This window comes from Rhodococcus sp. IC4_135 (genome assembly GCF_011602025.1).
Taxonomy (GTDB): Bacteria; Actinomycetota; Actinomycetes; order Mycobacteriales; family Mycobacteriaceae; genus Rhodococcus_F; species Rhodococcus_F baikonurensis.
In genome coordinates, this window is sequence record NZ_JAAOLG010000029.1 from 1 (window position 1) to 55,057 (window position 55,057).

Below are 55,057 nucleotides of genomic sequence, written 5' to 3' on the forward strand. Positions count from 1 at the left end.
TGTGCCTGCCCCCCCTTTTTGAGCGAACGGCACGTTCAGTCGATCTAAGGCGCCGAACGTACCGTTCGCTCGAAAAGGGGTGGGTACGAGAAGCGGGCATACCCGTCACCGACCGGTAGCGGTACCGCGCACACCCAGCCATGATGGAGAAGACAACCATTCCTCTCGTCAGGAGCGTGGCATGACTCGTCCGGTACGCATCGGTGTTCAACTCCAACCTCAGCACGCACCCGATTACGGGTTGATTCGCGACGCCGTCTTGCGGTCCGAGGACGCCGGGGTGGACATCGTCTTCAACTGGGACCATTTCTACCCGTTGACCGGCGATCCCGACGGCGCCCACTTCGAATGCTGGACCATGCTCGGCGCCTGGGCCGAGCAGACCGAACGCGTCGAGATCGGCGCGCTGGTCACCGGCGGCGGTTACCGCAATCCGGATCTGCTGGCCGACATGGCGCGAACCGTCGACCACATCAGCGGCGGACGCCTGATCCTCGGAATCGGTGCCGGCTGGTTCGAGAAGGACTACGACCAGTTCGGATACGACTTCGGAACCCCCGGTTCACGGCTGAAACTGCTGGGCGAATACCTCCCCCGCATCACGGGCCGCCTGGCCAAGGGCAACCCGCCTCCGACGCGCAATATCCCTGTCCTCATCGGGGGTGGCGGCGAGAAGAAGACCCTGCGCCTGGTCGCCGAGTACGCCGACGTCTGGCACAGCTTCGGTGACCGCGAGACACACCTGCGCAAGTCGGACATCCTCTCCGACCATTGCGCCGACGTGGGCCGGAACCCGACCGAAGTAGAGCACTCGGTTCCGTGGCCTGGGCTCGAGAATGCTGCTGACCTGGTCGCCGACGGTGTCTCGCTCTTCACCGTGGGCGTCAGCGGACCCGACTACGACCTGACGACGCTCGTCGAGGCCATCGGCTGGCGGGATGACAACACGGCACCGGCATTGAGCGGACTCGCCTGAGTGGTTCCCAACACCTCGTCGTTGTCGGCGCCGAGAACGGGCGGCGCCGACGTCAGACGTGGCCTCTGGCCTGAGAAGTTGACCGGAAAGGCCACTTGCTTGAGCGGACCGAGCGTCGGATGGTCGACGGTCCCCACCATGCCGAGTGCGGCGGTGTGGGGATCGGAGTAGATCTCGTCGAGGTGGCGGATCGGTGAAACCGGGACCGCTCGTTCGGCGAGAAGAGTGCACCAGTGTTCGACGGTGTCCGACGCGAAGGCGCTGGTGAGTTCCCGTTCCAGACTCTCGCGGTTCTCCACCCGCTCACGGTTGTGGACGAAACGAGGATCCGTAGCCAGTTCGTCTCGACCGATGGCCTCGCACAGCGACGCCCACATCGCGTCGTTACCGACGGCGATGACGAAGTACCCATTGCTGGCAGGAAATGCTTGGTAGGGAGCAAGATTCGGGTGACCGGAGCCCAACGCCGTCGGACGCTCACCGGTGGCGAAGTAGCTGGTCGCCCAGTTCACGTGCATGGCGAGTTGGCACTCGTACAGCGACGTGGTCACGTACTGTCCGCGTCCGGTGCGACCTCGCTCGACCAATGCGGCCAGCACCCCGACCAGTCCGAACAGCGCTGCGCCCAGATCTCCCAACGCAAACCCGGACTTCATCGGGGCGCCGCCGGGTTCACCGGTGAGCGACATGAGCCCTCCCGCGGCTTGCGCGATCATGTCGTAACCCGGCTCGTCGCGCAGTGGGCCTTCTTCACCGAACGCCGAGATGTGCAGGGTGATCAGGTGGGGATACCGCTCGGACAGTGCCTGGTAGTCGAAGATCTTCTGTAATCCGCTGCCCGGCTTGAAGTTCTCCACCACCACATCGGTCTCTTCGAGCATGCGGTGGATGATCTCCTGCCCTTCGGTGGACTTGAGGTCGATCGTCACCGACTTCTTACCGCGGTTGATCGCGAGGTAGTAGGCAGCATCGACCCCGACGAAGGGAGGTCCCCATGAACGCGTGGGGTCACCGCCCTCGGGGTGTTCGATCTTGGTGACGTCGGCTCCGAGATCGGCAAGCGACATGGTTGCGTACGGGCCGGCAAGGATCTTCGACAGATCGAGGACGCGGACACCGGCCAGGGGTGCGGGGCCTGTTGGAGTATTCACCGGTGACCTCCTGCTACAGAAAGGAACTCGGCTACGACGTCACGTGCATCATCCAGCTCGACGTCGCCGCCGTCGGTTATCACGTCGAGTTTGCCGAGCGCGGCCGACGGCACCTTCCCGGCTAGACCGGCCAGGTAGGAGTTCGCCACCAGCAGTGACCGGTACCCGCGACCTTCTCGGATGCCGTGATCCGCAAGGTCGAAGAGCAGGGTCGCCATGACGGTACGAGCCAACTCGTCGGAGTACCTTGCACTCGCAGCCTGCGCGGCATCGTCAGTTCCGGCGATCAGACGATCTCCTTCATCGACCAGTTCCTCCCAGCGCCGCAACAGAACTCCGGACCCGGCTTCGCAGTCCGGTCCGACGGCGGACAGGATGTCCGTCATCGCTCCCGCGACCGTGCGGTGCGAATCGAACTTGCGTAGACACCGAAGTACGTCCAGCGCAATGACATTGCTCGAGCCCTCCCAGATGGAGCCGAGGTGAGCGTCCCGCACGAGTCGCGGATCGACCCATTCCTCGATGTACCCGTTTCCGCCGCGCACCTCCATTGCCTCACCGGTGACCACTCGCGCACGTTTGCACACGAAGTGTTTGGCGATCGGCGTCAGCACCCTGATCAGTGCTCGCGCTTGATCGTCACCGCCGTCTGCAGCCTGAAGACACTGCGCACTGTACGCCACGAGCGCTAGCGAAGCCTCGGCATCGAGCGCGAGGGGAAGAAGAGTCGCCCGCATCAGTGGCTGATCGAAGAGCTTCTCACCGAACACGACTCGGCTCTTCGAATGTTCGACGGCTTCGCGGACCGCTCGGCGCATGAGAGCGCTCGAACGCATCGCGTTGGACAACCGCGACGTGTTGACCATTTCCGCCATCTGCCGGAAACCTCGTTCGAGTTCGCCGACCTGGAGTGCGTGTGCGCGGTCCAGCGTCACCTCGCCACTCGGCATGGAACGTGTACCCAGCTTGTCCTTGAGCCGATCGATCGTGAGGTTGTTGCGCTCGCCGGAATCCAAAGTCTTGGGCACCATGAACATTCCGACTCCACGCGTCGAACCATCCTGTCCGCCCGGAAATCTTGCAAGGGTGATGATCACGTCGGCATCGGGGTTGGAGGCGAACCACTTCTTGCCCGTCAGGACCCATCCGTCACCGTCGCGCTCGGCACGCGTTTCAGTGCAGGCGATATCGGTACCTGCCTGAATCTCGGTCATGAACATCGCGCCCGTCTTCGCATGCTCGGGATCGGTCGACGTCAACGCGTCGATCCAGGGCGAGAACACGGCCGGATCACCGAACATACGCAGCGTCCGCGCAGCAGCATCGGTCATCGACACCGGGCAGGCCAGCCCGAACTCTGCCTGAACGAAGACGTACGACGCGAGGTACTTCGCGAGTGGCGGAGGTACGGAGCCCCATCCGTGCAACCCTTTTCGGTGCGACATGGCGGACAGGCCGTACTCGTTGTACGCCGCCCGACACAGTTCCAGGTAGGCCGGGTGATAGGAAATCCGGTCGACGCGATCACCAGCCTTGTCGAACTGCTGCAACACCGGTGGATTCCTGTCGGCGATGTCGGCGAGCTCGGACAAACGGCCGGCGGCATCTCGACCCAGTCGGTCGAGCAAGCCGTTCATCGTCTTCCGGTCCGCCCCGGTGGTCCATCTGTCCACTACCGCTTTCAGAGCGGGGTCGGTGAGTGCGAAGTTCATCAGTGGTCAACGCCTTTCAGGGTGGAAACATCGGTCACGTTCGAAGAGCTCGTCGACTCCGACCCTTGCGCGCGCAGCGCACTCCTGCGCAACAAAGCAGTCATACAGACGAGGGAGAGAACGACATACACGAGCCCGAGAGCTACGACCGGCCAGATCGAGTTGGTGCGTGTCAGCAGATACTGGCTGACCATCGGGGCCGTTCCGGCAAAAACGGCGGTCGAGAGTTGGTACGACAGAGAGATGCCCGTGTACCGAACGTTGGTGGGGAATACCTGCGCCAGAATGCCGGCCAAGGCGGCGTAATACATTGCATGAGGGGCCGTTGCGAGCACCATACCCAAAATCGCCAGGGGCACGGAGCCCGTCTGAACCAGCACGAACATCAGTGGCAGGAGCACGATCTCCGGCAGCAGCATCCAACGGACCGCTTTCGACGGATCGATCCGCGTGGCCAGCACAGCGCCGAAAGGCTGTACGAGCGCCTGGGCTACCAGTGCCACGGTGATGACAAGAAGAAAGTCGCTGCGCTCGAAGCCGAGATCCGTTGTCGCCCATGAGAGCGCAAAGGTGGTCTTGACGTACGTGATGGCAACACCGGCAACCACAGCGCCGACGCCGAGAGCAAGTTCGACGGGATGCGAACGCAACACTTCAACCAGCGGCATCCGTGTACGTTCCTGTGCCGCAACAGCCTTCTTCATTTCGGGTGTCTCGGAGATGTGCAGCCTGATGTAGAGAGCGGCGATCACCAACGCTGCGGATCCGAGGAACGGCAGACGCCAACCCCACGACTCGAACACCGAATCCGACATCAAGGTCAGGCCGAGGAACGCGAGTGTCGCGAGCAGATTTCCGACCGGCGAACCCTGCTGCGCAAACGCCCCGTAGAGCACCTTCTTCTTCGGGGGAGCGAACTCGGTGGCGATCAATACGGCGCCACCCCATTCGCCGCCCATGGCAATGCCCTGGAGAACACGAAGTGCCACAAGCAGTATCGGCGCCCAGATCCCGATCTGTGCGTACGTAGGGAGGAGGCCGACACCGACCGTTCCCAACCCCATCAGAGCGAGAGTGATGATCACGGCGTTCTTGCGGCCGAATTTGTCTCCGAAGTGCCCGAACACCACTCCGCCGACCGGCCGAGCCACGAATCCCACGGCAAAGGTCGCGAAGGCTGCGAGTGTTCCCACGGCCGGCGACGCATCTGGGAAGAACAGTGGGCCGAGGACCAAGGCTGATGCGGTTCCGTAGATGTAGAAGTCGAACCATTCGATGGTCGTTCCGACAAACGCCGTGATTCCGGCCTTGCGCGCCTGTTTGGTGCTGTATTCGGGTGGACTGGTGTCGTGACCTGGGTTTTGATCCACGGTTCTCCCTGATTCTCGCGTCGGGCATCACCAAGGGATGCAATGTGAGGCGTGAATCACTATCGTCCGAAATCCATGTAGAGTCCAAGACTTAGTTCGACTCATTTATGTGGGACAACCACATAATGAAACCGGAAGGAGCGACATGGAACTGCGTCAGCTGCGCGCGTTTCTCGCAGTCGCCGACGAACTTCATTTCGGCCGGGCCGCCGAGCGACTCCACATCGGGCAATCCCCGCTCAGCCAAACCATTCGGGCGCTCGAGCGCGAACTCGGCACCGACCTGTTCGTCCGGACTACCAGGTCAGTGCAGTTGACCGCCGCCGGTGAAGCCTTGGTCACGCCTGCACGGATCATCGAAGCGCAGGTTGCCCTCGTCAGAGATATCGCATCAGCTGCCTCGACCGGGGAAACAGGGCGTGTCACGGTGGGTTTCGGCGGAACCGGCGGCTACACGGTGCTGTCGGCTCTCACACGGTCCTTGGCCGACTCCCATCCGGGAATCGAACTGGAACTACGGCCGCAGATGTACTCGGGTGAGGTGCTCGACGCTCTCCGACGCGGAACACTCGACATGGGCATAGTCGGCCTGCCCATTCCGCGCGGATTCGAGACTCACACGGTGCGCGAGGAAACCTTGATGGTCGCAGTTCCGGCCAGGCATCACCTCAGTACCCACGACTCCGTGTCACCGGAAGACCTGGCAACCGAACGATTCGTGATGTATCCCGCCGAGCACGGCTCGGTGGTGCGCGATGCGACGTTGTCCGTGTGCGCCACAGCAGGTTTCACGCCCACCGTCGCGCACGAAGCCCCCGATCCGTACAGCCTGTTGGCCATGGTCGGAGCGGGGGTCGGGATCGCCGTCGTCGTGGAGTCGACGGCGCATCTGTCCATGGACGGGGTCGTGTACCTGCCGATCGCCGGGGCCACGCCCACGCTGAAAATCGCGATGGCATGGCGACCGAACAATCCGACGCCGGCAGTACACACCGTCACCAGGGTGCTGAAGGAGCAGCCTTAGGCTCTCGCGAGAATCCCCGCGAAATCCGTTCCTACAGGAAGAGTTCCGTACTCGTGACCGCGGTCGGCGCCGAGGCGAGCGGCAATGAAGGCATCGGACGAAGCGGCCGGGGAGTGGCGCACCATGAGCGAGGCCTGCAGTGCCAACGCCATAGCCTCGACGACGGTCCGAGCGCGGAGCTGGGCGTCGGCGGGTGCCATCGTGGCGAGCTCACCGAGTTGGCGTCGCACCCGATCGAGGTGCTGATCGAGGACCGGGTTGTTCCCGCGAGCGAGGTTGATCTCGTGGTCGAAGGCGGCAACGGAATCGGGTTCACGTGTCATCGCGCGCAGGACATCGAGCGCGATGACGTTGCCCGATCCCTCCCACACGGCCATGACGGGCTGCTCACGGTAGCGACGGGCAAGCGGGAAGTCCTCGGTGTAACCGTTGCCGCCCAGGCATTCGAGGGCTTCGTAGGAGTGGTGCGGACCGCGCTTGCAGATCCAGTACTTCGCAACGGCTGTAGCGAGTCGGCGGAAAGCCTTCTCCTGCTCGTCCGCGTCCTCGTCCTGGGCGCGAGCCAATCGCAGTGCGGTGATGGTCGCGGCTTCGGATTCGAGAGCCAGATCGGCAAGTACCGACGTCATTGCCGGCTGATCTGCCAGGACGGCACCGAAAGCGCTGCGGTGCCGCGCATGCCACACCGCTTCGGCCACCGACTGACGCATACCCGCCGTGCTGCCGAGAATGCAGTCGAGTCGCGTCTGGGACACCATTTCGATGATGGTCCGCACACCACGGCCCGGTTCGCCGATCATGGTGGCGACGGTGCCGTCGAGTTCGATCTCGGACGACGCGTTGGACTTGTTGCCCAGCTTGTTCTTCAGACGTTGGATACGGAAAACGTTACGTGTGCCGTCAGGCAGAATGCGGGGAAGAAGGAAGCAGGAAAGTCCCTCGCCGGCAGCACCTTCGGCCTGAGCGAGCACCAGGAAGGCGTCGGACATCGGCGCCGAGCAGAACCACTTGTGTCCGGTGAGCAGGTAGTCCGCACCCGGGCCACCACGTCCGGCCGGTTTGGCGATGGTCGTGTTGGCTCGCACGTCGGAGCCGCCCTGCTTCTCCGTCATCGACATTCCGAAGATCGCGGATGCCTTTCCGGGAGCGTCCAACTCGGGGGTGTAGCTCCGAGAAAGGGCGCGCGGGGTCCAGAGGGCGGCTACATCCGGCTGCAGCTCGAGCGAGGGGATCACGGCGTGCGTCATGGAGATTGGGCATGCGTGACCCGGTTCGACCTGGGAGAAAAGCATGAATGCCGCGGCCCGAGCCACGTTGGCACCCGGCTTCCGGTCAGCCCAGGCAGAGGTGTGAGCACCGTGCGCAACGGCGGCAGAGATGATCCGGTGATACGACGGATGGTATTCGACCTCGTCGATGCGGTTTCCCCAGCGATCGAAGGTCTTCAGTTCGGGGATCACCGTGTTGGCCAGCTCCGCGTCGTGCTGGAACCCGGCACTGCCGACCAGTTCACCGATGTCGGTGAGTTCACTTGTGGCCCAATCGGCGTCGTGGCGCGCGACGCCTTCGGCCAGGACCGTATCGAGCAGGAACTCGTTGACGTCCGTGCGCGGTACCGACTGGTTGAGCACTGCATGGGTGCGATGCGGCGCCGGGTGGGTGACGGTGTGCTCGGAGACAGTCTTCTCGGAAATATCAGTCATGACAGGCCTTTCAGCTCGCGGCGCGGATGAGGTGCTTCTGGATCTTGCCGGTCGGCGTGCGCGGAAGGATGGTCGCGAACACCACTTCACGCGGAATCTTGTAGCGCGCCAACTTGTCCGAGAGGTAATCCTTGATGTCGTCGGCGCTGATGACATCCGGTTCACGCCAGACGACGTGTGCGACGACGGTCTCGCCCCATTCTTCGTTGGGTTTTCCGACAACGGCGACGTCGACGACGTCGGGGTGGCCGGAGATCACGTCCTCGACCTCCTTCGAGTAGACGTTCTCGCCGCCCGTGATGATCATGTCCTTCGCGCGATCGACGATGAAGAGGTAGCCGTCCGCATCCTTACGCGCCAGATCGCCGGTGCGATACCAACCTCCGTCGGCAAATGCAGCCTTCGTGGCAGCGGGGTCGTCGAGGTACCCCTGCATGACGGTGTCGGCGCGCAGCCAGATCTCACCGATCTGATCGGGCTCCGCGTCGGTGCCGTCATCGGCAACCAGTCGCAGGTCGACGCCGGCCAGCGCGACGCGGCCGATCGAGCCCGCTTTGCTCAATTGCTCTTCGGGGTACAGCACAGTCCCGACGGGCCCGGTCTCCGTCATGCCGTAGACCTGCCGGAATTCGGTGGTGCCGTACGACTCCACCAGTCGCCGAGCAACATCCGCACCGATCGGTCCGCCGCCGTACAGCCACGCACGAACGCTGCCGAGGTTGTAGTCGGCGAAGTTCGGCACCAGGTTGAGTGCGGTGGTGTAGATGACCGGTGGCCCGAAGCAGAGGGTAATACGCTGTTCCTGAACTGTTTCCAGGAACTTGACGGGGTGGTACTCGCGCAGCAGCACGACGGTTCCGCCCATGTAGAGCGTGGACATGAACCAGTTGTTCAGCGGGGAAGCGTGCCAGATCGGGACGGCCATGAGCAGTCGCTCGTCTCGAGTCGTCGACACGGCAAGGGCCGCGGTGACGGCTACGCCGACGACGTTGCGATGGCTGTGGACGCAGCCCTTGGGCGAGCCGGTAGTCCCCGAGGTGTAGAGGATCTCGGCAGGATCGTTCTCGTCGATGTCGATACCGTCAACACCCTCCTGGCGGGTGATGGCGTCGTCGAAGAAGTCGAAACCGTCTGCGACAGAGTCCGTGCTGATCAGCTTGGCTGTGGTCTCCAATCGACCGACGACCGGCGCCAGCTCACCGTCGAAGACGCACACCGACACCTTCGCGTGCCCCAGCACGTAGGCAACTTCCGGAGTCTGCATCTTGTGATTGACGGGAACCACGACGGCACCCAAGCGCCAGGCACCGAGCATCGCGTACACGAATCCTGGAGTGTTGTAACACATCAGCGCCACACGGTCACCTGGCTGCACGCCCAGCGACTGCAAATATCCTGCGGCGCGCCGACTTCCGTCCTGAACCTGGGAGTACGTGTGATCGTTACCGTCGAATATCAGGAAGGGTTTGTCCGGGGTCTTGGTGACGTTGCTGTCGAATACGCGAACGATGTCCATCGAAGTCCTTGTCGGAGAATCACGCTCGAAGAGAGTTCATTCCATCGAGCTGTTGAGTACGGCGTCGGGTATCTGGAGATTGGCGAAGATGACGGCGACCGCCTCCTCGAGGGAGTAGCCGAAGCTCTCGCCGGTGGCAGTCTTCTGGATGACGAGGCCGAAGATCGCAGACCAGAAGGCCTTGGATTCGACGTCGATGCCCGCGCGTAGCTGCCAGCCGGTGCGGACCAAAGTACGAAGGAGGGCAGTTTCACCCGAGGAATGCAGAGTGCGAAGCGTTTCGGAGATCAGGTCACGGAGTTCACCACGACGACCCGTCATCATCATCGCTTCGACGAACAGTTCGACGCTGGGAGCTCCCGAGCCCAGGAGGGACCCGACCAATTTCTCGGTGTAGTCACCGACAGTGTCGGCATCGGCGGCGTCGACCTCGGCGCGCTTGCCCGCGCGCAGAACGGCCGCACACGCCACCTCGACGAAGAGCTTCTCTTTGGATCCGTAGTAGTAGGTCACCTGGTTGGGATGAGCGCCGGCGGCGGTGCAGATCTGCGCGATGGACACGCTGTCGCCGTGTTCGAGAAACAGCTCGGTTGCGGCATTGAACAGCGCCATACGCGTCTGCTTGCCCGACTCACGCGTGGCGCGCGCTGCGGGAACTGACTCGGTGACCATCACGAACTCCTACTTGTTTGTATGACAAACAATAACTCGACGTTGTTTGTATGGCAAACAATTTCTCCCGGCGCGATGACATGTCGACTCCTATCGACATGTCTGATGTGCGGGATTACTCTCTGAACATCGAGCACCCGAGAACTTCGGCTTTTCTGCGAGGAGGCGCCCTGCAATGCTCACGCGATCCGGCTTCTCCCTGCCCACACGCACGAATCTCACGGGCGACTGGGCAGATTTGTTGCGTGAGCATTTTGTCGCGCTCGACGTATCCGACATCGAAGACGGCGACGGATTCAGCGGGGCCGTGCACTCGGCCCAACTCGCACACGTTCGAGTGTCCGCAGTTCAATCGATGGAACAACGAATAGTCCGTAGCAGCAGCCTGATCAAGAGCGACGGTGCGGACTACCTGCAAATCGGCATGATCCGCCGCGGTAGCGCGGTAGTGCGCCAAGACAACCGCGAATGCGTCCTGCGACGTGGCGACTACGTCCTGTACGACACCACGCGCCCCTTCGATTGGCAGATCGAGGGACACGCACACGACGGCATCTGGGGACTCGAGGTGTTCACCTGGCCACGGTCGTACCTGTCGCTCAGCGACGCGGAGGTCACGAGCCTGACCGCCATCGCTTTCGACGGACACGCGGGCCTGAGTGGCCTGCTGGGTCGCTTTCTTCACGATCTTGCCTCCGTCCGCATGACGTCCGACGCGAGCGGAGACGAAGAGGAAGTCGTCAACGAGATCGGCGGCCTGGTCAAGTCCGTTCTTCACGCAACGGCACGTCCGATCACCTCTCGGCGAACCAGCCTCTACGAATCCGCCCTGTCGGTCATAGACGCCCGCATCGCTGACCCGGCCCTGTCTCCGGTGGACATCGCGGGATCGGTCAAAGTCTCCATTCGCCAGTTGCACCGAGCCTTCGCCGAACACGGCACGACGGTGTCACGCTCGATTCGCAGCCGTCGACTCGACGGTTGCCGTCGCGAGATCGTGCAATGCCACGCAGCAGACCGGTCGCTGACCCAGATTTCTCACCGCTGGGGATTCACCGACCTGGCCGCCTTCAGTCGCGCATTCAAGGCGGAGTTCGGAATCAGCCCGCGGCGGTACCGGTCGCAAGCAGCGACCCCAAGCAATCCCCGCTGATCTGTAACATCTTCAGCCACTTGCCCATTCAACATGGTGTCCAAAACGTTCTGACGCCGACGCCTATCCACAATTCTTGGCGCGGTAGGCCAAATATCGGGCGTTGACGGCCAAGTTTGATCGGCCTCGCGGGCGTAGATTTTCGGCACGGCGTTGCCAAGTGCCAGGCACCCGATTCGACTACCCACACCACAGGGAGCACTCATGGAATCTGCAATCGGTGAACACCTTCAATGCCCGCGCACGTTGACCAGGCGCGTTCCGGATACCTATACGCCACCATTTCCCATGTGGGTCGGGCGCGCAGACGACGCATTGCAACAGGTCGTGATGGGCTATCTCGGCGTGCAGTTCCGCGACGAAGATCAGCGCCCGGCTGCACTGCAGGCGATGCGGGATATCGTCGCCGGCTTCGACTTGCCGGACGGGCCGGCACACCACGATCTCACCCATCACATCGACAACCAGGGCTACGAGAACCTGATCGTGGTCGGATACTGGAAAGATGTTTCCTCCCAACATCGTTGGAGCACATCGACTCCAATAGCTTCCTGGTGGGAGTCCGAAGAGCGCCTGTCGGACGGGTTGGGGTTCTTCCGCGAGATCGTGGCACCGAGAGCCGAACAGTTCGAAACGCTCTACGCGTTCCAAGACGACCTTCCCGGGGTCGGAGCGGTCATGGACGGCATCAGTGGCGAGATCAACGAACACGGCTACTGGGGTTCGATGCGCGAGCGGTTTCCGATCTCCCAAACCGACTGGATGCAGGCCTCGGGCGAACTGCGGGTCATCGCCGGTGACCCAGCCGTAGGTGGACGCGTAGTAGTGCGGGGGCACGACAACATCGCACTGATCAGGTCCGGACAGGACTGGGCCGACGCGGAAGCAGACGAGCGCAGCCTCTACCTGGACGAAATCCTGCCCACCCTCCAATCAGGCATGGATTTCCTCCGCGACAACGGCCCGGCCGTCGGGTGCTACAGCAACCGATTCGTGCGCAACATCGACATCGACGGAAACTTCCTCGACCTGAGCTACAACATCGGTCACTGGGCCTCACTCGACCAACTCGAACGGTGGTCGGAATCCCACCCCACCCATCTGCGGATCTTCACGACGTTTTTCCGGGTGGCCGCGGGTCTGTCGAAATTACGTCTCTACCATGAGGTCTCGGTATTCGATGCCGCCGATCAGCTGTACGAGTACATCAATTGCCATCCCGGCACCGGCATGCTGCGCGATGCAGTGACCATCGCCGAGCACTGACCGAAGCCGCCGGGAATCTTCGGCGACGTTCTTTCCCTCGGAGGCAACTCGAGATATGTTGACGAGTGTCGACATATCGCAGTAGAGGCCATCGAGGAAGCGCGGACAGCAGACAGTGACTACTCAACGAAACGAAGAGTTGGCGTTTGCTGTGCTGGCCGACCAGGTACGTCGACAGATTCTCGACACTCTGGCTACCCACGGCGAGTGCAATGCGGGTTTCATCAGCGATCAAATTTCGACGGTCGGTCGCACCACGGTATCCACACATCTCAAGGCGCTGCGGTTGTCCGGAGTGATCGTCGAACGGCGTCAGGGACGTCATCGCTTGTTCTCGATCGATCTGTCGGGGCCGGCCAACGACGCACTCCAGTTCCTGCGCGACGTCCTCGGGCGAGCTCTGGAAGCAGGTTCGAACACGTCCGAGTCGCCGACCACGGCGACTGAGGATTCCGAACCGGCTTCGGTGCGTCGCCGGGCGTGAGGCCCTGGTTGAGCCCCAGCATCTATTTCAGGCAGGAAGTAGAACGTGCCAGGTCTCTCCGTAACGGCACAGATCGTGACGACCGACCCACCAGGGCCAGCCTTCGAGCGCCTCGAAACGGGGCAACTGCTCGAACTCGAATGTGAGCAACTGACGGTCGGGGCCGCTGTCGCCATCTCCCTTCCCGTCGGCGACGGCGTACGTGCGGATCCAGCCGGAATGCCGATCACGCTGTTGGGTTACGTCGCCGGCGTGAAGCGGGGCCGATCGGTAGTGATCGTGCACCACCAACCGTGGCGCGGCCGCCTGACGATCCGGTTCTTTCCCGACGGCACCGGCACCCGGATCGTTCTCGAGTCCAGCCTCGATCAGGACGGCATTTCCTGGCTTGCCAACAAGCGCGGATTCGCTCCACCCGAGCCTCCGCGTTCCGACCGACATAGGATCGGATTGCTGGTCAGCAAATCCGGCCCGGCAGCTGTATTCGCCCAGGCGACAGAAACACTCGCTGCCCTGGCCGTGGAAGAGATCAATGCCGACGGCGGTGTCGGCGGCGTTCTCGTCGACTTGGTGATCGGCGATGACGCTTCCGACTCGGCGGCCGGAGCGGCGACCGCGCTGCGATTGGCGAAAAGCGGGTGCCGCGCCATTTTCGCGTGCGTGACGTCGTCGACCTTCAATGCCGCTGCATCTGCGTTGCAGAACTCCGGTGTGCTGTTGGTGCACACAGTTCTCAACGAAGGAGGTCGATCGCGTCCGGGAGTCCTTCGATTGGGTGAGCGGCCACTCGACCAGACACGAGCGGGCATACCCGCAATGATGTCCGAGACCGGTTCTCGCACTTGGTTCCTGGTCGGTCAGCAGTATTCGTGGTCGTTCGGAGCGCATTGGGCGGCCCGACGTGTGATCGCCGAATCCACAGGTTCGGTAGCCGGCGAAGTCTACGTACCGTTGGGGACAACCGACTTCTCACGCATCATCGAGTCGATAGCCGACTCCGGGGCCGAACTGATTCTTTCCACCCTGGTGGGCCATGACGAGGTCTTCTTCGAACGACAATGCGCCCAGCACGGACTGCGGGCCACCACGCGGACGTTTGCATTGGTCCTCGACGAGGCCACTCAGCAGCTCATCGGCAATTCCGATGCCGACGGAGTCTGGGCGGCATTCGGCTACTTCCAATCCGCAGCCGGTGATCACGACCTCGAAAAGCGATACAGCGCAAGCTCGAACGAACTCCTGCCTCCGCTCAGTTCCCTGTCCGAGACAACGTACGAAGCGATCGTCGCTTACGCACGCGCAGTCGAACGAACGTCGGCGGGCGATCCGGAAACAGTACTTCGGCAGCTTGCCACGACGCCGAAAAGCTCTACGAACACCGGTGTTCCACTGAATCGGCCGATTCTGATCGCTGAATCACGCCGTGGGCGACTGTACCCCCGCTCTCTCTGAGCGCACGTAACCCGAACTTAACGAGTCAATATGTCGATACCTATTGACGCAATTATGGATCCGGCCCTAGTCTGAAAGACAAGTGAAGCCGATCACATCAGGAGCACTCTTCTCATGGCGACAATCCGACCTGACGACCAAGCAATAGACGCCGCCGCAAGGCATTACGGCATCACTCTCGACCAAACAGCCCGGCTCGAGTGGCCGGCACTGATCGACGGAGCACTGGGCTCCTACGACGTCGTCGACCAGTTGTACGCCGACGAGGCAACCCCGCCGACCACGTCACGCGAGCACGCGGTGCCAACTGCGAGCGAAAACCCTTTGAGCGCTTGGTATGTGACCACCAGCATCCCGCCGACGTCGGACGGCGTCCTGACCGGCCGACGCGTGGCGATCAAGGACAACGTGACCGTGGCCGGAGTTCCGATGATGAACGGATCTCGGACGGTAGAGGGATTCACTCCGTCACGCGACGCGACTGTGGTCACTCGACTACTGGCGGCCGGCGCAACCGTCGCGGGCAAAGCTGTGTGTGAGGACCTGTGTTTCTCCGGTTCGAGCTTCACACCGGCAAGCGGACCGGTCCGCAATCCATGGGACCGGCAGCGCGAAGCAGGTGGATCATCCGGCGGCAGTGCAGCACTCGTCGCAAACGGTGACGTCGATTTTGCCATCGGCGGGGATCAAGGCGGATCGATCCGGATCCCGGCGGCATTCTGCGGCGTCGTCGGACACAAGCCGACGTTCGGGCTCGTCCCGTATACCGGTGCATTTCCCATCGAGCGAACAATCGACCATCTCGGCCCGATCACACGCACGGTCCACGATGCCGCACTGATGCTCTCGGTCATCGCCGGCCGCGACGGTAACGACCCACGCCAAGCCGACAGTGTCGAAGCAGGTGACTATCTGTCCACCCTCGACTCCGATGTGGACGGCCTGCGAATCGGAATCGTTCGAGAGGGATTCGGGCACGCGGTCTCACAGCCCGAGGTCGACGACGCAGTCCGCGCAGCGGCACACAGTCTGACCGAAATCGGGTGCACGGTAGAGGAAGTAAACATCCCGTGGCATCTGCATGCTTTCCACATCTGGAACGTGATCGCCACGGACGGTGGTGCCTACCAGATGTTGGACGGCAACGGATACGGCATGAACGCCGAAGGTTTGTACGATCCGGAACTGATGGCACACTTTGCTTCTCGACGCATTCAGCACGCCGACGCTCTGTCCGAAACCGTCAAACTGGTGGCCCTGACCGGCCACCACGGCATCACCACCCTCGGCGGCGCGAGCTACGGCAAAGCCCGGAACCTCGTACCGCTTGCCCGCGCCGCCTACGACACTGCCTTGAGACAATTCGACGTCCTGGTGATGCCAACGCTGCCCTACGTCGCATCCGAATTGCCGGCGAAGGACGTGGATCGTGCAACCTTCATCACGAAGGCTCTCGGGATGATCGCCAACACGGCACCATTCGACGTGACCGGACATCCGTCCCTGTCCGTTCCGGCCGGCCTGGTGAACGGGCTTCCGGTCGGAATGATGATCACCGGCAGACACTTCGACGATGCGACAGTCCTTCGTGTCGGACGCGCATTCGAAAAGCTTCGCGGCGCGTTTCCGACGCCGGCCGAACGCGCCTCCAACTCTGCACCACAACTCAGCCCCGCCTAGTCCTGACGCACTGTCAGACAACAAATTCCACCGATTCACACATGATCAGCCCACATAAGAAAAGGTGAACCAGATGTCAGTAACGATCGACCACACAACGGAGAACGCCGCACCGGCCCAGGCGCCGGTCTCCGACCGGGCGTGGGCACTGTTCCGCGCACTCGACGGTAAGGGATTGGTACCCGACGGTTACGTCGAGGGATGGAAGAAGACCTTCGAGGAGGACTTCAGTCCAAGGCGCGGAGCGGAATTGGTAGCGCGCGCATGGACCGACCCCGAGTTCCGGCAGCTGCTTCTCACCGACGGTACCGCCGCAGTTGCCCAGTACGGATACCTGGGCCCCCAGGGCGAATACATCGTGGCAGTCGAAGACACCCCGACACTCAAGAACGTGATCGTGTGCTCGCTGTGTTCATGCACCGCGTGGCCCATCCTCGGTCTGCCACCCACCTGGTACAAGAGCTTCGAATACCGTGCGCGCGTGGTCCGCGAACCACGGAAGGTTCTCTCCGAGATGGGAACCGAGATCGCGTCGGACATCGAGATTCGCGTCTACGACACCACCGCCGAAACTCGCTACATGGTCCTCCCGCAGCGTCCCGCCGGCACCGAAGGCTGGAGCCAGGAACAACTGCAGGAAATCGTCACCAAGGACTGCCTGATCGGGGTTGCAATCCCGCAGGTTCCCACCGTCTGATCACCCCGACAAGAAGGAAGCACACCATGGATGGAGTACACGATCTTGCCGGAGTACAAGGTTTCGGCAAAGTCCCGCATATCGTCAACGCCGACATCGGCCCCACCTTTCACGCCGAATGGGAACACCTGCCCTACAGCCTGATGTTCGCCGGTGTCGCCGAACTCGGGGCCTTCAGCGTCGACGAAGTGCGATACGTCGTCGAGCGGATGGAGCCGCGCCACTACATGATGACCCCGTACTACGAGAGGTACGTCATCGGTGTCGCGACATTGATGGTCGAAAAGGGAATCCTGACGCAGGACGAACTCGAAAGCCTTGCGGGGGGACCGTTCCCACTCTCCCGGCCCAGCGAATCCGAAGGCCGACCGGCTCGCGTCGACACGACCACCTTCGAGGTCGGTCAGCGAGTACGCGTGCGAGACGAATACGTTCCCGGGCATATTCGAATGCCTGCATACTGCCGTGGACGAGTGGGAACCATCTCTCATCGAACTACCGAGAAGTGGCCGTTTCCCGACGCAATCGGCCACGGGCGCAACGACGCCGGCGAAGAACCGACGTACCACGTGAAGTTCGCCGCCGAGGAATTGTTCGGTAGCGACACCGACGGTGGAAGCGTCGTTGTCGACCTCTTCGAGGGTTACCTCGAGCCTGTGGCCTGATCTTCCAGCATTCCAGGCGGCGGTCACGCGATCACAGCGGTTCGTGCGACCGCCGCCTGATCACCACGATTCACTCATTCGGAAGGACACTGGAAATCATGGTCGACACACGACTTCCGGTCACGGTGCTGTCAGGTTTCCTGGGCGCCGGGAAGACGACGCTACTCAACGAGATCCTGCGCAATCGGGAGGGCCGTCGGGTTGCGGTGATCGTCAACGACATGAGCGAAATCAACATCGACAGTGCAGAAGTCGAGCGTGAGATCTCGCTCAGTCGCTCCGAGGAGAAACTGGTCGAGATGACCAACGGCTGCATCTGCTGCACTCTGCGAGAGGACCTTCTTTCCGAGATCAGCGCCCTGGCCGCTGCTGGCCGATTCGACTACCTTCTCATCGAATCTTCGGGCATCTCCGAACCGCTGCCCGTCGCGGAGACGTTCACCTTCATCGATACCGACGGCCACGCTCTGGCCGACGTCGCCCGACTCGACACCATGGTCACCGTGGTCGACGGCAACAGTTTTCTGCGCGACTACACGGCTGGGGGTCGCGTCGAAGTCGATGCTCCGGAAGATGAACGAGACATCGCGGATCTGCTTGTCGACCAGATCGAATTTGCCGACGTCATCCTGGTGAGCAAGGCCGATCTGATCTCGCACCAGCACCTGGTCGAATTGACCGCGGTCCTGCGATCTTTGAACGCAACCGCTGCGATAGTTCCGATGACACTCGGTCGCATCCCACTCGACACGATTCTCGACACCGGTTTGTTCTCGCTCGAGAAAGCTGCACAGGCGCCCGGATGGTTACAAGAACTCCAAGGTGAACACACTCCCGAAACCGAAGAGTACGGAATCAGTTCGGTGGTGTACCGCGAGCGTGCACCCTTCCACCCCCAACGGCTGCATGACTTCCTCAGCAGCGAGTGGACCAACGGAAAGTTACTTCGGGCCAAGGGCTACTACTGGAATGCCGGTCGGTTCACCGAGATCGGGAGTATTTCCCAGGCCGGTCATCTCATTCGCCACGGATACGTCGGCCGTTGGTGGAAGTTTCTACCCCGTGACGAGTGGCCGGCCGACGATTACCGCCGCGACGGAATCCTCGACAAGTGGGAAGAACCTGTCGGAGACTGCCGACAAGAACTCGTCTTCATCGGCCAAGCCATCGACCCGTCTCTACTGCACCGAGAACTCGACGCGTGTCTACTCACCACAGCCGAGATCGAACTCGGGCCAGACGTGTGGACCACCTGGAGCGACCCCCTGGGTGCCGGGTATACCGACCAGACCGTTTGATATTGGTCCGGTTTGCCGTAAGTTGTGCGCAATGGGGGTATCACGCAACCGAACTCGGGCGCTGTTGATCGTCGCGGCAATCGCAGCCGGGACCGTTGCTGCGGCGACGCCGGCGGAGGCCACCTGGACAGCCGCGCCGATGTGCGGCGATTGGCAGGTCGAGACCGTAGCGCGGGGGTTGGAGCAGCTCGAGAACCTCGAGCCCGATGACAACGGCGGGTTCTACCTCTCCGGCGAGTCGAAGGTCTATCACGTCGACGCCGCAGGACAGGTACGAACAGTCCTCGACGGCATGGGTGCCCCTGGCGGTTTGCAACTCGACGGTTCGAGGCTGTCCTTCCTCACCAGACAGGACGGCAAGCTGTGGCACCTGGACACCACGACGGATCAGCTGTCCGCACCCGTCGACTTCGCGGGCAACGGCCTGCTCCGCCTACCCGACGGCGATCTACTGACCACGTGGGTCGGAACAGAAGGCGGCCAGTCGAAGGGCGTGTCGCGCTATCTGAACGACTCCGGAGCCGTCGTACCCAATTGGTCGACCGTGCCGCGTTCGGAGGGACTCGCGCTCAGTCCGGATCATCGAGCCGTGTACACCGATGACCTGTTCACCGGTCAGATCATTCGAGTGCCCTTGGATTCCCCTGACACGTGGACCGTTGCAACGACGGTCCCGAGCCTGATCCCCGGCCTCGACGATCTGACAATGTCGCAGGATGGAATGCTCTACGCCGCAGCTCACGTCGAAGGCTCTATCTATCGCGTAAACCCTGAAACCGGCGCGTCCTGCGTCGTCGCTTCGGGTCTTTCGAATGGGTGGACCGGGCCGAGTTCAGTGCGTATAGGACAGGACGGCGACGGCTGGGCGCTCTACGTCACCGGCTTCGACGGGACGCTGCGTCGCCTGGTACCTCCGCCGGGCGTCGAACTCGCACCCGTCCGCTGACGCCGATCCCTTCGGCACGAGATTCCCCGACCTGGCGATATTTAAAATCACGCTGATTTGAAGGCATGCCCGCAGCGCAACGGCCGCTTGTCCGGAAACTGTCAACAGTTCTACACGGAGAAATGGCTACCCTTAGGTTTACGCTGCACGCATGTTTTCTTCCGTCGCAGCGAAGATCCGCCTGGTGGTGGCACTGCTCCTCACTGCCCTCCTGGCGCTGACTCTGTCATCGTGCTCGAGTGGCTCGGATTCGTCGGCAGCCCCCACAGACCTGTGTGCACCTCCTGGAGTGGGAGCCGCAACCGCGGCACCCACCAATCTGGACGCGGCAGCGGGTGCGGGCGCCGAAGACCGCTACACCACGGCCACCGTCACCCCGGTCGATCAGATCGACACCTCGAAGCTGAACTTGATCAAGCCCGGGGTCATCACGGTCGGCACGCTCGGTGACGCGCCCCCGAGCATCTGCGTCAACTCCGAGAATCAGTACACCGGATACGACAACGAACTGCTGAAGGCCGTCGCGGACAAGCTGGGCCTGAAGGTCGAGTTCGTCGGCACCGAGTTCGCCGGTCTCCTCGCCCAGGTTGCCGGCCGACGCTTCGACGTCGGCTCGTCGTCCATCACCACCACCGACGACCGTCGCAACACCGTCGGCTTCACCAACGGCTACGACTTCGGATACTTCTCCCTCGTCGTACCCAACGGCAGCGCCATCACCGGCTTCGGTGACCTGGATGCCTCCAAGCGCATCGGCGTCGTGCAGGGAACCGTGCAGGACGACTACGTCGTGAACACGCTCAAGCTCGATCCCGTGAAGTTTCCCGACTACGCCACGGCGTACGCGAACCTCAAGTCCGGACAGATCGACGCCTGGGTAGCTCCGTCTCAGCAGGCCGAAGGCGCAATCGCTCCCGGCGATCCGACCTCGATCATCCAGAACACCTTCTCGGTCAACAACTTCGTCGGCTGGGCGGTGAACAAGGAAAACCAGCCGCTGATCGACGCCCTCAACTCCGGCCTCGACGCAGTCATCGACGACGGAACCTGGTCTCAGCTGTACTCCGATTGGGTACCGCGCCAACTCCCTGAAGGCTGGAAGCCAGGATCCAAGGCAGCGGCCACTCCGGAACTGCCCGACTTCGCTGCCATCGCGGCAGAAAACGCAGCAAACGGCGACGGTGGAGATACCGCGTCGTACCAGCCGAAGTCGACGCTCGAACAGCTCAAGGACACGTTCTTCGACTGGGATCTGTACAAGAAGGCATTCCCCGATCTCCTCAAGACCGGTCTTCCCAACACACTTATCCTTGCGCTCGCGTCGGGCATCATCGGCACGATCCTCGGCATGCTGCTCGCTGTCGCCGGTATCTCGCGCACCCGATGGCTGCGCTGGCCGGCCCGCGTCTACACCGATATCTTCCGCGGACTGCCCGCAGTCGTCATCATCTTGATCATCGGGCTCGGCGTCGGCCCGATCGTCAAGGGAATCACCGGCAGCAATCCGTACTGGCTCGGTGTCGCGGCGCTGTCACTGCTCGCGTCGGCGTACATCGGTGAGATCTTCAGATCCGGTATCCAGAGCGTCGAGTCCGGGCAGCTCGAGGCTTCCCGTGCCCTCGGCTTCAGCTACCGCAAGTCCATGTCGCTGGTCGTCATCCCGCAGGGTGTACGACGCGTTCTTCCGGCATTGATGAACCAGTTCATCTCGCTGATCAAGGACTCGTCGCTGATCTACTTCCTCGGTCTCCTCGTCACCCAGCGGGAACTGTTTGCCGTCGGACGTGATCTCAACGCCCAGACCGGCAGCCTGTCCCCGCTCGTTGCGGCAGGCCTGTTCTACCTTGCTCTGACCATCCCGCTGACGCACCTCGTCAACTACATCGACAACCGACTCCGGACCGGACGCGCCGACACTTCAGGCACGTTGGATCCGCTCGAGCAGGCCATCGTCGTGGAAAGGGGCTGAGGACATGACAACCAGCTCTGAACTGAAGTCCGTATCGCTCACCGGCAAGGACCTGCATCTGTCCTTCGGCACAAACAAGGTGCTTCGCGGCGTCAACCTGCACGTCGACGCCGGAAACACCGTCACCGTCATCGGGCCCTCCGGTTCGGGCAAGTCGACGCTCCTGCGCGTGCTGAACCGTCTGCACGAGCCCGAGCAGGGTGACGTGCTGCTCGACGGGAAGTCCGTATTGAAGGACAACCCCGACGAGCTACGCCAGCGAATCGGCATGGTGTTCCAGCACTTCAACCTGTTCCCGCACAAGACCGTCGCCGAGAACATCGCGCTCGGGCCGAACAAGCTCAAGGGTTTGTCCAAGGATCAAGCTCGGGCTCTCGCGCTCGAGCAGCTCGACCTGGTGGGGCTCAGGGAGAAGGCGGACTCGCGGCCCGGCAACCTTTCCGGTGGTCAGCAGCAGCGCGTCGCCATTGCCCGCGCCTTGGCGATGAAGCCCGAGGTCATGTTCTTCGACGAGGCGACGTCGGCTCTGGACCCCGAACTGGTCAAGGGTGTTCTGGCGTTGATGTCCGATCTCGCGAAGTCCGGCATGACCATGGTCGTCGTAACGCACGAAATGGGTTTCGCGCGTTCCGTTTCCGACAAGGTCCTGTTCATGGATCGTGGCGCCGTAGTCGAAACCGGCACTCCGGAACAGCTTTTCGACGATCCAGAAACAGATCGACTGCAGGCGTTCCTGTCACAGGTTCTCTGACTCGGGGGCGCTTGCGGGAGATCGACGGGCGTTGATCCTGGACGCCTGAAGCATCAGATGGTCACGTTCGGCGAGGTTGGATGCCTTGTGCGCTGCATCGGCATACAACCTCGCCGCCGTCTCCAGGTCTCCGTCGCGTTCGCGGAGATAGGCCTCGACTGCGGCATGGCGTGGAAGTGAATCGTCCAGCGCTGCAAGAGCTGCCAAGCCGGCGCGTGGTCCGTCCGCTTCGCCGACGGCCACCACTCGGTTGAGCCGGACGATCGGGCTGTCGGTCAAGGCTGCGAGTTCGTCGTACCACTCCACGATCTGCACCCAATCGGTCTGGTCTGCTGTGAGAGCGTCGGCATGGAGTGCAGCGACGGCGGCCTGGGCCTGGAACTCACCGAGCCGGTCGCGGGCGAGAGCTGCCTGGAGGATCACGACTCCTTCGGCAATCGAATCGGTGTCCCACCGGCTGCGATCCTGCTCGGCTAGCGGAACCAGACTGCCGTCCGCGGCAGTTCGCGCGGCTCGGCGAGCGTGATGGAGCAGCATCAGTGCGAGCAACCCTGCGACTTCGGGGTGATCGATCGTGGCCGCCAACTGCCGGGTGAGCCGGATGGCCTCGGCAGCGAGGTCGACGTCACCGGAGTACCCCTCGTTGAAGACCAGATAGAGGACACGCAGGACGGTGGCGACATCGCCGGGTTGCTCGAACCGGACGCCGGAGACCGTGCGCTTGGCTCGGCTGATGCGCTGAGCCATCGTCGCCTCAGGTACCAGGTAGGCCTGCGCAATCTGGCGCGTGGTGAGCCCGCCGACAGCGCGCAGTGTGAGTGCAACAGCGGACGACGGCGTCAACGACGGGTGCGCGCACAGAAAGTAAAGCTGGAGTGTGTCGTCCACGCCCGGCACTGACCCGCTGACCGGCCGCTCGCCTGGCTGCTCGTCAGCCAGGTACTCCCGCTTACGGCGAGCCACATCCGACCGGATCCCGTCGAGGAACCGCCGCCAGGCCACTGTGACCAGCCAGCCCTTCGGGTCCCGCGGCGGGTTGTCCGGCCAGACCCTGACCGCCTCGAGCAGAGCGTCCTGCACGGCGTCCTCGGCCGACGCGAAATCTGCTCCGCGGCGGACGAGGATGCCGAGCACGCTCGGAGTCAGACTCCGAAGCAGGGCGTCGTCCATGAGAGTTGTCAGTCCGTGATGGTCGGCGGCTCGGTCAGGAACGGGCGCAGTTCGAGCCATTCGTGAATCGGCTTCCCGCCTGCGCCGGGCGCGGCCGAAAGCTCCCCGGCCAATTCGACGGCACGGTCGTAGCTGTCGACGTCGATCACCATCCAGCCGGCAATGAGGTCCTTGGTTTCCGCGAACGGGCCATCGGTGACCGGGGGGCGACCCTCACCGTCGTACCGGACAAAGGTGCCCTCAGGAGCGAGAGCCTGACCGTCGACGAACTCGCCCGCCTTCTCGAGCCGATCCGCGAAGTCCTGCATGTACTTCACGTGAGCCGTGATCTCGTCCGGTGTCCACTGGTCCATCGGCACGTCGTTGACTGCAGCCGGAGCGCCGCGGTAGTGCTTGAGCAGCAAGTACTTGGCCATCGTGAATCTCCTCTGTGTCGGTGCCACCCATTCTGGTCGCACTTCACTACAGGGACGAAGCAAGTCGGAGATTCTCGACATCGGCCGGCTATTCTCGACATCGCGGGGCTTCGGGCCCTAAATCCACCCCTGCCGGCGGGCGATCACCGCAGCTTCGTGCCGATTCGCAGCACCGAGTTTGGTGACAGCTGACGACAAATAGTTTCGGGTGGTACCCGCAGAGAGGTGTGCCCGGGAAGCGATCTGCTCGATGGATGCTCCGTCGGCCGCGTACTCGAGTACGTCCGCTTCGCGCGGAGTAAGCGGTGAGTCGCCGGCGCCGATTGCCTCGGCAGCCAACGACGGGTCGACGTACCTCCCGCCCGCGTGGACGCTGCGAACCACCTCGGCGAGCGTCGCCGCAGGCGTCGTCTTCGGCAGAAATCCGCGGACGCCGGCTGACAGTGCCTTCTTCAGGTATCCGGGACGCCCGTGGCTCGTCACGATGATCGAGGCGCACCCCGAGACCGTCTGCGCAATCTGTTGCGCCGTCTCTATACCGTCGATACCTGCCATTTGAAGGTCGAGCACGGCTACGTCAGGTTGATGCTTTGCAGCAGCGATCACGGCATCCTCGCCGGATTCGGCTTCTGCGACGACAACGATGTCGTCCTCGAGCGACAACATCATTGCCAGCGCCGAGCGGATCAGGTTCTCGTCGTCGGCCAGCAGTACCTTGATCGGCTCGGTCACCGAGACTCCTTCGTTCGGGACGGAAAGTGGGCGGTGAGGGTGAAGCGATCTTCGTCCTGCACGGTTTCGACAGTTCCTCCGACGGCGCCGACGCGCTCGCGCAATCCGTTCAGGCCGGTTCCGTTGTTCGGCTCTGCGATACGTGCGCCGTCGTTGGCGATCACGACGCCGTCCGCCAACACCTCGATGCTGCAATTCTCGGCACTGGAGTGCCGGAGAATGTTGGTCACGCCTTCACGGACGACCCAGGCAGCGGCTTCGGCCAGTTCCACCGGTAGTTGATCTGCCGATCCACGTATCGCAGTAGAGATTCCGGCGGCCTCGAGCAGCGACTGCGCACCGGCCAGCTCGGACGCCAAGGCGATGGACCGGTATCCCCGAACCAACTCGCGCGCTTCGTCGAGTGAATCTTGCGCAAGTTCGCGCACTTCGTCCATCTGCGCGGCGGCACGATCGTCGCCGCGTCGTGAAAGCGTGGCTGCAAGTTCACTTTTCACCGCAATTGCAGACAGTGCCCGCCCGACGACGTCATGGAGATCGCGAGAAAATCGCAACCGCTCCTCGGCGACGGACAGAGCGGCGGCGGCTCCGCGCGCCTCGTCCAATTCGGTGACCATCCGCAGCAGCCACACCGACATGTAGACGGTCAGCCCCATGAAGCCGGCAACGATTCCGACGGACACCCCGCTTTCCGGACCCGCAAGCAGTCCCAATACAACCCCGGCGGCCACCGAGCCCACGATCAGCCAGCGCAACGACGTCAACCCCGCAAGCGGCACGACGAGAATTGCCGCCAGCCAGAAGTACGGGCCGTTCTCGCCATTGCTTCCCAAGGCAATTCCCGCCGAGCAGAACGCCGACAACGTCATCACGGCAAGAGGAATCTGAACGGGCTTGGCCACGACTCCGCCCAGATCAGGCATCCGAGACACGGCGACGACGCACGCACCGGCACTGATTCCGAGGAAGACACCCGACAGATACCGATCGGCAATGATCTCGGTGACCGCACCGAAGCCACCGAAAACCACTGCGACCATGATGAACGACTGCCGCGTGTAGAGGCGAACCTTGTCGACGTTCGACGCGGTTCGCCATGTCCGTCTCGGATTCCAGCGTCCGAAGTTCTGCGCGATCATGCCCACTACCTTCTCAGAGTTCTACGAACGCGGTTCCCAGCGGAAGTGGACATTCGCAATCAGAACCGAACCGACGATCCACGCCAGCATGACCAACAGCGGTTGCCCAGCCGAACCGAAGGTGTCGACAAATCCGGCCGCAGCACCGGGCGCATCGCCCAGATCGGCCAGTTCGCCAGTGGTTCTCCCCAGCCATCCGAGATTGAGAAGGTCGACTACCGCGGCCAGCGGAGTGAAATCGAGAATGCGAGCAACGTTGTCCGGCACGACGTTCCTGATCGAAGACATACCTGCCGTCGCCAGAATCAGAATCGGCATGCAGGTGATCTGCGCCGCCTCCGCGTTCCGAGTGACAGCCGAAGTGATCAACGCCAGCGCGGTGAAGAGCGCAGCGCCGCCGATCACCGCGACCAGCACCAGCACCGGATTGACCGGAGCACTGCCGCCGAGAACAATCACGGCGATTCCGATGACCACCGTCAACAGGCCGGTGAGAACCCACGACGGCACCGCCGGGCCCGCAAGGATCTCGGCGTCGCTGCATTCCCCGGTGCGTAGTCGCTTGAGAACCAACTCGTCACGACGCGTCGCGTACACCGACAGGAGGTTGTAGAAGACCACGAACACGAGAAGGAAGAGTGCAAACACTTCGAGGCCTGCCGACACCGACTTGTCCGACAGCCCGCCATCTCGCGACAGATACAGCATTCCCACGGGAAAGATCAACGGGAGGACGATTGCGTTGAAGAGCAACAGTCGATTTCGTCCCAGGAGCGTGAACTCCGAACGAGACAGGGTTGCTATGCGGTTCATGCCGGCGCTCCTTCGAGAGTTGCGTGATGATCGAATTGGTCTGCAATGGAGAGGAATACGGTCTCCAGGGAAGCCGCGCGGGCATCCAAGCCGGTCAGCAGGATATTGTTGTGCTGCGCCCACAGCAGCAGTTCCGTCAGGGTCTCCTGCACTGTGCGAGTGGTGATCACCACCAGATCGTTCTCGACGCGAACCTCGGCGCCGGCCAGGGCGGGGAGCGGAAGACCTGGACGGTGCAGTTTGATCTGTGCGGGATGATCTGCGACGACGTCCGCCACGGTTCCGCTGCGCACCACCGATCCACGGTGCATGATCGCCAATTGGTCACACAAGGACTCGGCTTCGTCGAGGTAGTGCGTCGTCAACATGATGGTGACGCCCGACGCTTTCAAATCAGCGATCAATTGCCAAGTGTTACGACGACTTTCGGGGTCCAAACCAGTAGTCGGTTCGTCGAGAAACAGGACGAGTGGCCGGCCGATGATCGCGCACGCCAGATCCAGTCGCCGCGCTTCACCGCCCGAGAGGAACTTCACGCGGGTCTCCCCACGGTCACGCATGTCCACACGCTCGAGCACCTCGTCGACGGGAAGCGGATTCGAACACGTTCCGGCCCACATCGCCAAACTCTCACGAGCAGTCAAGTCTTGGGGAAGTCCACCCTTCTGGAGCATGATGCCCAGCGATGGGCGGATCTGCTTGCGGTTACGCACCGGATCCATCCCCAATACGCGCACCGTACCGGCGCTGGCTCGTGAAAGGCCCTGAATCACTTCGAGAGTGGACGTCTTTCCGGCACCGTTCGTTCCGAGGAGGCCGAACAACTCGCCTTCCTGAACACTCAGATCAAGATTGCGGACGGCATCGAACGCATCCTTGCCGGAGCCGTAGCGCCGCGACATTCCGACTACGTCAATCACAGGATCGCCCTTCATCGCTGCGCCTCCTCTCGGTTCCAGCTGCGCAGTCCGATCGCGAATCGAATGCCCGCGTAGACAGCGAGAGCGGCAACAAGAATCCAGGACACCGGATTGGAGCCGATGATCGCGAACACCCCTCCGATGATCGCGATGTTCACCACGATCACAACAAGTTCGCGGCCCATCGTGGGTGCGGGTCCGATGTCCATCAGGTCCGTCAGGAGGCTTCCCTCATGTGGTTCTCTCATGCTTCAAGCCTCGCGGGAAGTCGGGGCCGAAAACAGTGCGCAGCATCATCACCTGCGGTGACACCGTCATGGATCGGCGATGACAAATGTCATGCGACGTCCCCGCGGGGACGCGTCGTACATTGCAGGTAAGGGTCGCCTCGTTGTTTTGCCGTTCATTTTTACGTTCCTTTACCCTTGCTTAGAGCTTCTACGGTTCCCGAAGTCCGTACATCGAATCTCGGGAGTTCACGGTGGCTATCAAGCCTTTGGCCTTGTTTGTCAAACACGACGGCGTGTCTGCACGCGCGTCGATCACCTGCCAGTACAAGTGCGGAAATGCGTGCTCTCACGAGGTCCCCAACACCTCGGGCGGCGAGTACTTTCGCGACATCGCACGCACTGCACTGACTCGTCGAGGCATGCTCCGGGGCAGTGGCATGGCAGTGCTCGCGGTGGGAGCGGGCAGCGCCCTCGTCGCCTGTTCGGACGAATCTGCAAGTGCGGAACCGGGAACCGGATCCGCGAGCGGCAGCAGCGGCGGGTCGACACCAGCAGGGACGAACTTTGGTGCCGTCGCGCCCAACAAGGAAGACAAGGTCACCGTCCCTGACGGATACGATCAGGCCGTCGTCATCCGTTGGGGTGACGCCGTTCTCGCCGGAGCCCCGGCCTTCGACTTCGACAAGCAAACTGCTGCTGCACAGGAACTGCAGTTCGGATTCAACAACGACTTCGCCGGATTGCTCCCGGTCGACGGGCAGCCCAACACCTACCTGCTCGTGGTCAATCACGAATACTCCACCGAGCCGGCGATGTTCCGCGGCTACGATGCGGAGCACCCGACCGAGGAGCAGTTCAAGATCGGCCTGGCCAGCCACGGACTGTCGGTCGTCCAGGTCAAGGGCGAATCCGACAACGGCAAGCTGGTACCGGAGATCGGATCGAACAACCGCCGCATCACCGGAACCACGGAGTTTGTCGTGACCGGCCCCGCTGCAGGTAGCGACTTCCTCAAGACGAGTGCCGATCCCACGGGAACCAAAGTGCTCGGCACCCTCAACAATTGCGCCGGCGGTGTCACACCCTGGGGCACAGTGCTTTCCGGCGAAGAGAACTTCAACCAGTACTTCGCGAACGCCGAGGGTGTCACCGATCCCACGGTCGCAGCACGGCTGAAGCGCTACGGTCTGGCCGGCGCCGCTTCCGAGCGCAAGTGGGAACGCTTCGACAAGCGGTTCGATCTGGTCGCAGAACCCAACGAGGTCAACCGATTCGGATACGTCGTCGAGATCGATCCGTGGGATCCGTCGTCGACTCCGATCAAGCACACAGCGCTCGGACGGTTCAAGCACGAAGCCGCCACCATTTACATCACGTCGGACGGAACCGTCGTGGCCTACAGCGGCGACGACGAGCGCTTCGACTACATGTACAAGTTCGTCTCGAGTCGAAAGATGCAGGACGGCAAGAGTCAGGCAGCCATGCGCCACAACATGACTCTGCTCGACGCCGGAACGCTGTACGTTGCAAAGCTCAGCGGAAACTCCGCCGGCGAGATCGACGGCAGCGGCAAGCTCCCGTCGGACGGCACGTTCGACGGAACCGGCGAATGGATCGCCATCCTGCGCACCGGCGAAGACGGCAAGGGCGAATCGCTGGTCGACGGCATGAGCGCCGAAGAGGTCGCCGTCTTCACCCGTCAGGCCGGTGACAAGGTCGGGGCAACGAAGATGGATCGTCCCGAAGACTTCGAAGCAAACCCGAAGAGCGGCAAGGTTTACGTCGCACTGACCAACAACACCAAGCGCGGAGTCGACGGTGGCGCCGCGGCCGACGAAGCGAACCCGAGGAACAACAACAAGAACGGCCAGGTCCTCGAAATCACCGACGACCACGCCGGCACCACGTTCGGCTGGAATCTTCTTCTCGTCTGCGGAGATCCGGCCACGGCCGATACCTACTTCGGTGGTTTCGACAAGAGCAAGGTCAGTCCCATCTCGTGCCCGGACAACCTTGCCTTCGACCCGCACGGAAACCTGTGGATCTCCACCGACGGCAACGCACTCAAGTCCAACGACGGACTGTTCAGCGTTGTCCTCGAAGGCGAAAACCGCGGTGAGACAAAGCAGTTTCTCACCGTTCCCGTCGGCGCCGAAACCTGCGGCCCCATCGTGGACGAAAAGCGCGTCATCGTCTGCGTCCAGCACCCCGGCGAGACCGACGACGCCAGCATCGAAAGTCCCGCATCCCACTGGCCCGACGGTGGTTCCTCCCAGCCCCGCCCGTCGGTAGTTGCGGCCTGGAAGAAGGACGGATCTCGGCTCGGCTCGTAACACCGCACGAAAACGACTGTGGGGCAGATCGCATACTCTGCGATCTGCCCCACGTCGTTACCTCAGATTCTCACGAGAATCAGTTGTCACCATCCTCGCGACGCTTACGCGTCAGGAGAACAACACCCGTTCCCAGCGCCAGCAGCAGAACCAATCCACCTGCTGCGAGCAACGTGGTATTCACGCCACTCTCACCAGCGCCACCACCGGAGTTGATCGTTCCTCCCTGAGGAGCAGACGTCTGCGGCTTCGGCTGACCCGGCTGACCCGGGTTTGCTGTCGGCGGCTTCGGCTGTCCCGGAACCGTGCTCGGAACCGGCTGACCCGGAACCGTCGGCGGTACGACGATCGGAGGCACAACGACGATCGGGGGAATGATGATCGTCGGTGTAACCGGCACCGTCGTGTTCGGAACCGTCGTGGTCGGCGGAACTGTCGTGACCGGCGTCGTGGTCGTCGGCGGCGTAGTTGTCGTCACGCCACACGGATCCACTATCTCTTCCGCGACAACTTCTTCTGTCGTGGTCTCCTCTGTGGTGGTCTCCTCCGTAGTGGTGGATTCCTCCGTACCGGTCACATCGGCGTCTCCGGCAGTGATCGCGCTAGCCGTCGTGGTCGCAGCCGTTGTGGTCGGAACCATCCGCGTGGTCGTCGTCGGAGGAACACAGGGCTCCGTCGTGACCGGCGGCGTCGTGGTGGTCGTCGGAGGCACCGTGGTGGTGGTCTCCGGCGGGTCCACCGGGTGTTCGGTGCAGAGAGCATCGCCCGGAACACAGTCCACCGGCGGGTTCTCGCCACCAACCACCAGGTAGTTGTTCAGGACACCCGGAGTGAATCCGGGACCCGACAACGTTCCGATCTCAGGGTTGACCTTGACGGTGTACGTCACCGTCGCGCTCTCACCCTTGGCCAGCTTTCCGGTGACCGTGAAGACGTTGTCGACGACACCCGAAACAACCAGCGTGGAAGTAGTAGCCGGATTCTTCGTCATTACTGCATCGTCGAGAACATCGGTCAGATCGTCGTAGAAGCTGACCTCACCATCCGCGGTACCCACATTCTTGAACGTGAGCGTGTACGTGATCTCCTGACCGGCCACCACACGGTTCGTGGTGGACGGATCGGAGGACTTCAGTACCTCGATTGCGGGAGTGCCGTCTACCGGATGCTCGGTCGTCACCGGCGGAGGAGTGATCTCCGGACCGGTCGGCGGCTTCGCAGTACCGGTGACCTTGTTGTTGATCAACGTGCCACCGGCAACACCGGCATTGACCTTCACCTGATAGGTCAGAACAACCGACTTACCAGCCTCGAGTGCACCCGTCCAGGAAAGCGTCGTACCCGACAGGGTCGGAGCCGCACCGTCGACACCGTCAACCATCGCCTTCAACGAACCGTCCACCAACACGGCATTGTCGAGAACCTTCGACAGATCATCGGTCAACACCACCGGATCAAGAGTCGTGTTACCCGTATTGGCACCGGTCACCGTGTACGTGATCGTCTGACCAGCAGCAACATTGGTACCCGAGGCCGGATCCGCAGTCTTCGCGACCGTGAACCCCGGAACCTTCACCGGATGCGTCGTGCACAGCTGCGTCGCCGGATCACACACCTCCGGAGGATCAACCGGAGGAGTCGTACCCGGAACAACGAAGTTGTTCACGAACACCCCACCAACGACATCGGCATCGACCTTCACCGAATACGTCACCGTCTTGCTCTCACCCGCAGCCAAGGTCCCCGTCACCGAGAAACCATCACTGCCGACCATCGTCGCAACCAACGGAGCATCAGCAGTCAAACCACTCAATACACCCTTGTCCACAACCTGACGCAGATCGTCGAAGAACGCCACCTCACCCGCACCGTTACCAGTGTTCGTAAACGTGAGCGTGTACTTGATGTCCTGACCGGCAACAACATTCGAACCCGACACCGGATCAGAAGACTTCACCACAGCAATCTTCGGAGACAGAACCGGATGCTCGGTCGTCACCGGCGGAGGAGTGATCTCCGGACCGGTCGGCGGCTTCGCAGTACCGGTGACCTTGTTGTTGATCAACGTGCCACCGGCAACACCGGCATTGACCTTCACCTGGTAGGTCAGAACAACCGACTTACCAGCCTCGAGTGCACCCGTCCACGAGAGCGTGGTGCCCTCGAGGGTCGGAGCAGTCGCGTCGACACCGTCGACAGTCGCCTTCAGCGAACCGTCCACCAACGCCGCGTTGTCGAGAACCTTCGACAGATCATCGGTCAACACCACCGGATCAAGGGTCGTGTTACCCGTGTTGGCACCGGTCACCGTGTACGTGATCGTCTGATCAGCAGCAACATTGGTACCCGAGGCCGGATCCGCAGCCTTCGCGACCGTGAACCCCGGAACCTTCACCGGATGCGTCGTGCACAGCTGCGTCGCCGGACCACACACCTCCGGAGGATCAACCGGAGGAGTCGTACCCGGAACAACGAAGTTGAGCACCGTGTTGTCGGCATCCGCCGCAACACGATCGGCATCAGCCTTGACCGTGACGGTGTACGTCACCGTCTTGCTCTCACCCGCAGCCAAGGTTCCCGTCACCGAGAAACCATCCGTGCCGACCATCGCAGCAGTCAACGGATCCTGCGCAGACAAGCTGCCCGCAACCAGATCAGCATCGTCAAGCAGACCACGCAGATCGTCGAAGAACGCGACCTCACCCGCACCGTTACCGGTGTTCGTGAACGTGAGCGTGTACTTGATGTCCTGACCGGCAACAACATTCGAACCCGACACCGGATCAGAGGACTTCACCACAGCAATCTTCGGAGACACCACCGGATGCGTCGTGCACAGCTGCGTCGCCGGATCACACACCTCCGGAGGATCAACCGGAGGAGTCGTACCCGGAACAACGAAGTTGTTCACGAACACCCCACCGACCACATCGGCATCGACCTTCACCGAATACGTCACCGTCTTGCTCTCACCCGCAGCGAGGGTTCCCGTCACCGAGAAACCATCGCTGCCGACCATCGTCGCAACCAACGGAGCATCAGCAGTCAAACCACTCAATGCACCCTTGTCCACAACCTGACGCAGATCGTCGAAGAACGCGACCTCACCCGCACCGTTACCAGTGTTCGTAAACGTGAGCGTGTACTTGATGTCCTGACCGGCAACAACATTCGAACCCGACACCGGATCAGAAGACTTCACCACAGCAATCTTCGGAGACACCACCGGATGCGTCGTGCACAGCTGCGTCGCCGGATCACACACCTCCGGAGGATCCACCGGAGGAGTCGTACCCGGAACAACGAAGTTGAGCACCGTGTTGTCGGCATCCGCCGCAACACGATCGGCATCAGCCTTGACCGTGACGGTGTACGTCACCGTCTTGCTCTCACCCGCAGCCAAGGTTCCCGTCACCGAGAAACCATCCGTGCCGACCATCGCAGCAGTCAACGGATCCTGCGCAGACAAGCTGCCCGCAACCAGATCAGCATCGTCAAGCAGACCACGCAGATCATCGAAGAACGCCACCTCACCCGCACCGTTACCAGTGTTCGTAAACGTGAGCGTGTACTTGATGTCCTGACCGGCAACAACATTCGAACCCGACACCGGATCAGAAGACTTCACCACAGCAATCTTCGGAGACAGAACCGGATGCTCGGTCGTCACCGGCGGAGGAGTGATCTCCGGACCGGTCGGCGGCTTCGCAGTACCGGTGACCTTGTTGTTGATCAACGTGCCACCGGCAACACCGTCGTTGACCTTCACCTGGTAGGTCAGAACAACCGACTTACCAGCCTCGAGTGCACCCGTCCAGGAAAGCGTCGTACCCGCCAGCGTCGGAGCAGCAGCAGGAGCACCGTCGACAGTCGCCTTGAGCGAACCATCCACCAACGCCGCGTTGTCGAGAACCTTCGACAGATCATCGGTCAACACCACCGGATCAAGCGTCGTCTTACCGGTGTTAGAACCCGTCACCGTGTACGTGATCACCTGACCAGCATTGACACCAGTGCCCGAGGCCGGATCCGCAGTCTTCGCGACCGTGAACCCCGGAACCTGAACCGGATGCGTCGTGCACAGCTGCGTCGCCGGATCACACACCTCCGGAGGATCCACCGGCGGAGTCGTACCCGGAACAACGAAGTTGTTCACGAACACCCCACCGACCACATCGGCATCGACCTTCACCGAATACGTCACCGTCTTCGTTTCACCCGCAGCCAAGGTCCCCGTCACCGAGAAACCATCACTGCCGACCATCGTCGCAACCAACGGAGCATCAGCAGTCAAACCACTCAATGCACCCTTGTCCACAACCTGACGCAGATCGTCGAAGAACGCCACCTCACCCGCACCGTTACCAGTGTTCGTAAACGTGAGCGTGTACTTGATGTCCTGACCGGCAACAACATTCGAACCCGACACCGGATCAGAAGACTTCACCACAGCAATCTTCGGAGACAGAACCGGATGCTCGGTCGTCACCGGCGGAGGAGTGATCTCCGGACCGGTCGGCGGCTTCGCAGTACCGGTGACCTTGTTGTTGATCAACGTGCCACCGGCAACACCGTCGTTGACCTTCACCTGGTAGGTCAGAACAACCGACTTACCAGCCTCGAGTGCACCCGTCCAGGAAAGCGTCGTACCCGCCAGCGTCGGAGCAGCAGCAGGAGCACCGTCGACAGTCGCCTTGAGCGAACCATCCACCAACGCCGCGTTGTCGAGAACCTTCGACAGATCATCGGTCAACACCACCGGATCAAGCGTCGTCTTACCGGTGTTAGAACCCGTCACCGTGTACGTGATCACCTGACCAGCATTGACACCAGTGCCCGAGGCCGGATCGGCAGTCTTCGCGACTGTGAAACCGGGAACCGAGTGATTGGTCTCCACCGGAGGGGGAGTGATATCCGGACCAGTCGGCGGCTTCGCAATGCCGCTGACCTTGTTGTTCAGGACAGTGCCTGCGGCAACCCCGTCGTTGACCTTCACCTCGTAGGTGAGAACGACAGACTTACCGGCTTCGAGAAGACCAGTCCACGAAAGGGTGGTGCCCGACAAAGTGGGAGCAGTAGCAGGAGCACCGTCGACGATCGCCTTCAGCGAACCAGGAACGACGGCAGCGTTATTGAGAACCGCACCCATATCATCAGTGATCACTACGGGATCTAGCTTCGTCTTGCCGGTGTTGGTGCCGGTGACGGTGTACTTGATCGACCCGCCGGCCTGAACAGTCGAACCGGAAATCGGATCAGCAGTCTTCTCCAAGGTGAAGCCGGGAACTGAGTGATTGGTCTCCACCGGAGGGGGAGTGATATCCGGACCAGTCGGCGGCTTCGCAATGCCGCTGACCTTGTTGTTCAGGACAGTGCCTGCGGCAACCCCGTCGTTGACCTTCACCTGGTAGGTCAGAACAACAGACTTACCAGCCTGGAGATTGGCGGACCACGACAAAGTGCTGCCCGACAGAGTCGGAGCAGCGGCAGGAGCACCGTCGACGATCGCCTTCAGCGAACCAGGAACGACGGCAGCGTTATTGAGAACCGCACTCAGATCGTCAGTGATCGTCGCGGGAGTCAGTGCCGTCTTGCCCGTGTTGGTACCGGTGACGGTGTACGTAATGGTGTCGCCGGCCCGAACCGTCGAACCGGAAGCCGGATCCGCCGTCTTCGTCAGCGTGAAACCAGGCATGGGATGCGTCGTGCAGAGATTGGTTGCAGGATCACATGTTGTCGGAGGAGTCGTAGTCCCGGGAACCAGATAGTTGTTCAGTACCTTGTTGCCGCCATCTTTGACAGTGACGGTGTATGTGACTGTCCCTTTGCCTCCCGCCGGCAAGGTGCCGCCGACCTTGATCTTGTCGGGGCCGTTCAAAGCAGCGGTGAGCCCACCGGTTGCAGCCCCGACCGCGACAGTTCCGTCATCGATGACATCGGTGAGATAGTCCGTGTAATCGATCGTCGCCGGCGCAGCGCCAGGGTTCTCGAAATTCAAAGTGTAGGTGATTGTTTGACCGATATTGACCGTCTCACCGGTAGGTGGTGACGACGACTTCTTCACGAGAACCGGTGTGTTCTTGACCTTGCAGTACACGTTGTCGCCCGGCGAAAGTGCTGCCTGCGCGACGTCACCGACCCTGAGTGTCTGGGTCACACCGTTTACCTGGCAATCCCATGACGTCGCATAGTTCGCGGTCTTGGTAGCCGAGGTAGTTGGCTTCTCCCAGAAAGTGACAGGGGTGGGCGTGGTATCCGCGAGGAGCGTCCGCCAGCCAGTCGATGCCGTCGTATCAGTCGCACCGGTCGTGGTGCTCTTGATCTCGGTTGCTGCGGCAGCGCCCGCGTTTGCGTGGTGCCCGGTGCTCATGCCGATCGTGAAATCGTCACCGGGGGTGACGCGCGTGAGGTCCTTGTCGATCTTGACCTTCGAGAGCAGGACACCGAACGCCAGGCCCTGACGAGAGGTGGCCAGAACCGTGTTACCGAACGTCGCCGCGAAGTTTGTCGGAGCGGTCGACGCCACAACCAAAGTGCCTGGCGAATACTCCCGGTTATTGACCAGGTTCCACGAATCGCATCGGACGGTGGTGGCGGGCATGGCCGTCAGCCCACCGTCGCAAGCCCGAATTCCGGGGTAGCCGGGCGCATCCGCGCCAACCGTGCGCGCGATCTGACGAAGAGGCTTGTCAGAATTGAAGCTCAGGAACTCTTTGTCAGTCGACGTGTTGGCGTCGGTCGACTCGGCGTCAGCAGCCACGAGGCCGTAGTTGTAGATCGGGCCATTCGGACCGGTCATCACGATGTTCTTCAGCGACACCGTTCCGCCGGATTGTCCATTGTCAGACGACTTCTGATAGATCGCAGGCTTGATCGTCGATGGCACACCCGTGTACGCAGAAGACCCAAGAGCTGCGTAGTGCAGGGTGGGAAATTCCTTCGTTTCGATCCCCTGGTGTGTCTTTCCTGCCACCGAGTCGGTGAGGAAAGCCTTGAAGTTGATCTTGTAGCCCTCGGTGAGCTGGATTTCCATCGACTGCCCGGCAGCAGAAGCAGCCGTGGCCGCATTGAGCGTCGACATATCGATCCAGCAGATGTTCTGCGAGAACGGACCGGTGCCGGGGGCGCTGAATGCGCAGCCCTTTGCGGGCTGTTCATCCGGCAGGACAGCGGCGCGAGCCGGCGCCTGAGCCTGAACGAGACCGCCGAGCGTCGCGGCCGGCTGCGCTGACGCAACCACTGACGTCGCGCCGGAGATACCGAGAATCATCGCGATGGCGGTCCACACCACCGTCCACGCTCGCACCCAGGGCGGGAGCCCTGCGGTGAATAAGGCCGACCTTGTCGGCGGAATGTCGTTAGGCATTTCTTACTCCCCAGGATGTGCCTGATCGATGTTCGGTGGACGGATATGCGAGAGCGCTGGCGCGAACTCCCGATTGATCGGTTGGTTCGGGTCGATGCGCCTGTTTTCGGCTGATCGACCTCACACCGGACGCTGTTGCCGGTCCTGTCATTCGAGCTCCTCTTCGGAAACACTTGCGTGTTGGAAGAGCCGTCCCGAACAGGACCTTGGCCCTCGAAATCCATGCAAATCGAGAGCAACCTTCCAGTTATCTGGACCAAGATAGCAGATAACCGGGAGCTTGCCCATCGAAAGTCAGACAAAGCAGACCGATCGCCGTTTTTGTTCGTAGATCGGACAACATCCGGGAAGCGGTGTTGTTCAAGCGGACAATTCGCCCACCGGAGTACGTCGCGACACCGAACGCGATGAAATTCGACGTTTTCGCTGACCAGATCGGGTGAAGACCCCCGTCGAGTACGGCACCCAATCTGGACAAATGCCCAATATGTATAAGGCCTGTTGAGTGCACCACAACCATCTGAACCCGAGGCAAATCCTCGTCACTGAGTGGCGCAATACCATCCGAACAAACCGCTGAAATTGATCGAATTGATCCAGACCGCACCCAGCGACGGCTGCCGGTAACGAAGCACCCCGGGGCTCCGATATTTTGATTGCGAGGCGCAACATTCGACCCGAAACCGGGCGTCCACCCTGGCACCAGACCGAACTTCAAGTCCGTTTTATAGCTTTTCGGAGGGAGCGATTCTGCTCACTAGCTGCCGTGGCTATCTTCTGATCATGCCCAGCTAGTCGCAAATTCAGGGACCGTGGCTACCGTTGGGCAGAATTCTCGTAACTGGCGAGCAACAACCGGACTAACCAGCCAAGCATCGCAAGAGCGCCAAGAGGGCCCCTCCGCGCGCCTAGAGACAAATGCCTCGAGGGCGAAAGGCCCGAAACAGGCACCACGGAGCCAAAGGCCCGCCGCAAACTAGCTACTGCCGAACCCCACACTGTTGGCGTAGCGATCGAAATCGCCCTGCGCTCCGCTGTAGACGTTGATATCAGTGTTTCCGGTGATCCCGGGGATGCGTCCGGTGCTGGTGTACTGCCAGAAGGTCCAGTTGGACCAACCACCGGGCAGCGGGCCCGGTGCGTTCTGGCCGTTGTAATCGGCGATCCACAGCGGGTAGTGGTTGAACTCTGTGGTGTTGGCCATCTGAGTACGCCAGAAGTTGGGGTACGTGTAGATGATTGGCTGCCGCCCGGTAAGTGCCTGGACGGTGTTCAGGTAGCGATGAGTCCAGTCGATGACCTGACCGGCAGGCAGTCCTTTTGCGTCCTCTAGATCCAGAACGGGCGGGAGGTCACCGGGTCCGTTGATACCCAGGACGATCGCCGAATAGAAGGCGGCCTGGGCTTCGGGGGACTGGCGAACGTCTGCGTAGTGGTAGGCCCCGCGCGAGACGCCAGCAGCACGCATGACCAGGCAATCCTGAATGAAGTACGGATTGACGTAGTTGAGCGACTCGGTGGCCTTGACCATCGCGAACTCGTGCCCTGACGCCTTGACCTGGAACCAGTCGATTCCGGTTCCGTCCACGTGCTGCCACGAAGACACGTCCGGGCCACGTGGCGCGTCGGCAGCGGCGAGGCCAGGTGCCGTGATCGCGATGGCAGCAGCCATCGCGATCGGGGTGAGCTTGCCCAGTGTCCTGACGATCCGTCGCTCGACCATTTCCCGAGAGTAAGGTTGACTGGTCCGTTTTGTCCGCTAATTCAGCGAATGTTCACTCAACCGAGCCAGTCGAGAACGGCCGCCGCAGTCCACGACTGCTGCATGCTCCCCAACGGTTCTCCGGTGAAAGGCTCGTAGTACTCGGCAAATGTGCCGTCGCTGGCCTGCCTCAACCCCTCCGAACGCAGGACGTGTGATCGCTCGGCCCATCCCCGACGCGCGAATGCCCACGAGAACAACCACGTGATGACCGGCCACACCGGGCCACGCCAATACTCCCGAGGACGGAAATCGCCGGAAACCGGAGACGTCGACGGTGGGACAGCAAATCGCATGTCCGGGTGACCACAGAATTTGGGCCCCTCGAAAGTACGCAACAGAGCGCGCTCGGCATCACGGCTCAGGCCGCCGCACAGCAACGGCGCAAACATCGCGATGGTCTCGGTATTAACCCATCGCCCGGTTCGAAGATCGAAATCCTTTGCTGCACCCGATCGTTCATCAGTGGTGGCAATAACACCCTGCCGGAATCGATCTGCCCAACCGCGCAGATCACGCACGTCGGAGTTTGGCCGCGAATGCTCCTCGCCGATAGTTGCCAAGACGTCGCATGCCATCGAGAAGACGGCACTGACAAACACGTCCTCGACGGCAAAACTCATGGCCGTTGCAAGCTGCGAATCCTCGTACCGCACGGCCTTCATCTCTTCGAGAAGCCAAAGGTAGCGGTCGTATTCGTGATCCGTAGGCCGCTGAGACAGGTCCGTCACCACAGCGAGATCTGCGCGCTGATACGCAGGCACTTGTCCCGCAACAACATTCGCGTACGCCAGATCCCATCGCGGAGAGTTGTCCATCCCCGATTCCCACCCGTGATAAAGCGCGATGCGGCCGTTGCCGTCGAGATCGCGGGCCTCCGCCAACCACCGGTGCCACCGAACCAGATCGCTCCAGCGCCGGTCGAGGAACTCTTCCGCGACCGCACGCGTCGTACGTCCGTGCCGACGCGAATGATCGAGAATCCGCTGCACCGCGATCGCGTGAACAGGGGGTTGGGTGATTCCCGATGTAGCGGTACCCAAAGGAGCATGAGCTGCCAACGCATTGACATCCCAGCGCGTCGGGCCGGGGAAGTAGCCGTCGACACCGTTCGCGAACACAATGTGCGGAATCATTCCGTTCTTCCACTGAGCCGAGAGCAAGGTATCGAGCTCTACTACCGCCCGTTCGACGCTGAGCGGCGCCAAACCTACCGCGACGAACGCGGCGTCCCAGCTCCACATGTGGGGATACAGCTTCGGGGCAGCGCTGGTCATCGTGCCCAGGTCGTTTCCGCGCAGCAGGTAGGCAGCTCGGGCGGCGAGCTGAGTCGGGGTAAATCCGCGGTCGGCCATAGATGTCTATTTTGCGACGCGCGGCGCCTTTGCGCTCATCGAGCACGAATCGGGCGCCGTAACCGCAATAATGTGGGAAGTCCGTCAGGCGATCTCGGAATGGAGGCCTAGTGCGCGAGAAGATCAAAGCACTGCTGTTCGACGTCCAGGGCACAGCGACCGATTTTCACAGCACACTGTGCCGAGAGGCCCGTCGAATCACCGACGCGGACGTCGACTGGTCACGCTTCGTCAATCTCTGGCGCGCTGAGTACTTCGCGAACACCTCTGAGGTCGACAACGCTTCAGGCGAATGGGTGACAGTACATTCGGTGTACCGCGAGGCTCTGCGCAAGCTGTTGGTCCGCGAGAGCATCGAGCTTTCCGACGCCGAACAGGAAGAGCTCACCACCGCCTGGAAATTCCTGGACCCGTGGCCCGACACTGTCGCCGGCCTGACAACCCTGCGCCAGCAGTACACAATCGCTGCCTTGTCCAACGCCGACGTGAACGCAGCGGTCAGCATCTCGCGCCACGGAAACCTGCCCTGGCATGCCGTCTTCACTGCCGAAATGGCCGGTGTCTTCAAACCGGACCCGAAGATCTACCACCTTGCCGCTCGGTACCTCGGATACGACCCGGCCGAGATCATGATGGTTGCCAGCCACAAATACGACATACGGGCAGCCAAGGCTCTCGGATTTCGCACCGCCTTCATAGCCCGACCGCTCGAATTCGGAGCAAAGGGAAATCCCGACGTGACCTATTCCGACGAGTTCGACATCAACGCCGACGACTTTCTGGATCTGGCAGCGCAATTGGTCCACTGATGCCGTGCCTGCGCGTCGTTGCTGGTATTCCTACGTGAAGGAATATCGAAACGGACAGGCGGTTTGAAATTCATGGGCTCCAAGGAAGACAGCGCTACCCGCGAACGCACGGCCCTGCGGTACTCGCTCGTGGTCGCAACCGCGTTGGCTGTGCTCGCCGCATTCTGGGGCTGGATCTCGCAGTCCCAGGTGATCCTGCTCGACGGTGTGTACGCCCTCATCGGAATGGTGTTGACGGCGCTGTCACTGCGGGTTTCACGGATAGCCGACTCGGGCCCCACCGCACGCTTTCCCTTCGGCAAAGAGGCATTGATCCCGGTAGTCATCGCTGTCCAGGGCATGGCACTACTGGCGACGCTCGCCTACGCCGCAGTCGAGGCGGTACGGGTCATCCTCGCGGGAGGAGCCGACGTCACTGCCGGATCATTGGTGGCATACGGCGCTGTCAGCGCAGTGGTGTCGATCATCATCTGGCGCTACGTCGGGCAAGTCGACCGCACGTCCGATCTACTCGTCGCCGAAGCCAGGCAGTGGGGAGCGTCGGCTGCATTCAGTGCGCTGGTCGCAGTAGGTGCTGTCGTCGCAATGATCCTGGGCCGCACCGATTTCTCCGACGCAGACCGCTACGTCGACTCCGTCTTGGTTCTCCTCGGCTGCGCGATGTTGGTCCCACAACCGTACGCACTTCTGCGAACCGCACTGATCGAACTCCTCGAAGGTGCTCCCGGCGAGAACGTTCAGGCCCGCGTGCACGAAGCCATCACTGCCGTCCGCGACGAATTCGGTTTGGACGAACCGACTCTCACCATGAGCAAGGTGGGCCGCAAGTTGTATATCGAAGCGACGTTCATGGTCGCGCCACACAGCTGGGACATCGACGGTGAAGACGCAGTACGACGCTCGTTCGCCACCAGCCTCGCCGACCTTCCCTACGAACCATGGCTGAACATCGAACTGACTACAGATCCGGCACTGATGCTCTAACGACGGAATCTACTCTCGAACAACACAATCACGAAGACCGGACCCGGCTCGCCTTCTCGAAAAAATTCTTGACTCGAAAGTATGTTCGAGTATGATGGGAGATGGAACGGGGGGTTCTCATGACGATCAGCATCACCGACGACGCTGTCACCGACGTGGTCAACAGCTCCGCCGTGGGTGTGCGCGCCCGACTGTGGCGGCTGCACCCCACCGACGTCCGCGAGATCGCCATCACCGCATCAGCGGAAATCCTTCGCCTGGAAGCTATTCGAGTAGCCGCCGTCGACACCCTGACGTTGAACCCGGACGAACAAGTACTGTGCTACCGCGGCACCGGACAGTGGCTCGCGAACCACACCATGCTGCAAATCCCCGCCGGCAGAAGAATCGCGGCCCTGGGAAAAGCCCTCCGCTCGTTCCCTGAGATCGAAGACCAATTCGACTCCGGCGACCTTACTTTCGAACACGCAGCACTGATCGTGGCGTTCTGCGAATCCCCACCCAAAGGAATGCCCGATGCTGCGCTACCGTACTGCCGCGACACACTCCTCGCCGCAGCATCCGGCGTCGAAGCAACCACAGTCAAACTGCGCTACGCCATCAGCGTCCTCGAGCACATGTTCGAATCCGACGACGTACCACCAAGCGAAGACACCGACCGCAACGAACTACGCATCTCCGCGACCCTCAACGGAAGAGTCGCCGTCCGAGGCGATTTCGACGGCGTGACCGGAGAAATGCTTCTCTCCGCCCTCTCCAACCTCTCGATGCCCACCCCCGCCACAGACGGCACACCCGACAAACGATCCGCCGCCACACGCAACGCAGACGCCATGGCAGAGCTCATCCGCCGCTACCTCGACAACGCCGCCACCGGCATCGACGGCGGCCAACGCCCACACCTGAACGTGCACATCAACGCCAAAGACCTCGCCTACCACCGCGAATGCGCCGCGGCCGCCGGCACCACAACAGGTGACGGCTCAACACCTGGCCCGTCCGAGGACGACGATCCCGGCATGCTGGATCTCGACATTCCCGATCTCGACAAACAAGATCTCGATGTCGGCCACATGCCCTGGATGGGACCACTGAGCATCGGCCGCACCCGCATGATCGCCTGCGACTGCATGCTCGGCGCCGTCCTCCTCGACGAAAACGGTGCCCCACTCGACGTCACCCCACTCAAAAGGCTTGTCACCGCGGCACAACGAACCGCCCTGATCGCCCGCGACAAAGGATGCGCCTTCCCCGGCTGCGACTGCGTCCCCGCCTGGACCGACGCCCACCACATCAAACACTGGGCCAAAGGAGGACCAACCGTCATGGACAACCTGGTCCTGCTCTGCCGAACCCACCACACCCTGATGCACCGAAAACCCGGATTCACCGGGCAATGGGAAATCCGGATAGGCACCGATCACCTGCCCTGGTTCATCCCACCACCAGGCATCGACCCCGACCAGAAACCCCGCCGCTCCACCACGCGGATCTGAACCCGGAGGTCACCGAGCAAACGCCTCGGTGACCCATTCCGGCGGGCTTCGATAGCCGGAAAGGGCGGCGCGGCGACATCCATCCAACTCCACGCTCACAGGAGTACCGCCCGAACCGTCAACCCGTAGGAGGGTTGATGATGCTGTCGCTGTCGCGATCTGATCACACGGCGGAGCTATAGGAGCATCGGCTATGGCGGCAACCACGTCTCGACTCTCCGCTTCGGTCACGCGAATAACGTCCACGTCTGTCTGAGATTCATGCCGGCACACGGATAGTCCTGCAACATCAGCGACAGGCGTAGCCAGCTCATTGTCGAGCGGGTCATAGCCTTCGCCTCTCTCGAACTGCTCGCGCGCCTTGTCAACCTCTCTGGCATCTGTCCGGTCGAATTGAACGGCAGACGAGCGATCGCAATTCGCCATCGTCGGAGAAAGACTCAACGAAGTTCGGACACGTTCGACTTCATGCAGCGATCGAAGCGAATCGAGAGGCCCGACTTGAAAACCGCACGGACTCGACGGCCAGGCCGGAAACATCACTTGTCCGGCGCTGTTGACCATCCACAGTTTGACGGGAACCAGTTCGCTTGTGACACAACTCGCAACGACATTGTCGGGAAAGCGTTTGGAGTCGACACGATATGCATCCTTGACGGCGGCTACGTCACCTTCGAGTCGAACCATGTCGACGGTTAACGCTCCGGAGGCGCCTTCGCCGACTTCGCAACGAAATACTGCCACTGGATCGAAATCAGATGGAGGATACCCTGTTTCGTGTTTCGGACGCGAATACAGATCGACACCGAACAGGCCCCATGCGACTTCAATTCCGAGACAGTCGGCGGTCTCGAACACCCGAGCCTCAGGAGGTGTGAAGTACACCGAATCTCGCCAGAACGGAGCCGAACAAGCGGTGGCCAGGCAAAGCGACGCCACCAACGGCACCGACAGCAGCGCGCGTGCCGAGACCGTCAATTGCCCGCCCACTCCAAAAGATCTTCGGCGGTCCAGGTATTGATCACCCGATCCGCTTCGACACCGCACTTTTCGGCCCGGTCACAGCCGTAGCCCTGCCAGGCCAGCTGACCGGGGGCATGGGCGTCGGTATCGATGGAGAAGAGACAATCGAGATCGCGGGCCAACTCGATCAAACGCGAAGGCGGGTCACGCCGCTCCGGTCTGGAGTTGATCTCGACGGCGGTGCCTGATTCGCGGCAGGCCTCGAACACTTTCTCCGCGTCGAACTGCGACTCGGGCCTGGTTCCGCGAGCACCCTCGACAAGACGCCCGGTGCAGTGTCCGAGAATGTCGACACGCGGGTTTCGCACTGCAGCAAGCATTCTGCGGGTCATCGCCTCACGTTCGGACCGCAGCTTCGAGTGCACGCTCGCCACCACGATGTCGAGTTCGTCGAGTAGATCGGGATCTTGGTCGAGTGAACCGTCTTCGAGAATGTCCACTTCGATTCCAGTGAGGATGCGGAAGGGGGCCAGCTCGGCGTTCAACCCTGCAATGACGTCGAGTTGAGAACGTAGGCGCTCCGCGGACAGCCCGTTGGCGACAGTCAGCCGAGGCGAATGGTCGGTGAGGGCGCAGTAGTCATGGCCCAGTGCTGCTGCGCGTCGCATCATCTCTTCGATGGGGCTTCCACCGTCGGACCAGTCGGAGTGTGTGTGGAGGTCGCCGCGCAGGGCTTGTCGCAATGGGCTGTCGCCGATGGGCTCAGCCTGCCCCCGCAGTTCCTCGAGATACTCGGGGACGCCGTCGTACGACTGGGCGATGATCATTGCAGTTTTGGGCCCGATGCCGGTGAGAGCCTTCCAACTGTCGGATTTCCGGCGAGACTCCTTCTGCTCGTCCGACAATCCCGCAAAGACCTCCGCAGCTCGCCGATAGGCCTTGACGCGGTGCGTTTCGGCGCGTGATCGTTCGAGCCAGTAGGCGATCTCCCGAAGCGCTTCATCCGGTTCCATGAGACCACTGTTCCGTCAGCGGCGGCTTGCGGCAACCCTTGATCCACTTACGCTGTGGTTATGGACGATCCGAGAGCACGATTCGAAGCCGCGCGGGTGGCTCACCTGGCGACGGCTGACGCAGCCGGCGTTCCGCACATTGTGCCGCTCGTATTCGCCCTACTCGGCGATACCGTCTATTCCTGCGTCGACCACAAGCCGAAAACCACGACCGCTCTTCGCCGGCTCCGGAACATCACCGAGACGGGGCGTGCGAGCCTGCTGGTCGATCATTACGACGACGACTGGTCCGCCCTCTGGTGGGTCCGCGTCGACGGCCGCGCAGAGGTCCTCGACCCCGGCACCAAGGAGTCCGAGAGTGCAATCGATGCTTTGGCCGCGAAGTATCCGCAGTACGTGGATCACCGACCGCACGGACAGGTGATAGCTGTTCGCGATGTGGAGTGGTCGTCATGGTCCGCAGCAGCCTAAGGTTCTGTCCTAGTGTTCAAGGAGCGAAAGTGATTGCAACACTCTCAATTCGGACAATTTGGCGGGGGATTGATGAAACGACGGCAGTTACTTCAGCGCGCAGCCACAGGCCTGGCGCTGGTAGCGGGACCTCAGGTGATCGACATGGGTAGCAGTTCCGGAAGCAGTCAAGACGCAACAACCCCGTTGAACGAGCTCTTGTCGGTTGTTTCGCTCTCACACGTGAACGACCCAGCGTCGACGCCGATTTTTCCCGGCGATCCCGAGTTCACTCTCGACACGGCGGCAACCATTGCCGACGACGGCTACTACCTCCAGTACGTCAAGGAAGGTGAACACACGGGTACGCATTGGGGCGCACCCGCGCACTTCCAGGAAGGTGGACTCACCGCCGACCAACTCGATCCGGCCGACCTCTTCCTACCCGCAGTGAAGATCGACATCCGGGACAAGGCTGCCGCCGATTCCGACTACGCTCTCACCGTCGCAGACATTGAGGAGTGGGAGACGCGTAACGGCAAGATCCCCGATGGAGCGGCCGTAGTCCTCTGGACCGGATGGGAATCGCGCTGGGGTAGCGAAGAATATGCCAACTCAGACGCCGAGGGTGTCATCCACCAACCCGGCTTCTCGGTGGACGCGGCGCAGTGGCTGATAGACACCGGGCGCCTGGGCACGCGTGGCGCATTGGGAACCGACACCTTCGGTCCCGACCTCGGAAACGACGAAACCTACCCCGTCTCGACGCTCCTGTACGACAAGCGTCGAATCAGCCTGGAGAACCTGAACAATCTTGCCGCCCTGCCGACCACCGGGGCGAGCATCCTCGTCGGTAGCGCCATCAACAGGGCCGGATCTGGTTCGCCGGCAACGATCTTCGCTCTCCTGCGGCGTTAGGCTTCGCGGCGATCTCGGTAGACGACGACAGCGCCCTTCCCACTTCTCTTCGCCTCGTACATCGCCGCATCTGCTCGGCGAAGCAGAGTGTGCGCGCTGAGCGGCTCATCCGCAGAGTCGAACTGCGCGGACCCGAACTGCGCCGACTCGAACTGCGCCGACTCGAACTGCACGGACCCGAATCCCGCTACACCGACGCTCGCACCCACCGACACCGATTTCTCGCCGGCAATCCCATCGCTGCTGAGGGCGTCGACGATCCTCCGAGCGACGACGACGGCATCGTCGAGCGGGCCCTGCAGGAGCACAGTGAATTCGTCGCCGCCGAATCGAGCGACAAATGCACTCTCGGGAACCGCTTCGCGCAGACGCGCAGTGAGGGCAACCAGTAACCGGTCACCGGCCGGATGCCCGTATCGATCGTTGACCTGCTTGAAATCGTCCAGATCAACGAGCATCAGCACCCAATCGGAGTTCGTCAGGCGGTAGTTTTCGATGGCGCTCGCGAAGTGTTCGTCGAACGCGGCCCGGTTGGCGAGCTCGGTGAGTGGGTCGTGATGCGCTCGGTACCGGAGCTCGTCCTGGGCAGCGGAGATCTGTTGGAGGAGCGCGTCGTTCTCGAGGAGCGTGAGTATTTGGCGCACCAGCGCGAGAACCAGCACGACGACGCCGAGTATCACGACCACGGCATCGAGGTTGCCGACGATGAGTGCCTGCACCGTCACGATCGTCGCGATGACCGCGATCAAGAGATACGGCAGCAGCAATTGAGTCCGATCGCTTCGCCAAGGTTGTAGGGCTGTGCGCGGTCGGGGCTCGGCTCGTTCGGCCAGTGCCGCCAGCGCGATCAACGGCGGCCCGGCGATGAACCCGGCGTCGGCGATGGTCGGCATACTCTCGGCGCCGATCGCCACCAAGTACGCGTAAACGCTGTCCGACAGGGAGAGCATCACCAACCCACACCCGAGGAACGTCAGCGGTACGCGAATCTCGGCAACTGCCTTGGGTCCGATGACCATCAGCAAGACCATCGCGATCAGAACGAAGTCGGTGATCGGGTACATCACTGCGACGAGAAACCCGAGAGACCCCGTAGGACCGGTATGAACGACAGCGCCGAGGGCGGTCGTCCACGTGAGGATGAACAACCCACCGACCACGACAAGACCGTCGAGGGTCAGCACCAGCCACAGATGGATCGGACCGATCGCCTCACGCCGGGGCGACTGGCGTACCAGCGACAGAAGCGCCGGCACGGCAAACACCGGGAACATGAAGAATCCGATGTCCGCGATCGACGGCGACGGGAGTGGTACGTGGAGAACCGAGCGGTAGAACGCCCAGAAGAACATTCCCAGGGTCCAGCCGGCCATACCGAGAGCCATCAGAGTTCGCCAGCGACGCTCGACTCCGTGATGGCGCCGCGACGTCCACCAACAGACCGCAGTCGCGGTGGCGCCGCCGACGATCTGGGCGATATCGTCCACCAGAACCGAAGTTCGTGGGCTGAGCAGTCCGGATCCGGCGAGGGCGATGACCGCGACGACGACGCCGAGAACCAGCCACGTGCGTCGTGCTCGGAACTGCGTCATCGAAGGGCCCATCGGTGTTCAAAGGCGTCACCACCGATTGTCTTTCAGCCGGCTTCGTTGCGGCCGGCATGGTTGTGGTGACGAATGCCCGTACGAACCTACCCGATTTGGTAGCGGATTGTTAACTGGACGAACGATCAAGACCGTCCGTTAGGCCACGGCGCTGTATTCCGTTCGGGCCCTACGCCGCTGCGAAGTCCACTTCACAATGACCCCCTGCGACGGGCTGAACAGGTACACCAGGGCGAACACGATGCCCTGCGTCATCACGACCATGCCCCCGGAAGCTGTGTCGAGGTAGTAGCTGACGTAGATACCGGTAATCGCGCAGATTGCGGAGATGACGGGAGCTATCACCAGCATCCGTGAGAACTTGTCGGTGAGAAGGTACGCCGTCGCCCCGGGGATGATCAGCATCGCCACCACCAGCACAACTCCGACAGCTTGCAGCGCCACTACCGAGGTGAGTGCGAGAACCCCGAGGAGTAAGGCACCGAGACGTTTGGGCGAGAGACCGATCGCGTTGGCATGCACCGGGTCGAAAGCGAACAACGCCAGATCACGACGCTTGATCAACAGAATGCTCAACGCCAACGCGCCGAGTATCGCGACCTGCAGAAGATCGGACGAACTCACCCCCAGCAGGTTGCCGAAAATGATGTGGTTGAGATCGGTCTGGCTTGGGGTCACCGAGATGAGAACCAAACCGAACGCGAAGAGAGTCGTGAAGACTATACCGATCGCGGCGTCTTCCTTGACGCGGCTGGTGTTACGGATCAGCCCGATCAGTGCGACGGCGATCAACCCGAAGATCAAGGCCCCTATGGCAAATGGAGCGCCGACGACGTAGGCGAGGACAACACCGGGCAGGACGGCGTGCGAGACGGCATCGCCCATCAGTGACCACCCGATGAGCACCAACCAACAACTGAGCACCGCGCAGACAACCGCCGCCACAACGGCAACGGCCAACGCGCGCACCATGAATCCGTACTGGAGAGGGTCGAGAAGCAGTTCTACGATGTTCATCGATCAGGTCCTGTCCATCACGTCGAGGCCGAAAGCCAGGGCGAGGTTTTCTGGTTGAAGCACGGTGTTCGGGTCGGAGTGCACCAGAACCTTGCGCATGAGCAGTACCGCCTCGTCGCAGAGTTTCGGCACCGCGTGAAGATCGTGGGTCGAGACCAAGATCGATCGGCCGTCGGCGGCCAACTCTCGTAGCAGCGTCGAAATCGTTGCCTCGGAACGCTTGTCAACGCCCGCGAACGGTTCGTCCAGCAACAGTATCGACGCGTCCTGCGCGATACCGCGTGCCACGAAGGCGCGCTTCTTCTGACCACCCGAGAGCTGTCCGATCTGGCGATCCGCGAATTCCGTGAGCTCCACCCGCTCCAGTGCCGCGGCCACCGCCTCGCGATCTGCACGTCGCGGACGCCGCAAGAACCCGAGATGGCCGTACCTACCCATCATCACGACGTCACGGACGCTGATCGGGAAGGTCCAGTCGACGTCTTCACTCTGCGGCACGTATCCGACGCGGCCACTCTTGCGCGCAGCGGCTGCGTCGAGACCGGCGATTCTGACAGAGCCGTTGTCCGGCTTGATCATTCCCATGATCACCTTGAACAGGGTCGACTTGCCTGAACCGTTCATTCCGATCAATCCGCAGACGCTACCGGAGTTCAACGTCAGATCGACATCGTCCAGGGCATGGACCTCGCCGTAGTGAACGCTGACGTTTTCGACGCGAATGGCTTCGTTCATGATTTGCCGCCAGTGAGGCCGCCGAGAATGACGTCGGTGTCGTGGCGAATCATGTCCAGATAGGTGGGCACGGGACCGTCGGCTTCGGACAGCGAGTCGACGTACAACGTTCCACCGAATTTCGCCCCGGTCGCCCCGACGACCTGCTGCATGGGAGCATCCGAGACCGTCGACTCGCAGAAGACTGCGGGAACGGAATTGGCCCGGACGAAGTCGATCGCCGCGATGATCTGCTGCGGCGTCGCCTGCTGCTCGGCGTTGACCGGCCAGATGTACGCCTCGCCGAGTCCTGCGTCCCTGGCCAGATAGGAGAACGCACCCTCGCAACTGACGAGTGCACGCTGACCTGCGGGCAATACCGCCAGGCCACTGACCAGGCCGTCCTGCACTGCTTGTAGTTCCGCTTTGTACTTCGCACCGTTCTCCGCAAATGCCGAGGCGTTGTCCGGGTCGAGGTCACTGAAAGCAGTCACCATGTTGTCGACGTAGATCTGCGTATTCAACGGAGACATCCACGCATGCGGATTGGGCTTGCCTGTATAGGCGTCGCCGGCGATCGGAATGCCTTCGACACCGTCGCTGACCACGACGTGTGGCACATCCAGTCCGTCGACGAACTTGGCAAACCATGCTTCGAGGTTCATGCCGTTGTCGAGGATCAGATCGGCTTCGTTGGCCCGGCGAATGTCGCCAGGTGTCGGCTCGTAACCGTGAATCTCCGCTCCCGCCTTGGTGATCGACTCGACGCGCAGATGATCGCCCGCGACGTTCTGGGCAATGTCCGAGAGCACGGTGAACGTGGTGAGCACTACCGGGCGGCCGTCGTCGGAAGCGGAATTCATTGCCGAACAGCTGGAAAGAAGCAGGGCGGCGAGGGCAGCAATTCCCAGGCGGCGGAAATTCTTCGCGTCGCGAGTCGTCATGGTCGAACTCTAATATGTGGGTAAACAAATACACAAGTTCGTTAGGCCGAACATTCCTCACTCGATAGGCTCGAACCATGCGTCCTACTGCCTTGATCACCGGTTCCAGTCGCGGCCTCGGAGCTGCCATCGCACGCGAGCTGGCACCGACCCACGACCTGCTGCTCGGTGCACGATCCGCGCAGGCCCTCGAGCCGATCTGCGCCGAACTGCCCGGGTCGACGCCCTTACCCCTCGACCTCACGGACTACGACGCCGTCGCGGCCGCCGCCTCGACCGTCACTACGCTCGACGTGCTGGTACACAACGCCGGAGTGGCCGACATCGGCACCATCGAGGAATCCTCGGTCGATCAGTGGCGACGAACCCTCGAGGCCAACGTCATCGCCGTGGCCGAGCTCACGCGTGTGCTCCTGCCCGCGCTTCGTGCTGCCGGAGGCCACGTAGTGCTGATCAATTCGGGTGCCGGGTTGCGCGCCAACGCCGGCTGGGGCTCGTACGCGGCCAGCAAGTTCGCGCTGCGTGCTTTCGGAGACGCACTGCGCCTGGAAGAGCCGTCCTTGCGGGTCACCTCCATTCATCCCGGCCGGATCGACACCGATATGCAGCGCGACATCGTCGCCGGTGAGGGCGACGAGTACGACCCGGAGCGCTTCCTGAAGGCCTCCACTGTGGCGCGTGCCGTACTCACTGCCGTAGAAACACCGTCCGACGCACACCCCACGGAGATCGTGCTTCGACCTACCGGCCGGTAAATCCCCAGTTCGCCGGTAACGGAATGATGACGATGGGCATCCGGATATCGCTTTTCCGAGCACTGGCCCGATACTGACATCAGTTGTCGGACAAAGAGACTGGACTTGTTCTCAGGAGTTCATCGAGAGGTGGTGTGCGATGCATGATCATACGAATACGTGGGGAATTTCCACCGAGGCTTTCCTCGGGTGGTACGTCGCCGCTGCCACCGGAGCGGTGGTGATCGCGCTTGTGATCAGAGGCGTCGCCATGCGCAAGCCCACACCTGCATTGCGCACACTCACACCACCGGAGATGGGTGTACTGACCAGCGACGAGCGTGCGGTACGCGCTGCCGTGGCAGAACTCGAGAGTGCTGCATATTCTGCCGGCCAGGGTCAGCATGACCGCTTCACCCGCATCGTCCGCCAGCGGATCGACGACGCCGGTGGAACTGCCGTGCCCTCCCGGCTCGTGCCGACACTTCCGCTGCCCCTGTTGGAGCTTCGTAGCGACCTGGTGCAGGCCGGCTACCTGAACGGCAATCGTGAACACACTTTGACGCGATTGTCCGTCGTACCGGTCGTTGTCGTCGCCGTGGTCGGCACGATCAGAACCGGATTCACTGTCGTGAACGAGAACCCGGTGGGATACCTTCCGCTCGTGGTCGTCTGCCTCGCCCTGATTGTCGTAACCCTTCTCCGCCTGAGCCGACGCACTCGTTTCGGCCAGGTCGAATTGAGTCGCTTGAAGGACGAATACTCCTACCTCACACCGAATTTCCAACCGTCGTTTGCTACCTACGGGGCGACGTCGGCGGGTATTGCCGCGGCACTCTTCGGTCCGGGTCGCGACGGCGGTTGGGCACCCGGATGCGGCGGCGGGTCTTCACCGTCCAGTTGCTCGACCTTCTCGAGCACCGTGAGCTGTGGGGGGTGAGTGCGGTGAACAACTACTACTCAGCTGACACATGGGGGATCCCCAGCCAGACCTTCTTGCAGTGGTATCTGGTGGCCGCAGCCGTCGCGGTCGGACTCTCGCTCTACAGCAGGATGTCCGCGCGCCGCTCACCCGCGATCGTCGACGCGGTTCGTCGGCCGCTCACTCCGCCCGAGATCGGTGCCTTGACCAGTGATTACCAAGCGGTGCTCGCGTCGATGGCCATACTGCGCAGCGCCGAGCTGATCAGCACCGAAGGAAAGACCAAGCTGGCACTCACTGCGGAGGACAAGAGTCGTCTCGACTGGTTCACCCGCACGGTGCACAAGCGGCTCGGCAACGGAAAGGTCCCGCTGCGACAGGTGCGCCTGATGGGACGACTGAACGTCGCACTCGCACAACTACGTACGACGCTGATCGACGAGGGCTACTTGCAACGCCCGCAGGACGGCCCGGCTGCCGCTCTTCGGACTGTTCCGATCGTGGCGGTAATTGCTCTCGGCTTGGTCCGTCTCGTCGCCGGAATCGCCGGCGGTAAGCCGGTCGGGTTTCTGCTCCTCACCATCATCGTTCTCGCTCTGATGATTCCACTTCTTCGCATCAAGCGTCGTCGGACAGCTTTGGGCGACAGCGAGCTTCGACGCCTCAAGCACGAAAACTCGTACCTCTCACCGAAACTGCGGCCCGCGTACTCGAGCTACGGTCCCTCGCTCGCCGGGCTCTCGGCGGCGCTCTTCGGTTCGGGCGCTCTGGTTCTGATCGATCCGACGCTGGCGGGAGCGGTGGCTGCGGGCGCCGCGTACAGCCCGGGCGGCGGAAGTTCGAGCTACTACAGTTGTGGCTCCTCTTCCGGATCATCCGGCTCGGACGGCGGTGGCGGCAGTGGTAGCAGTTGCGGCGGCGGGGGGTGTGGGGGATGAGCACTCGTGCCGGCGACACGTGGGGGATCCCCAGCGAGGATTTCCTGTACGGCTACACAGCCGTTTCGGTCACGCTCATGGTTCTCACTCTGATGTGGCGTCTGATGATTCGAGCACGCCGGTACAGGTACTCAACCGAGCACGGGTATTCCGCCGAGCAACTGACCCCTCCGGAAGTCGGCATGCTGACCGGCGAGTCACGCGCCATCGCAGCATCATTGGCAATCCTGCGTAGCGCTGATCTGATCACCACCGACGGCGCTGTCCTGCGCCCGTTGGGCCCTGCCGACGAGACCCTGGACTGGTACACCCTCACCGTGTACCAGCGCCTGGCCCAGCAGGCCCTGCCCCATCGTCGGCGGCAACTCGCCGAGCGTATGACGGTGGAAACAGCTCGCCTACGAAACTCTTTGGCGGACCGGGGGTACCTGACCTCCGACAGCACCAGGCGTTCGATCTTTCTCTCCACAGTTCCGCTGAAGATCCTGGTGGCCGTGGGTATCGTCCGCATTGCCTTCGGCCTGCACAACGACAAGCCCGTCGAGTTTCTGATCCTCGCCGTACTCGTCACCGGGTTCAGCATCCCGCTGCTCGGGCTCAACTTCGATCGCACCACCTCGGGCAATGCAGCACGGTCGGAACTGACCACAGCACACGCCTACCTGTCCCCGCGCAACAAGCCTGCCTTCTCCGCTTACGGACCGCGCTTGGCGGGGATGTCCGCCGCCCTCTTCGCCGGTTCGGCGATGCTGATGATCAATCCCGCCTTGGCCTCCGCCGCCGGAATCGGTGCCGACGGCAGCGGAGGTAGCGGGGGTTCGGACGGCGGT

At 62.0% G+C, this 55,057-nt stretch carries 44 protein-coding genes; 23 read left to right on the top strand and 21 right to left on the bottom strand.

Going from position 1 to position 55,057, the window contains the following annotated elements; genetic code table 11:
• The first annotated feature begins 181 nt into the window (after positions 1-181).
• Positions 182-976: an LLM class F420-dependent oxidoreductase gene (locus tag G8767_RS29400; RefSeq protein ID WP_095973563.1), complete on the top strand. Its 795-nt coding sequence runs from the start codon at positions 182-184 to the stop codon at positions 974-976.
• On the opposite strand, the gene G8767_RS29405 is transcribed toward G8767_RS29400, so the two are convergent.
• Genes G8767_RS29405 through G8767_RS29415 form a run of 3 tightly spaced genes read right to left on the bottom strand, consistent with a single transcriptional unit; the run spans position 898 to position 5,209 of the window.
• The gene (locus G8767_RS29405) at positions 898-2,127 is read right to left on the bottom strand and encodes a CoA transferase (protein ID WP_166813375.1); all 1,230 of its coding nucleotides are present in this window, start codon (positions 2,125-2,127) and stop codon (positions 898-900) included. The genes G8767_RS29400 and G8767_RS29405 overlap by 79 nt on opposite strands.
• Positions 2,124-3,839 carry an acyl-CoA dehydrogenase family protein gene (locus G8767_RS29410; RefSeq protein ID WP_166813377.1) on the bottom strand — a complete coding sequence of 572 codons (1,716 nt, stop codon included), beginning with the start codon at positions 3,837-3,839 and terminating at the stop codon, positions 2,124-2,126. Before G8767_RS29410 ends, G8767_RS29405 begins: the two co-directional genes overlap by 4 nt.
• Positions 3,839-5,209, bottom strand: a complete 1,371-nt coding sequence (locus G8767_RS29415) for an MFS transporter (RefSeq protein ID WP_166813379.1) — start codon at positions 5,207-5,209, stop codon at positions 3,839-3,841. Before G8767_RS29415 ends, G8767_RS29410 begins: the two co-directional genes overlap by 1 nt.
• A gap of 145 nt (positions 5,210-5,354) precedes the next feature.
• Between G8767_RS29415 and G8767_RS29420 the strand changes: the two genes are divergently transcribed.
• The gene (locus G8767_RS29420; RefSeq protein ID WP_095973567.1) at positions 5,355-6,233 is read left to right on the top strand and encodes a LysR family transcriptional regulator; all 879 of its coding nucleotides are present in this window, start codon (positions 5,355-5,357) and stop codon (positions 6,231-6,233) included.
• On the opposite strand, the gene G8767_RS29425 is transcribed toward G8767_RS29420, so the two are convergent.
• The 3 genes from G8767_RS29425 to G8767_RS29435 are packed head-to-tail and all read right to left on the bottom strand — an operon-like array spanning position 6,230 to position 10,124.
• Complete coding sequence (locus tag G8767_RS29425; RefSeq protein ID WP_166813381.1) at positions 6,230-7,936, bottom strand: acyl-CoA dehydrogenase family protein; 1,707 nt, start codon at positions 7,934-7,936, stop codon at positions 6,230-6,232. The two genes, G8767_RS29420 and G8767_RS29425, sit on opposite strands and share 4 nt — an antisense overlap.
• Before the next feature lie 10 nt (positions 7,937-7,946).
• Positions 7,947-9,452, bottom strand: coding sequence for a long-chain-fatty-acid--CoA ligase (locus G8767_RS29430; protein ID WP_166813383.1), 1,506 nt, complete (start codon positions 9,450-9,452; stop codon positions 7,947-7,949).
• A 36-nt stretch (positions 9,453-9,488) separates the two neighbouring features.
• Entirely contained in the window at positions 9,489-10,124 is a 636-nt protein-coding gene (locus G8767_RS29435; RefSeq protein ID WP_166813385.1) for a TetR/AcrR family transcriptional regulator C-terminal domain-containing protein, read from the bottom strand.
• Between the two features lie 175 nt (positions 10,125-10,299).
• On the opposite strand from G8767_RS29435, the gene G8767_RS29440 reads away from it, so the two are divergent.
• From G8767_RS29440 to G8767_RS29490, 11 genes are all read left to right on the top strand, one after another.
• On the top strand, positions 10,300-11,277 hold the full coding sequence (locus G8767_RS29440) for a helix-turn-helix domain-containing protein (RefSeq protein ID WP_166813387.1): 978 nt from the start codon (positions 10,300-10,302) through the stop codon (positions 11,275-11,277).
• Between the two features lie 204 nt (positions 11,278-11,481).
• Positions 11,482-12,543, top strand: coding sequence for a phenylacetaldoxime dehydratase family protein (locus tag G8767_RS29445; protein ID WP_166813389.1), 1,062 nt, complete (start codon positions 11,482-11,484; stop codon positions 12,541-12,543).
• Positions 12,544-12,658: 115 nt separating this feature from the next.
• Positions 12,659-13,027 (top strand): winged helix-turn-helix domain-containing protein, encoded by a 369-nt coding sequence (locus tag G8767_RS29450; RefSeq protein ID WP_166813391.1) that lies wholly within the window; start codon positions 12,659-12,661, stop codon positions 13,025-13,027.
• A gap of 45 nt (positions 13,028-13,072) precedes the next feature.
• Positions 13,073-14,479 (top strand): substrate-binding protein, encoded by a 1,407-nt coding sequence (locus G8767_RS29455; protein ID WP_166813393.1) that lies wholly within the window; start codon positions 13,073-13,075, stop codon positions 14,477-14,479.
• 114 nt (positions 14,480-14,593) lie between these two features.
• Entirely contained in the window at positions 14,594-16,159 is a 1,566-nt protein-coding gene (locus G8767_RS29460; protein WP_166813395.1) for an amidase, read from the top strand.
• 73 nt (positions 16,160-16,232) lie between these two features.
• Positions 16,233-16,856: a nitrile hydratase subunit alpha gene (nthA, locus tag G8767_RS29465; protein WP_166813401.1), complete on the top strand. Its 624-nt coding sequence runs from the start codon at positions 16,233-16,235 to the stop codon at positions 16,854-16,856.
• 26 nt (positions 16,857-16,882) lie between these two features.
• The gene (gene nthB, locus G8767_RS29470; RefSeq protein WP_166813403.1) at positions 16,883-17,521 is read left to right on the top strand and encodes a nitrile hydratase subunit beta; all 639 of its coding nucleotides are present in this window, start codon (positions 16,883-16,885) and stop codon (positions 17,519-17,521) included.
• A 98-nt stretch (positions 17,522-17,619) separates the two neighbouring features.
• The gene (locus G8767_RS29475) at positions 17,620-18,819 is read left to right on the top strand and encodes a GTP-binding protein (RefSeq protein ID WP_166813405.1); all 1,200 of its coding nucleotides are present in this window, start codon (positions 17,620-17,622) and stop codon (positions 18,817-18,819) included.
• Between the two features lie 31 nt (positions 18,820-18,850).
• Positions 18,851-19,765: an SMP-30/gluconolactonase/LRE family protein gene (locus G8767_RS29480; protein ID WP_095973577.1), complete on the top strand. Its 915-nt coding sequence runs from the start codon at positions 18,851-18,853 to the stop codon at positions 19,763-19,765.
• Positions 19,766-19,916: 151 nt separating this feature from the next.
• Positions 19,917-21,734 (top strand): ABC transporter substrate-binding protein/permease, encoded by a 1,818-nt coding sequence (locus G8767_RS29485; protein ID WP_124568480.1) that lies wholly within the window; start codon positions 19,917-19,919, stop codon positions 21,732-21,734.
• 4 nt (positions 21,735-21,738) lie between these two features.
• Positions 21,739-22,485, top strand: coding sequence for an amino acid ABC transporter ATP-binding protein (locus tag G8767_RS29490; RefSeq protein WP_166813407.1), 747 nt, complete (start codon positions 21,739-21,741; stop codon positions 22,483-22,485).
• On the opposite strand, the gene G8767_RS29495 is transcribed toward G8767_RS29490, so the two are convergent.
• The 7 genes from G8767_RS29495 to G8767_RS29525 all read right to left on the bottom strand — a co-directional run bounded on the left by G8767_RS29495 (position 22,471) and on the right by G8767_RS29525 (position 27,923).
• Positions 22,471-23,655: a DUF6596 domain-containing protein gene (locus G8767_RS29495; protein ID WP_166813441.1), complete on the bottom strand. Its 1,185-nt coding sequence runs from the start codon at positions 23,653-23,655 to the stop codon at positions 22,471-22,473. The genes G8767_RS29490 and G8767_RS29495 overlap by 15 nt on opposite strands.
• An 8-nt stretch (positions 23,656-23,663) precedes the next feature.
• A complete protein-coding gene (locus G8767_RS29500; RefSeq protein ID WP_166813409.1) occupies positions 23,664-24,071 on the bottom strand; it encodes a YciI family protein in 408 nt (135 codons plus the stop codon).
• A 117-nt stretch (positions 24,072-24,188) separates the two neighbouring features.
• Positions 24,189-24,803, bottom strand: coding sequence for a response regulator transcription factor (locus tag G8767_RS29505; protein WP_095973581.1), 615 nt, complete (start codon positions 24,801-24,803; stop codon positions 24,189-24,191).
• A complete protein-coding gene (locus tag G8767_RS29510; RefSeq protein WP_166813411.1) occupies positions 24,800-25,942 on the bottom strand; it encodes a histidine kinase in 1,143 nt (380 codons plus the stop codon). Before G8767_RS29510 ends, G8767_RS29505 begins: the two co-directional genes overlap by 4 nt.
• A 21-nt stretch (positions 25,943-25,963) precedes the next feature.
• Positions 25,964-26,755 carry an ABC transporter permease gene (locus G8767_RS29515; RefSeq protein WP_166813413.1) on the bottom strand — a complete coding sequence of 264 codons (792 nt, stop codon included), beginning with the start codon at positions 26,753-26,755 and terminating at the stop codon, positions 25,964-25,966.
• Positions 26,752-27,690 (bottom strand): ABC transporter ATP-binding protein, encoded by a 939-nt coding sequence (locus G8767_RS29520; protein ID WP_166813415.1) that lies wholly within the window; start codon positions 27,688-27,690, stop codon positions 26,752-26,754. Before G8767_RS29520 ends, G8767_RS29515 begins: the two co-directional genes overlap by 4 nt.
• Positions 27,687-27,923: a hypothetical protein gene (locus tag G8767_RS29525; RefSeq protein ID WP_235170832.1), complete on the bottom strand. Its 237-nt coding sequence runs from the start codon at positions 27,921-27,923 to the stop codon at positions 27,687-27,689. The genes G8767_RS29520 and G8767_RS29525 overlap by 4 nt, the downstream gene beginning before the upstream one ends.
• A 233-nt stretch (positions 27,924-28,156) precedes the next feature.
• Here G8767_RS29525 and G8767_RS29530 point away from each other — a divergent pair, with 233 nt between their 5' ends.
• Positions 28,157-30,238 (top strand): PhoX family phosphatase, encoded by a 2,082-nt coding sequence (locus G8767_RS29530; RefSeq protein ID WP_166813417.1) that lies wholly within the window; start codon positions 28,157-28,159, stop codon positions 30,236-30,238.
• Positions 30,239-30,317: 79 nt separating this feature from the next.
• On the opposite strand, the gene G8767_RS29535 is transcribed toward G8767_RS29530, so the two are convergent.
• From G8767_RS29535 to G8767_RS29545, 3 genes are all read right to left on the bottom strand, one after another.
• Positions 30,318-37,604 carry an isopeptide-forming domain-containing fimbrial protein gene (locus tag G8767_RS29535; protein ID WP_206029903.1) on the bottom strand — a complete coding sequence of 2,429 codons (7,287 nt, stop codon included), beginning with the start codon at positions 37,602-37,604 and terminating at the stop codon, positions 30,318-30,320.
• Positions 37,605-38,580: 976 nt separating this feature from the next.
• Positions 38,581-39,327, bottom strand: coding sequence for a glycoside hydrolase family 25 protein (locus G8767_RS29540; protein ID WP_003942452.1), 747 nt, complete (start codon positions 39,325-39,327; stop codon positions 38,581-38,583).
• Between the two features lie 56 nt (positions 39,328-39,383).
• Positions 39,384-40,721, bottom strand: coding sequence for a glycogen debranching protein (locus tag G8767_RS29545; RefSeq protein WP_166813419.1), 1,338 nt, complete (start codon positions 40,719-40,721; stop codon positions 39,384-39,386).
• Between the two features lie 110 nt (positions 40,722-40,831).
• Here G8767_RS29545 and G8767_RS29550 point away from each other — a divergent pair, with 110 nt between their 5' ends.
• The 3 genes from G8767_RS29550 to G8767_RS29560 all read left to right on the top strand — a co-directional run bounded on the left by G8767_RS29550 (position 40,832) and on the right by G8767_RS29560 (position 44,010).
• Positions 40,832-41,530: a haloacid dehalogenase type II gene (locus tag G8767_RS29550; protein ID WP_166813421.1), complete on the top strand. Its 699-nt coding sequence runs from the start codon at positions 40,832-40,834 to the stop codon at positions 41,528-41,530.
• Positions 41,531-41,602: 72 nt separating this feature from the next.
• Complete coding sequence (locus G8767_RS29555; protein ID WP_166813423.1) at positions 41,603-42,514, top strand: cation transporter; 912 nt, start codon at positions 41,603-41,605, stop codon at positions 42,512-42,514.
• 119 nt (positions 42,515-42,633) lie between these two features.
• A complete protein-coding gene (locus G8767_RS29560; RefSeq protein ID WP_166813425.1) occupies positions 42,634-44,010 on the top strand; it encodes an HNH endonuclease signature motif containing protein in 1,377 nt (458 codons plus the stop codon).
• Between the two features lie 974 nt (positions 44,011-44,984).
• On the opposite strand, the gene G8767_RS29565 is transcribed toward G8767_RS29560, so the two are convergent.
• Positions 44,985-45,986, bottom strand: coding sequence for a PHP domain-containing protein (locus G8767_RS29565; RefSeq protein WP_054831839.1), 1,002 nt, complete (start codon positions 45,984-45,986; stop codon positions 44,985-44,987).
• 60 nt (positions 45,987-46,046) lie between these two features.
• Between G8767_RS29565 and G8767_RS29570 the strand changes: the two genes are divergently transcribed.
• Together G8767_RS29570 and G8767_RS29575 are read left to right on the top strand one after the other, a co-directional pair.
• A complete protein-coding gene (locus G8767_RS29570) occupies positions 46,047-46,457 on the top strand; it encodes a TIGR03668 family PPOX class F420-dependent oxidoreductase (RefSeq protein ID WP_166813427.1) in 411 nt (136 codons plus the stop codon).
• Positions 46,458-46,601: 144 nt separating this feature from the next.
• Positions 46,602-47,354, top strand: a complete 753-nt coding sequence (locus tag G8767_RS29575; protein ID WP_206029909.1) for a cyclase family protein — start codon at positions 46,602-46,604, stop codon at positions 47,352-47,354.
• On the opposite strand, the gene G8767_RS29580 is transcribed toward G8767_RS29575, so the two are convergent.
• From G8767_RS29580 to G8767_RS29595, 4 genes are all read right to left on the bottom strand, one after another.
• A complete protein-coding gene (locus G8767_RS29580) occupies positions 47,351-48,946 on the bottom strand; it encodes a GGDEF domain-containing protein (protein WP_166813431.1) in 1,596 nt (531 codons plus the stop codon). The genes G8767_RS29575 and G8767_RS29580 overlap by 4 nt on opposite strands.
• A 150-nt stretch (positions 48,947-49,096) precedes the next feature.
• The gene (locus G8767_RS29585; RefSeq protein WP_166813433.1) at positions 49,097-49,975 is read right to left on the bottom strand and encodes a metal ABC transporter permease; all 879 of its coding nucleotides are present in this window, start codon (positions 49,973-49,975) and stop codon (positions 49,097-49,099) included.
• A gap of 3 nt (positions 49,976-49,978) precedes the next feature.
• Complete coding sequence (locus G8767_RS29590) at positions 49,979-50,710, bottom strand: metal ABC transporter ATP-binding protein (RefSeq protein WP_166813435.1); 732 nt, start codon at positions 50,708-50,710, stop codon at positions 49,979-49,981.
• The gene (locus tag G8767_RS29595; protein WP_166813437.1) at positions 50,707-51,633 is read right to left on the bottom strand and encodes a metal ABC transporter substrate-binding protein; all 927 of its coding nucleotides are present in this window, start codon (positions 51,631-51,633) and stop codon (positions 50,707-50,709) included. The genes G8767_RS29590 and G8767_RS29595 overlap by 4 nt, the downstream gene beginning before the upstream one ends.
• Positions 51,634-51,710: 77 nt before the next feature.
• Here G8767_RS29595 and G8767_RS29600 point away from each other — a divergent pair, with 77 nt between their 5' ends.
• The 4 genes from G8767_RS29600 to G8767_RS29615 all read left to right on the top strand — a co-directional run.
• Positions 51,711-52,388: an SDR family oxidoreductase gene (locus G8767_RS29600; RefSeq protein WP_095973747.1), complete on the top strand. Its 678-nt coding sequence runs from the start codon at positions 51,711-51,713 to the stop codon at positions 52,386-52,388.
• Positions 52,389-52,527: 139 nt separating this feature from the next.
• Positions 52,528-53,307, top strand: a complete 780-nt coding sequence (locus G8767_RS29605) for a TIGR04222 domain-containing membrane protein (protein WP_020909823.1) — start codon at positions 52,528-52,530, stop codon at positions 53,305-53,307.
• Between the two features lie 5 nt (positions 53,308-53,312).
• Positions 53,313-54,227: a TIGR04222 domain-containing membrane protein gene (locus G8767_RS29610; protein ID WP_346843049.1), complete on the top strand. Its 915-nt coding sequence runs from the start codon at positions 53,313-53,315 to the stop codon at positions 54,225-54,227.
• On the top strand, positions 54,224-55,057 hold an 834-nt coding region (locus tag G8767_RS29615; protein ID WP_166813439.1), incomplete at its 3' end, for a TIGR04222 domain-containing membrane protein. The genes G8767_RS29610 and G8767_RS29615, both read left to right, overlap by 4 nt.

Bases quoted from the DNA above. Each gene is read 5' to 3' on its own strand.
- G8767_RS29400 (WP_095973563.1), top strand. From the start codon at position 182: ATGACTCGTCCGGTACGCATCGGTGTTCAACTCCAACCTCAGCACGCA.
- G8767_RS29410 (WP_166813377.1), bottom strand. From the start codon at position 3,839: ATGAACTTCGCACTCACCGACCCCGCTCTGAAAGCGGTAGTGGACAGA.
- G8767_RS29420 (WP_095973567.1), top strand. From the start codon at position 5,355: ATGGAACTGCGTCAGCTGCGCGCGTTTCTCGCAGTCGCCGACGAACTT.
- G8767_RS29425 (WP_166813381.1), bottom strand. From the start codon at position 7,936: ATGACTGATATTTCCGAGAAGACTGTCTCCGAGCACACCGTCACCCAC.
- G8767_RS29430 (WP_166813383.1), bottom strand. From the start codon at position 9,452: ATGGACATCGTTCGCGTATTCGACAGCAACGTCACCAAGACCCCGGAC.
- G8767_RS29435 (WP_166813385.1), bottom strand. From the start codon at position 10,124: ATGGTCACCGAGTCAGTTCCCGCAGCGCGCGCCACGCGTGAGTCGGGC.
- G8767_RS29440 (WP_166813387.1), top strand. From the start codon at position 10,300: ATGCTCACGCGATCCGGCTTCTCCCTGCCCACACGCACGAATCTCACG.
- G8767_RS29445 (WP_166813389.1), top strand. From the start codon at position 11,482: ATGGAATCTGCAATCGGTGAACACCTTCAATGCCCGCGCACGTTGACC.
- G8767_RS29460 (WP_166813395.1), top strand. From the start codon at position 14,594: ATGGCGACAATCCGACCTGACGACCAAGCAATAGACGCCGCCGCAAGG.
- nthA (WP_166813401.1), top strand. From the start codon at position 16,233: ATGTCAGTAACGATCGACCACACAACGGAGAACGCCGCACCGGCCCAG.
- nthB (WP_166813403.1), top strand. From the start codon at position 16,883: ATGGATGGAGTACACGATCTTGCCGGAGTACAAGGTTTCGGCAAAGTC.
- G8767_RS29475 (WP_166813405.1), top strand. From the start codon at position 17,620: ATGGTCGACACACGACTTCCGGTCACGGTGCTGTCAGGTTTCCTGGGC.
- G8767_RS29480 (WP_095973577.1), top strand. From the start codon at position 18,851: ATGGGGGTATCACGCAACCGAACTCGGGCGCTGTTGATCGTCGCGGCA.
- G8767_RS29485 (WP_124568480.1), top strand. From the start codon at position 19,917: ATGTTTTCTTCCGTCGCAGCGAAGATCCGCCTGGTGGTGGCACTGCTC.
- G8767_RS29490 (WP_166813407.1), top strand. From the start codon at position 21,739: ATGACAACCAGCTCTGAACTGAAGTCCGTATCGCTCACCGGCAAGGAC.
- G8767_RS29495 (WP_166813441.1), bottom strand. From the start codon at position 23,655: ATGGACGACGCCCTGCTTCGGAGTCTGACTCCGAGCGTGCTCGGCATC.
- G8767_RS29500 (WP_166813409.1), bottom strand. From the start codon at position 24,071: ATGGCCAAGTACTTGCTGCTCAAGCACTACCGCGGCGCTCCGGCTGCA.
- G8767_RS29510 (WP_166813411.1), bottom strand. From the start codon at position 25,942: ATGATCGCGCAGAACTTCGGACGCTGGAATCCGAGACGGACATGGCGA.
- G8767_RS29515 (WP_166813413.1), bottom strand. From the start codon at position 26,755: ATGAACCGCATAGCAACCCTGTCTCGTTCGGAGTTCACGCTCCTGGGA.
- G8767_RS29520 (WP_166813415.1), bottom strand. From the start codon at position 27,690: ATGAAGGGCGATCCTGTGATTGACGTAGTCGGAATGTCGCGGCGCTAC.
- G8767_RS29525 (WP_235170832.1), bottom strand. From the start codon at position 27,923: ATGAGAGAACCACATGAGGGAAGCCTCCTGACGGACCTGATGGACATC.
- G8767_RS29535 (WP_206029903.1), bottom strand. From the start codon at position 37,604: ATGCCTAACGACATTCCGCCGACAAGGTCGGCCTTATTCACCGCAGGG.
- G8767_RS29540 (WP_003942452.1), bottom strand. From the start codon at position 39,327: ATGGTCGAGCGACGGATCGTCAGGACACTGGGCAAGCTCACCCCGATC.
- G8767_RS29545 (WP_166813419.1), bottom strand. From the start codon at position 40,721: ATGGCCGACCGCGGATTTACCCCGACTCAGCTCGCCGCCCGAGCTGCC.
- G8767_RS29555 (WP_166813423.1), top strand. From the start codon at position 41,603: ATGGGCTCCAAGGAAGACAGCGCTACCCGCGAACGCACGGCCCTGCGG.
- G8767_RS29560 (WP_166813425.1), top strand. From the start codon at position 42,634: ATGACGATCAGCATCACCGACGACGCTGTCACCGACGTGGTCAACAGC.
- G8767_RS29565 (WP_054831839.1), bottom strand. From the start codon at position 45,986: ATGGAACCGGATGAAGCGCTTCGGGAGATCGCCTACTGGCTCGAACGA.
- G8767_RS29570 (WP_166813427.1), top strand. From the start codon at position 46,047: ATGGACGATCCGAGAGCACGATTCGAAGCCGCGCGGGTGGCTCACCTG.
- G8767_RS29575 (WP_206029909.1), top strand. From the start codon at position 46,602: ATGGGTAGCAGTTCCGGAAGCAGTCAAGACGCAACAACCCCGTTGAAC.
- G8767_RS29580 (WP_166813431.1), bottom strand. From the start codon at position 48,946: ATGACGCAGTTCCGAGCACGACGCACGTGGCTGGTTCTCGGCGTCGTC.
- G8767_RS29585 (WP_166813433.1), bottom strand. From the start codon at position 49,975: ATGAACATCGTAGAACTGCTTCTCGACCCTCTCCAGTACGGATTCATG.
- G8767_RS29590 (WP_166813435.1), bottom strand. From the start codon at position 50,710: ATGAACGAAGCCATTCGCGTCGAAAACGTCAGCGTTCACTACGGCGAG.
- G8767_RS29595 (WP_166813437.1), bottom strand. From the start codon at position 51,633: ATGACGACTCGCGACGCGAAGAATTTCCGCCGCCTGGGAATTGCTGCC.
- G8767_RS29600 (WP_095973747.1), top strand. From the start codon at position 51,711: ATGCGTCCTACTGCCTTGATCACCGGTTCCAGTCGCGGCCTCGGAGCT.
- G8767_RS29605 (WP_020909823.1), top strand. From the start codon at position 52,528: ATGCATGATCATACGAATACGTGGGGAATTTCCACCGAGGCTTTCCTC.